The organism is Vagococcus teuberi (assembly GCF_001870205.1).
Classification (GTDB): Bacteria; Bacillota; Bacilli; order Lactobacillales; family Vagococcaceae; genus Vagococcus; species Vagococcus teuberi.
Genome location: NZ_CP017267.1, coordinates 516,200 through 573,349, shown reverse-complemented (window position 1 = coordinate 573,349; position 57,150 = coordinate 516,200). Strand labels below are relative to the sequence as shown.

Annotated in this window: 65 protein-coding genes, 1 tRNA gene and 2 other annotated features; of the genes, 10 read left to right on the top strand and 56 right to left on the bottom strand. The window is 33.8% G+C overall.

Translation table 11 applies throughout. The features are described from left to right. Window positions 1–105 precede the first annotated feature (105 nt). The 3 genes from licT to BHY08_RS02780 form a co-directional block, all read right to left on the bottom strand. A complete protein-coding gene (gene licT / locus BHY08_RS02790) occupies window positions 106–942 on the bottom strand; it encodes a BglG family transcription antiterminator LicT (protein ID WP_071456423.1) in 837 nt (278 codons plus the stop codon). A gap of 108 nt (window positions 943–1,050) precedes the next feature. After that, window positions 1,051–2,943 (bottom strand): beta-glucoside-specific PTS transporter subunit IIABC, encoded by a 1,893-nt coding sequence (locus tag BHY08_RS02785; protein ID WP_071456422.1) that lies wholly within the window; start codon window positions 2,941–2,943, stop codon window positions 1,051–1,053. A gap of 248 nt (window positions 2,944–3,191) precedes the next feature. Continuing rightward, entirely contained in the window at window positions 3,192–4,625 is a 1,434-nt protein-coding gene (locus tag BHY08_RS02780; RefSeq protein ID WP_071456421.1) for a 6-phospho-beta-glucosidase, read from the bottom strand. Between the two features lie 101 nt (window positions 4,626–4,726). Between BHY08_RS02780 and BHY08_RS02775 the strand changes: the two genes are divergently transcribed. After that, window positions 4,727–5,701: a LacI family DNA-binding transcriptional regulator gene (locus BHY08_RS02775; protein WP_071456420.1), complete on the top strand. Its 975-nt coding sequence runs from the start codon at window positions 4,727–4,729 to the stop codon at window positions 5,699–5,701. 16 nt (window positions 5,702–5,717) lie between these two features. On the opposite strand, the gene BHY08_RS02770 is transcribed toward BHY08_RS02775, so the two are convergent. The 19 genes from BHY08_RS02770 to BHY08_RS02680 form a co-directional block, all read right to left on the bottom strand. Then, on the bottom strand, window positions 5,718–6,236 hold the full coding sequence (locus tag BHY08_RS02770) for an ECF transporter S component (RefSeq protein ID WP_071456419.1): 519 nt from the start codon (window positions 6,234–6,236) through the stop codon (window positions 5,718–5,720). Between the two features lie 10 nt (window positions 6,237–6,246). Then, complete coding sequence (locus tag BHY08_RS02765) at window positions 6,247–6,630, bottom strand: DUF4430 domain-containing protein (RefSeq protein ID WP_071456418.1); 384 nt, start codon at window positions 6,628–6,630, stop codon at window positions 6,247–6,249. Window positions 6,631–6,712: 82 nt separating this feature from the next. Continuing rightward, window positions 6,713–9,499, bottom strand: a complete 2,787-nt coding sequence (gene ileS / locus BHY08_RS02760) for an isoleucine--tRNA ligase (RefSeq protein WP_071456417.1) — start codon at window positions 9,497–9,499, stop codon at window positions 6,713–6,715. Window positions 9,500–9,767: 268 nt separating this feature from the next. Then, window positions 9,768–10,571, bottom strand: a complete 804-nt coding sequence (locus BHY08_RS02755) for a DivIVA domain-containing protein (RefSeq protein ID WP_071456416.1) — start codon at window positions 10,569–10,571, stop codon at window positions 9,768–9,770. 14 nt (window positions 10,572–10,585) lie between these two features. Further along, window positions 10,586–11,368 carry a YlmH family RNA-binding protein gene (locus tag BHY08_RS02750; RefSeq protein WP_071456415.1) on the bottom strand — a complete coding sequence of 261 codons (783 nt, stop codon included), beginning with the start codon at window positions 11,366–11,368 and terminating at the stop codon, window positions 10,586–10,588. A gap of 18 nt (window positions 11,369–11,386) precedes the next feature. Then, window positions 11,387–11,650: a YggT family protein gene (locus tag BHY08_RS02745; protein WP_118250567.1), complete on the bottom strand. Its 264-nt coding sequence runs from the start codon at window positions 11,648–11,650 to the stop codon at window positions 11,387–11,389. 15 nt (window positions 11,651–11,665) lie between these two features. Continuing rightward, the gene (locus BHY08_RS02740) at window positions 11,666–12,301 is read right to left on the bottom strand and encodes a cell division protein SepF (RefSeq protein ID WP_071456414.1); all 636 of its coding nucleotides are present in this window, start codon (window positions 12,299–12,301) and stop codon (window positions 11,666–11,668) included. A 16-nt stretch (window positions 12,302–12,317) separates the two neighbouring features. Continuing rightward, window positions 12,318–13,004, bottom strand: coding sequence for a YggS family pyridoxal phosphate-dependent enzyme (locus BHY08_RS02735; RefSeq protein ID WP_245729992.1), 687 nt, complete (start codon window positions 13,002–13,004; stop codon window positions 12,318–12,320). A 13-nt stretch (window positions 13,005–13,017) separates the two neighbouring features. After that, on the bottom strand, window positions 13,018–14,286 hold the full coding sequence (gene ftsZ, locus BHY08_RS02730) for a cell division protein FtsZ (RefSeq protein WP_071456413.1): 1,269 nt from the start codon (window positions 14,284–14,286) through the stop codon (window positions 13,018–13,020). A gap of 21 nt (window positions 14,287–14,307) precedes the next feature. After that, the gene (gene ftsA, locus BHY08_RS02725; protein ID WP_071456412.1) at window positions 14,308–15,648 is read right to left on the bottom strand and encodes a cell division protein FtsA; all 1,341 of its coding nucleotides are present in this window, start codon (window positions 15,646–15,648) and stop codon (window positions 14,308–14,310) included. Between the two features lie 130 nt (window positions 15,649–15,778). Beyond that, on the bottom strand, window positions 15,779–16,714 hold the full coding sequence (locus BHY08_RS02720; protein ID WP_071456411.1) for a cell division protein FtsQ/DivIB: 936 nt from the start codon (window positions 16,712–16,714) through the stop codon (window positions 15,779–15,781). A 20-nt stretch (window positions 16,715–16,734) separates the two neighbouring features. Further along, window positions 16,735–17,823 carry an undecaprenyldiphospho-muramoylpentapeptide beta-N-acetylglucosaminyltransferase gene (gene murG / locus BHY08_RS02715; protein WP_071456410.1) on the bottom strand — a complete coding sequence of 363 codons (1,089 nt, stop codon included), beginning with the start codon at window positions 17,821–17,823 and terminating at the stop codon, window positions 16,735–16,737. A 2-nt stretch (window positions 17,824–17,825) separates the two neighbouring features. Beyond that, entirely contained in the window at window positions 17,826–19,187 is a 1,362-nt protein-coding gene (murD, locus tag BHY08_RS02710) for a UDP-N-acetylmuramoyl-L-alanine--D-glutamate ligase (RefSeq protein WP_071456409.1), read from the bottom strand. A 12-nt stretch (window positions 19,188–19,199) separates the two neighbouring features. Continuing rightward, window positions 19,200–20,168 carry a phospho-N-acetylmuramoyl-pentapeptide-transferase gene (gene mraY, locus BHY08_RS02705; RefSeq protein ID WP_071456408.1) on the bottom strand — a complete coding sequence of 323 codons (969 nt, stop codon included), beginning with the start codon at window positions 20,166–20,168 and terminating at the stop codon, window positions 19,200–19,202. A 1-nt stretch (window position 20,169) separates the two neighbouring features. Beyond that, the gene (locus tag BHY08_RS02700; protein ID WP_071456407.1) at window positions 20,170–22,062 is read right to left on the bottom strand and encodes a peptidoglycan D,D-transpeptidase FtsI family protein; all 1,893 of its coding nucleotides are present in this window, start codon (window positions 22,060–22,062) and stop codon (window positions 20,170–20,172) included. Next, window positions 22,062–22,451, bottom strand: coding sequence for a cell division protein FtsL (gene ftsL / locus BHY08_RS02695; RefSeq protein ID WP_071456406.1), 390 nt, complete (start codon window positions 22,449–22,451; stop codon window positions 22,062–22,064). The genes BHY08_RS02700 and ftsL overlap by 1 nt, the downstream gene beginning before the upstream one ends. Before the next feature lies 1 nt (window position 22,452). Continuing rightward, on the bottom strand, window positions 22,453–23,418 hold the full coding sequence (gene rsmH / locus BHY08_RS02690; RefSeq protein WP_071456405.1) for a 16S rRNA (cytosine(1402)-N(4))-methyltransferase RsmH: 966 nt from the start codon (window positions 23,416–23,418) through the stop codon (window positions 22,453–22,455). A gap of 20 nt (window positions 23,419–23,438) precedes the next feature. Then, window positions 23,439–23,870 (bottom strand): division/cell wall cluster transcriptional repressor MraZ, encoded by a 432-nt coding sequence (mraZ, locus tag BHY08_RS02685; RefSeq protein WP_071456404.1) that lies wholly within the window; start codon window positions 23,868–23,870, stop codon window positions 23,439–23,441. 221 nt (window positions 23,871–24,091) lie between these two features. Continuing rightward, on the bottom strand, window positions 24,092–24,466 hold the full coding sequence (locus BHY08_RS02680; RefSeq protein WP_071456403.1) for a DUF3397 domain-containing protein: 375 nt from the start codon (window positions 24,464–24,466) through the stop codon (window positions 24,092–24,094). A 170-nt stretch (window positions 24,467–24,636) separates the two neighbouring features. Between BHY08_RS02680 and BHY08_RS02675 the strand changes: the two genes are divergently transcribed. Then, window positions 24,637–24,756 (top strand): DUF4044 domain-containing protein, encoded by a 120-nt coding sequence (locus BHY08_RS02675; protein ID WP_071456402.1) that lies wholly within the window; start codon window positions 24,637–24,639, stop codon window positions 24,754–24,756. Window positions 24,757–24,788: 32 nt separating this feature from the next. Here BHY08_RS02675 and recN read toward each other — a convergent pair whose 3' ends face one another. The 16 genes from recN to BHY08_RS02595 all read right to left on the bottom strand — a co-directional run bounded on the left by recN (window position 24,789) and on the right by BHY08_RS02595 (window position 36,214). Beyond that, window positions 24,789–26,459: a DNA repair protein RecN gene (gene recN / locus BHY08_RS02670; protein WP_071456401.1), complete on the bottom strand. Its 1,671-nt coding sequence runs from the start codon at window positions 26,457–26,459 to the stop codon at window positions 24,789–24,791. A 15-nt stretch (window positions 26,460–26,474) separates the two neighbouring features. Next, entirely contained in the window at window positions 26,475–26,921 is a 447-nt protein-coding gene (locus tag BHY08_RS02665) for an arginine repressor (protein ID WP_071456400.1), read from the bottom strand. A 12-nt stretch (window positions 26,922–26,933) separates the two neighbouring features. After that, on the bottom strand, window positions 26,934–27,761 hold the full coding sequence (locus BHY08_RS02660) for a TlyA family RNA methyltransferase (RefSeq protein WP_071456399.1): 828 nt from the start codon (window positions 27,759–27,761) through the stop codon (window positions 26,934–26,936). Further along, window positions 27,761–28,654, bottom strand: a complete 894-nt coding sequence (locus BHY08_RS02655; protein ID WP_071456398.1) for a polyprenyl synthetase family protein — start codon at window positions 28,652–28,654, stop codon at window positions 27,761–27,763. Before BHY08_RS02655 ends, BHY08_RS02660 begins: the two co-directional genes overlap by 1 nt. Window positions 28,655–28,656: 2 nt before the next feature. Beyond that, a complete protein-coding gene (locus BHY08_RS02650; RefSeq protein ID WP_071456397.1) occupies window positions 28,657–28,884 on the bottom strand; it encodes an exodeoxyribonuclease VII small subunit in 228 nt (75 codons plus the stop codon). Continuing rightward, a complete protein-coding gene (gene xseA, locus BHY08_RS02645; protein ID WP_071456396.1) occupies window positions 28,881–30,230 on the bottom strand; it encodes an exodeoxyribonuclease VII large subunit in 1,350 nt (449 codons plus the stop codon). The genes BHY08_RS02650 and xseA overlap by 4 nt, the downstream gene beginning before the upstream one ends. After that, window positions 30,217–31,089 carry a bifunctional methylenetetrahydrofolate dehydrogenase/methenyltetrahydrofolate cyclohydrolase FolD gene (gene folD, locus BHY08_RS02640; RefSeq protein WP_071456395.1) on the bottom strand — a complete coding sequence of 291 codons (873 nt, stop codon included), beginning with the start codon at window positions 31,087–31,089 and terminating at the stop codon, window positions 30,217–30,219. The genes xseA and folD overlap by 14 nt, the downstream gene beginning before the upstream one ends. Before the next feature lie 321 nt (window positions 31,090–31,410). Then, complete coding sequence (locus BHY08_RS02635; protein ID WP_071456394.1) at window positions 31,411–31,710, bottom strand: hypothetical protein; 300 nt, start codon at window positions 31,708–31,710, stop codon at window positions 31,411–31,413. A gap of 99 nt (window positions 31,711–31,809) precedes the next feature. Next, window positions 31,810–32,250 carry a transcription antitermination factor NusB gene (nusB, locus tag BHY08_RS02630; protein WP_157093675.1) on the bottom strand — a complete coding sequence of 147 codons (441 nt, stop codon included), beginning with the start codon at window positions 32,248–32,250 and terminating at the stop codon, window positions 31,810–31,812. After that, window positions 32,246–32,674 (bottom strand): Asp23/Gls24 family envelope stress response protein, encoded by a 429-nt coding sequence (locus BHY08_RS02625; protein ID WP_071456393.1) that lies wholly within the window; start codon window positions 32,672–32,674, stop codon window positions 32,246–32,248. The genes nusB and BHY08_RS02625 overlap by 5 nt, the downstream gene beginning before the upstream one ends. A gap of 24 nt (window positions 32,675–32,698) precedes the next feature. Further along, window positions 32,699–33,256: an elongation factor P gene (gene efp, locus BHY08_RS02620; RefSeq protein ID WP_071456392.1), complete on the bottom strand. Its 558-nt coding sequence runs from the start codon at window positions 33,254–33,256 to the stop codon at window positions 32,699–32,701. A 36-nt stretch (window positions 33,257–33,292) separates the two neighbouring features. After that, a complete protein-coding gene (locus BHY08_RS02615; RefSeq protein WP_211267912.1) occupies window positions 33,293–34,357 on the bottom strand; it encodes a M24 family metallopeptidase in 1,065 nt (354 codons plus the stop codon). A gap of 119 nt (window positions 34,358–34,476) precedes the next feature. Beyond that, window positions 34,477–34,761: a 50S ribosomal protein L27 gene (rpmA, locus tag BHY08_RS02610; protein WP_071456391.1), complete on the bottom strand. Its 285-nt coding sequence runs from the start codon at window positions 34,759–34,761 to the stop codon at window positions 34,477–34,479. Beyond that, complete coding sequence (locus tag BHY08_RS02605; RefSeq protein WP_071456390.1) at window positions 34,755–35,102, bottom strand: ribosomal-processing cysteine protease Prp; 348 nt, start codon at window positions 35,100–35,102, stop codon at window positions 34,755–34,757. Before BHY08_RS02605 ends, rpmA begins: the two co-directional genes overlap by 7 nt. A 22-nt stretch (window positions 35,103–35,124) precedes the next feature. Next, window positions 35,125–35,433 carry a 50S ribosomal protein L21 gene (gene rplU / locus BHY08_RS02600; protein ID WP_071456389.1) on the bottom strand — a complete coding sequence of 103 codons (309 nt, stop codon included), beginning with the start codon at window positions 35,431–35,433 and terminating at the stop codon, window positions 35,125–35,127. Window positions 35,434–35,452: 19 nt separating this feature from the next. After that, window positions 35,453–35,523, bottom strand: a sequence feature (ribosomal protein L21 leader region). A gap of 76 nt (window positions 35,524–35,599) precedes the next feature. Next, window positions 35,600–36,214, bottom strand: a complete 615-nt coding sequence (locus BHY08_RS02595; RefSeq protein ID WP_071456388.1) for a TetR/AcrR family transcriptional regulator — start codon at window positions 36,212–36,214, stop codon at window positions 35,600–35,602. A gap of 267 nt (window positions 36,215–36,481) precedes the next feature. On the opposite strand from BHY08_RS02595, the gene BHY08_RS02590 reads away from it, so the two are divergent. Then, window positions 36,482–36,555 (top strand) — tRNA-Arg (locus tag BHY08_RS02590). 89 nt (window positions 36,556–36,644) lie between these two features. Here the strand turns inward: BHY08_RS02590 and BHY08_RS02585 are convergent. Beyond that, window positions 36,645–37,337 (bottom strand): O-methyltransferase, encoded by a 693-nt coding sequence (locus BHY08_RS02585; protein WP_071456387.1) that lies wholly within the window; start codon window positions 37,335–37,337, stop codon window positions 36,645–36,647. A gap of 141 nt (window positions 37,338–37,478) precedes the next feature. Between BHY08_RS02585 and BHY08_RS02580 the strand changes: the two genes are divergently transcribed. Continuing rightward, window positions 37,479–39,398: a fructose-bisphosphatase class III gene (locus BHY08_RS02580; RefSeq protein ID WP_071456386.1), complete on the top strand. Its 1,920-nt coding sequence runs from the start codon at window positions 37,479–37,481 to the stop codon at window positions 39,396–39,398. Between the two features lie 48 nt (window positions 39,399–39,446). On the opposite strand, the gene rplT is transcribed toward BHY08_RS02580, so the two are convergent. The 3 genes from rplT to infC form a co-directional block, all read right to left on the bottom strand. Then, window positions 39,447–39,806: a 50S ribosomal protein L20 gene (gene rplT / locus BHY08_RS02575; protein WP_071456385.1), complete on the bottom strand. Its 360-nt coding sequence runs from the start codon at window positions 39,804–39,806 to the stop codon at window positions 39,447–39,449. Between the two features lie 66 nt (window positions 39,807–39,872). Then, window positions 39,873–40,073 carry a 50S ribosomal protein L35 gene (gene rpmI / locus BHY08_RS02570; RefSeq protein WP_071456384.1) on the bottom strand — a complete coding sequence of 67 codons (201 nt, stop codon included), beginning with the start codon at window positions 40,071–40,073 and terminating at the stop codon, window positions 39,873–39,875. A gap of 25 nt (window positions 40,074–40,098) precedes the next feature. Next, complete coding sequence (infC, locus tag BHY08_RS02565) at window positions 40,099–40,620, bottom strand: translation initiation factor IF-3 (protein WP_071456383.1); 522 nt, start codon at window positions 40,618–40,620, stop codon at window positions 40,099–40,101. Window positions 40,621–40,645: 25 nt separating this feature from the next. Further along, window positions 40,646–40,786, bottom strand: a sequence feature (ribosomal protein L20 leader region). A 124-nt stretch (window positions 40,787–40,910) separates the two neighbouring features. Between infC and BHY08_RS02560 the strand changes: the two genes are divergently transcribed. Next, entirely contained in the window at window positions 40,911–41,567 is a 657-nt protein-coding gene (locus tag BHY08_RS02560) for a pentapeptide repeat-containing protein (protein WP_071456382.1), read from the top strand. 50 nt (window positions 41,568–41,617) lie between these two features. On the opposite strand, the gene BHY08_RS02555 is transcribed toward BHY08_RS02560, so the two are convergent. The 6 genes from BHY08_RS02555 to dhaK form a co-directional block, all read right to left on the bottom strand. Then, on the bottom strand, window positions 41,618–41,818 hold the full coding sequence (locus BHY08_RS02555) for a cold-shock protein (RefSeq protein WP_071456381.1): 201 nt from the start codon (window positions 41,816–41,818) through the stop codon (window positions 41,618–41,620). Window positions 41,819–42,002: 184 nt separating this feature from the next. After that, window positions 42,003–42,992 carry a DhaKLM operon coactivator DhaQ gene (dhaQ, locus tag BHY08_RS02550; protein WP_071456380.1) on the bottom strand — a complete coding sequence of 330 codons (990 nt, stop codon included), beginning with the start codon at window positions 42,990–42,992 and terminating at the stop codon, window positions 42,003–42,005. Between the two features lie 103 nt (window positions 42,993–43,095). Continuing rightward, window positions 43,096–44,229 carry a glycerol dehydrogenase gene (locus BHY08_RS02545; RefSeq protein ID WP_071456379.1) on the bottom strand — a complete coding sequence of 378 codons (1,134 nt, stop codon included), beginning with the start codon at window positions 44,227–44,229 and terminating at the stop codon, window positions 43,096–43,098. A 16-nt stretch (window positions 44,230–44,245) separates the two neighbouring features. Continuing rightward, a complete protein-coding gene (gene dhaM, locus BHY08_RS02540; RefSeq protein WP_071456378.1) occupies window positions 44,246–44,614 on the bottom strand; it encodes a dihydroxyacetone kinase phosphoryl donor subunit DhaM in 369 nt (122 codons plus the stop codon). After that, the gene (gene dhaL / locus BHY08_RS02535) at window positions 44,615–45,193 is read right to left on the bottom strand and encodes a dihydroxyacetone kinase subunit DhaL (RefSeq protein WP_071456377.1); all 579 of its coding nucleotides are present in this window, start codon (window positions 45,191–45,193) and stop codon (window positions 44,615–44,617) included. Window positions 45,194–45,208: 15 nt separating this feature from the next. Then, window positions 45,209–46,198, bottom strand: a complete 990-nt coding sequence (dhaK, locus tag BHY08_RS02530; RefSeq protein WP_071456376.1) for a dihydroxyacetone kinase subunit DhaK — start codon at window positions 46,196–46,198, stop codon at window positions 45,209–45,211. Window positions 46,199–46,363: 165 nt separating this feature from the next. Here dhaK and dhaS point away from each other — a divergent pair, with 165 nt between their 5' ends. Beyond that, the gene (gene dhaS / locus BHY08_RS02525; RefSeq protein WP_071456375.1) at window positions 46,364–46,924 is read left to right on the top strand and encodes a dihydroxyacetone kinase transcriptional activator DhaS; all 561 of its coding nucleotides are present in this window, start codon (window positions 46,364–46,366) and stop codon (window positions 46,922–46,924) included. A gap of 20 nt (window positions 46,925–46,944) precedes the next feature. On the opposite strand, the gene trmB is transcribed toward dhaS, so the two are convergent. From trmB to BHY08_RS02505, 4 genes are all read right to left on the bottom strand, one after another. After that, window positions 46,945–47,589, bottom strand: coding sequence for a tRNA (guanosine(46)-N7)-methyltransferase TrmB (trmB, locus tag BHY08_RS02520; protein WP_071456374.1), 645 nt, complete (start codon window positions 47,587–47,589; stop codon window positions 46,945–46,947). 51 nt (window positions 47,590–47,640) lie between these two features. Further along, on the bottom strand, window positions 47,641–48,426 hold the full coding sequence (locus BHY08_RS02515) for a phosphotransferase family protein (RefSeq protein ID WP_071456373.1): 786 nt from the start codon (window positions 48,424–48,426) through the stop codon (window positions 47,641–47,643). A 90-nt stretch (window positions 48,427–48,516) separates the two neighbouring features. Further along, window positions 48,517–49,746 (bottom strand): ABC transporter permease, encoded by a 1,230-nt coding sequence (locus BHY08_RS02510; RefSeq protein WP_071456372.1) that lies wholly within the window; start codon window positions 49,744–49,746, stop codon window positions 48,517–48,519. After that, window positions 49,746–50,480, bottom strand: a complete 735-nt coding sequence (locus tag BHY08_RS02505; protein ID WP_071456371.1) for an ABC transporter ATP-binding protein — start codon at window positions 50,478–50,480, stop codon at window positions 49,746–49,748. Before BHY08_RS02505 ends, BHY08_RS02510 begins: the two co-directional genes overlap by 1 nt. A 147-nt stretch (window positions 50,481–50,627) precedes the next feature. Here BHY08_RS02505 and BHY08_RS02500 point away from each other — a divergent pair, with 147 nt between their 5' ends. The 3 genes from BHY08_RS02500 (at window position 50,628) to BHY08_RS02490 (ending at window position 52,588) form a co-directional block, all read left to right on the top strand. Beyond that, window positions 50,628–51,053 carry an HIT family protein gene (locus BHY08_RS02500; RefSeq protein ID WP_071456370.1) on the top strand — a complete coding sequence of 142 codons (426 nt, stop codon included), beginning with the start codon at window positions 50,628–50,630 and terminating at the stop codon, window positions 51,051–51,053. Beyond that, complete coding sequence (locus tag BHY08_RS02495) at window positions 51,053–51,433, top strand: YtxH domain-containing protein (protein ID WP_071456369.1); 381 nt, start codon at window positions 51,053–51,055, stop codon at window positions 51,431–51,433. The genes BHY08_RS02500 and BHY08_RS02495 overlap by 1 nt, the downstream gene beginning before the upstream one ends. A gap of 132 nt (window positions 51,434–51,565) precedes the next feature. After that, window positions 51,566–52,588 carry a peptidylprolyl isomerase gene (locus BHY08_RS02490; protein ID WP_071456368.1) on the top strand — a complete coding sequence of 341 codons (1,023 nt, stop codon included), beginning with the start codon at window positions 51,566–51,568 and terminating at the stop codon, window positions 52,586–52,588. Window positions 52,589–52,630: 42 nt separating this feature from the next. Here BHY08_RS02490 and BHY08_RS02485 read toward each other — a convergent pair whose 3' ends face one another. The 3 genes from BHY08_RS02485 to BHY08_RS02475 all read right to left on the bottom strand — a co-directional run bounded on the left by BHY08_RS02485 (window position 52,631) and on the right by BHY08_RS02475 (window position 55,650). Then, the gene (locus tag BHY08_RS02485; RefSeq protein ID WP_071456367.1) at window positions 52,631–53,638 is read right to left on the bottom strand and encodes a lipoate--protein ligase; all 1,008 of its coding nucleotides are present in this window, start codon (window positions 53,636–53,638) and stop codon (window positions 52,631–52,633) included. 12 nt (window positions 53,639–53,650) lie between these two features. After that, complete coding sequence (locus BHY08_RS02480; RefSeq protein WP_071456366.1) at window positions 53,651–54,385, bottom strand: MBL fold metallo-hydrolase; 735 nt, start codon at window positions 54,383–54,385, stop codon at window positions 53,651–53,653. Between the two features lie 179 nt (window positions 54,386–54,564). Then, window positions 54,565–55,650, bottom strand: a complete 1,086-nt coding sequence (locus tag BHY08_RS02475; RefSeq protein ID WP_071456365.1) for a M42 family metallopeptidase — start codon at window positions 55,648–55,650, stop codon at window positions 54,565–54,567. A 298-nt stretch (window positions 55,651–55,948) separates the two neighbouring features. Here BHY08_RS02475 and BHY08_RS02470 point away from each other — a divergent pair, with 298 nt between their 5' ends. Beyond that, complete coding sequence (locus tag BHY08_RS02470) at window positions 55,949–56,197, top strand: winged helix-turn-helix domain-containing protein (protein ID WP_071456364.1); 249 nt, start codon at window positions 55,949–55,951, stop codon at window positions 56,195–56,197. An 87-nt stretch (window positions 56,198–56,284) separates the two neighbouring features. Here the strand turns inward: BHY08_RS02470 and BHY08_RS02465 are convergent, their stop codons facing one another. Beyond that, window positions 56,285–57,064: a hypothetical protein gene (locus BHY08_RS02465; protein ID WP_071456363.1), complete on the bottom strand. Its 780-nt coding sequence runs from the start codon at window positions 57,062–57,064 to the stop codon at window positions 56,285–56,287. Window positions 57,065–57,150 lie beyond the last annotated feature (86 nt).

Below are 57,150 nucleotides of genomic sequence, written 5' to 3'. Positions count from 1 at the left end.
TTAGTATCTTTGTAGCCCTTTCTATTACATTAAAAGTAACTCCTCTTATTTTTAATTTATGATATAAAAAAAGAGTGCCGAAATATATCAGCACTCTTTTCCGTATTATTTATTATTGACTACTCGGTTTATATGAATTGTTAAATAGATTATCTCTGAATGACTAATTGAAATATCTCGCTTAGTCAATAGATAATCTTTCACTCTTAAGCTACACTGAAACGCCTCAGGATACTTAGACTGCACTAGTTCATAAAGAAAATCATCCGTTTCTTCACTTAACTCATTATTCATGATACGTTGCACAAAAAACTGAATATGAGTAACCATTCTTTGATAGTTAGTAGAGTTCTCATCAAACTCGCATCCAAAATATCGCCTAACAACATTAAGAATATTTTTTACAATTTCTGTATTTTTCATCGTCGTAGCCATATCCTGATAATCTGTCACACTATTGGCCAAATGCATGGCTATCACACCTGCTTCTTCCTCTGTCATGTCCACATTTAGCTTATCCTTCACAATTTCAACCGCTTTTAAAGCGACTTTAAATTCTTTTGAATAAAACTTTTTTATATCAAATAATAATGGATTAGGAAGTGAAATATTCTCGCGAGCCCGTTCTATAGCATAAAACAAATGATCAGTTAAACTTAAATAAGATTTCTCAGAGTAATTATAACCAATTTCTTTTTCTGCTAATAACATAATCTCTTTAGATACTTCGATGATATCTGGTGGTATTTTTTCGACCAATTTTTCCATCTCTTGTCTTTCGCTTCCGAAATGATTAACAAACATCTTATCAATAGCAATTAAAGATATTTTATCTCCAACTTTTTTATTAAATGCGATGCCTTTGCCCATCACAACTACTTCTTGAGATTCTTTATTATCAGAAATTACCACATTATTATTTAAAATTTTTTTTATAATCATCTCTTGTGTCCTTTTCTTAACCCAGTGATATTATCATTAATCCTTATTTTATTATACATCCTATAAATGTTTTTTTACAGAATTAATTATCATACCATAAAAACACCATTATTTGATTACCACTAATAATTCTTCTCCTGATACAATATCTTTTTGATCTAATGTAAGGACATCTAAAAACTGATCTGAATTTGTAACTACTATTGGCGTGACGACAGGTTTTCCTGCTTCCTTAATATAATCAATATCGAAGTATCCTAATAAATCACCTTGATTTACTTTATCCCCTTGCTTAGCTTTAATATCAAATCCTTTTCCGTCTAACTCAACAGTATCCATACCAATATGGATCAGTATCTCAGAACCATCATTTGTTGTCATACCTATTGCATGCCCTGTTGGAAATACAGTGGTAATTTCTCCTGTTGCTGGTGCATATAACTCACCGATAGTTGGATTAATAGCGATACCTTTTCCTAACGCACCAGAAGAAAATACTTCGTCTTTGACTTCAGATAGTGGAACAACCTCACCTGTTACAGGAGAAACTAACTCTTCTCTTGATTCTGATTGACTTGTTGTACCAGATGATACATTATTTGGTTCCTCATTATTTGGTTCCTCATTATTTGATTCTACTTCTTTATCAAATCCAATAACCAACGTCATAACAAATGCTACAACAATAGATACAATACTTCCAATAATTCCCATCATAACGTTTGATTCAACACCATCAATCGTACTCACAAAGCCAGGTATTGATAATACACTTATCAAACCACTAGCAAATAGTTTAACACCAGCTCCACCGATAACTGCCCCACCAACAGCTCCACCGATACAAGAAGCGATAAATGGTTTTTTTAGAGGTAAAGTCACACCATAAACAGTCGGTTCAGTAATACCAAAAATAGCAGTCAACGTTCCTGAGAGTGCCAATGCTTTTCGTTTTTCATTCTTTGTTCTCAAAAATACCGCAAAAGCAGCTCCTGCCTGAGCTAAAACAGCTCCCAATAACATTGGTGTTAAAGTATCAAAACCATATTGTGTTAAGTTATTCAATGCTATGGGGATAAGACCCCAATGCATCCCAAACATTACAAACACTTGCCATAAGCCACCCATAACTGCACCTGCTAATATAGGACTAAAATTAAAGACTGCTGTATAAGCTGTTCCTAATCCTGTTCCAATAATTGTACCTAAAGGCCCTATTGCAACAAAAGTTAACGGTACCATGATCATAATAGTAAACATTGGGACTAAAATAATTTTTAAAAATTCAGGAATAATTTTTTTCATAAATTTCTCAATATATTTTTGTAACCAAACAAACAATATGATTGGGATCACTGTTTGCATATAACCTGTTGGACTAATGATGACAGGTAGCCCCATAAATGACAATGCTACTTGTTCTCCTGCCATTTGTGTGATAGATGGGTATAATAGAGCTCCTGCTATTGATAAGGCAATAAAAGGATCTGTCTTAAATTTTTTAGCAGCTGTAAACGCAACAGCAAATGGTAAAAATTGCATTAATCCGTCTGATGCCGCATAAAGAATTTGATAAGTTCCTGACTTGTCTGTTAAAACACCTGTCAATAATAAAATAGATAATAGCCCTTTTAATACACCAGTTCCTGCCAGTGCTCCTAAAAATGGTGTAAAAACACCTGATATAATATCAACAAATTTATTAAAAATGTTACTATCTTTTTTCTCATCTTCTGTTGGCTCTCCAAGCCCAGATACATCTAGTAATTCATTAAAGACATCCGATACTCTACTTCCTACTACAACTTGATATTGACCTCCACTTTGAACGACTTGGATAACATCTGGTATTTTTTTTATCTCTTCAGTCTTAGCAATTGATTCATCTTTCAATTTGAATCGTAGGCGTGTTGCACAATGAACAACACTACTAACATTTTCCTTTCCTCCAACTAATTCTAAAACTTGTGTCGCTAACTCTCTATTAGAAAGCTTTGCCATAATAATTCCTCCTTACATTTTTGAATGCAAAAAAGACCTAAACTGACTAAAATAGTCTACGCAAACTAATCCCAGATATATACTGAGACTAATCTTGTCGTTCACTATTTCATTCAATTTAGGTCTTGCCTGCTTAGCAGTTACAATCCTTTACATACAGATAATAACATGTTTCCGCTTTCTTGTAAACAATAAATGTACTTTATTTAAATAAAGACTTCAGAAAAAATCTGAAGCCTTCATAATAATTAGCTATTGCTCAAATCTTCTCCATTTGTTGCAATGACTTTTTTATACCAATCAAATGATTTTTTCTTACTACGATTAAGTGTTCCATTTCCTTCATTGTCACGATCTACATAAATAAATCCATAACGTTTTTTCATTTCACCAGTACCCGCACTGACTAAATCAATACATCCCCAAGTCGTATAGCCTAATAAATCGACCCCATCAATTTCTACGGCATCTCTCATCGCTTTGATATGCTCTGCTAAATACTCAATACGGTAATCATCTGCAACATAACCATTTTCATCTGGTGTATCCACAGCACCTAATCCATTTTCTACAATAAACAATGGTTTTTGATAGCGATCGTATAAATCATTCAACGTGATTCTTAATCCTAGTGGATCAATTTGCCATCCCCACTCACTTGACTCTAAATAAGGATTTTTAAGTGACTCAAAGATATTACCACTCGTTTGTTCATTCACCGCTGGATCCGTCGATTGCAATCTTGATGAATAATAAGAAAATGACACGAAGTCAACAGTGTGCTCTTTCAATAATTCTAAATCGCCTTCTTGAATTGGTAATGTAATACCTTTTCGTTCCATTTCTTTTAACGCATAAGACGGGTACTCGCCACGAGATTGAACATCAATAAAGAAATAGTTTTCTCTATCAGCTTTTCTTGACGCCCAAACATCTTCAGGTTTACTAGTATAAGCATAGTTTGCTCCTGCAGCAAGCATACATCCTACCTTGTTTTCTGGATCAACTTCATGGGCAATTTTTGTGGCAATCGCACTAGCTAGTAATTCATGATGAGCAGCTTGGTACTTGATTTGTTCTTTATTTTCACCCTCTTCAAAATAAAGCCCTGCTCCCATAAATGGGGCATGTAAAATCATATTAATTTCATTAAACGTTAACCAGTATTTTACTAAACCTTTATAACGATTAAAAATAACATGACACAGATTTTCATAAAAACCGACTAATTCACGGCTTCTCCATGCACCGTATTTTTCAACTAAATGCATTGGACAATCAAAATGAGTTATCGTAACTAATGGTTCAATCCCATATTTTTTACATTCTTTAAATAAGTCTTCATAATATTTTAAACCTGCTTCATTTGGTTCATTTTCATCACCTTTTGGAAAAATACGAGACCAAGCGATGGATAAGCGATATGTTTTAAATCCCATCTCTGCAAATAACGCAATATCTTCTTTGTAACGATGGTACATATCAATTGCTTCTTTGGCTGGATAAAAATGATGTTCATCAAATTCAAACATTTTCATCTCTCCAGTAATAACTGCTGCACGGTCTTTTCCGACTGGCGCTAAATCCACATTCGCTAATCCTCGACCATCTTCACGATATGCTCCTTCACATTGATTGGCTGCTGTTGCGCCACCCCATAAAAAATCTTGTCTAAATCCCATTGTATTTCCTCCTTATATTGTTTGTATGTTCATTCTATCTTGTGGGAACATTCCCATGTCAAGTTTTTTTTGGTATAATTTTTGTAAATGGAGGTCTTTATATGACAACAATTATTGATGTAGCAAAAAAAGCAGGTGTTTCAAAGTCTACCGTATCTCGTGTCGTTTCTAACAAAGGATATGTTAGTCAAGAAACACGACAAAAAATTGAAAAAGCCATGCATGAATTAGGCTATATTCCAAATATGCTAGCACGTAATTTACAGTCAGGATTAACTAAAACCATAGCTTTTATTTCTCATGACTTTAATCAACATACCAGTATCTTTTTAAATGCATTTACTAAAACAGCTCTAAACCACGATTTCTACGTTAATTTGTATGTAACTGGAGGAGATAAGGATAAAGAGTTAGATGCGCTTAATTTAATGAAGTACAAACAAGTTGATGCTATTTTTATCTTTACAAGAAGCAATTCATGGGATAAAATTATCCCTTTTAAAAAATTTGGTCCTATTTCAACATGGCATCGAATTGATTCTCCAGATATTTATTCGTCTTATGTCAATCAATATGAGAGTTACCTTATGTCACTAGAATTTTTGTTAACACGTGACTATCAATCAATTGGTCACATTTTAGGAGATGAAAATAACAAAAATACTATTGCACGTATTAAAGCTCTCAATCATTTCTATGACTATCATCCAGAATTAAAAAAAGACTGCGATTGGATATTTGTAAACTCTAGTCATCTTAATACCGGACGAGATATAGCAAAAAAATGGGCTAGCTCTATACATAAGCCTGATGCACTCGTTTTTTATACCGATTTTATTGCAGCTGAGTGTATTTCTGAATTACAACTATTAGGAATTAAAGTACCTGAAGACCTTGGAATTATGGGGTTTGATAACAGTACTATCAGTGAGATTGTTCATTTGACTACTGTTGATTGTCATTTAGAAACACAAGCCTTAAATTGCTTTAACTATCTCCATAGCCAACTAAAACAACTTGATTTTAAACCCAAAGATATTACACAAGATTTAGTCATTCGTTCGTCCACAAAATAAAGAGAGATAGCAAACACTATCTCTTTGTATTTATTTCTTTTTCAATAATGTAAACAAATGGCTTTTTCAATATAGCATAGAAAAAAACTGTACCAAACGCATGCATCATATCAAAGCTCATTCCTGTAATATAGTAAGCCCAAAAGTTTTGTACGCCCAAAAATGGTGCTAGCATAACAGAAATTAAAAAACCATAGAAAAATCCTGATAAACCACTTACTATTAGTTGCGTAAAAAAGCTAGTCTTAATAGGGATTATTCTTTTCAGCAATACAACCACTAAAATAATCGCGCAAAAAGATAGTATCTGGGCAATAGTCCAAATCCCCATCCCTAAATAAAAATTAGTAATCAAAATAGATAATGCTCCAATGACCATCGCCTGAATTCCACCCATGTATAACGCCACAAGAATCAGCGTTGCGGTAATAGGCTGTACATTAGGTATCCAAGTTGTTAACATTCGTCCAACAACACAAAAAGCAGTCAATAACGCAATCATCGTAATCTCTTTTGTAGTTATTTTTTTTAACATAAGCACGTTCCTAATCTAATTTAGATAAATCAAATACGACATTATCTCCATCTGATACGTTTGTTTCTTGTACACCTTTTTCAGCTTGTTTTCCATTGATTGTATATAACCAATATTTATTCGCTTTTTCATCTTGCTTATGACCATCTATAGAGGTGATAAATCCTTTTGTATCTTCTATATTGTAATTATCCTTTAATACATCATATAACACAGCGTCTTCTTTCACACTAACTTCTTTTGAATCAAATTCTTTATTTTCTTCTTTTAAAACAATGCTGACTTTAGCACTAGATTCACTAGATTCTGTCGTTTTTTGACTGTCTTTTGCTCCACATCCTGCAAGTGTAACAATCAGAGTTGCTCCTAATACCAAACGATTTAGTTTTTTCATTTTATCTCTCCTTTTTCTACAATACTTTTCATAAAGAAACCTCAAACCACTTTATCGTAGTTTGAGGTGTTAATATTAAGTTTTATTCTAACCCTTCAGCCACAGCTTCTGGATAATTTGTTTCAACAATTTCAGCACAACGATCACACAATGTTGGTAAGTCTTTATGACTTCCTACATCTTCTTTAATGGCACGACAACGTTGACATGTTTCACCTTGAGCAGATTCAACTAAAATAGCCACATCATTAAATCTTACAGCTTCTTCTGGTACTTCAGTTGTTGGTTTTTCAACGACTAAATCAGATACAATCAATACTTGTGCTAAGTTAGTATTTAATGCATTTAATAACATTGCTTTTGGTTCATTTGGATAAATCGTTACTTTTGCTTCAAATGATTTACCAATCAGCTTACTATTTCTTGCTTCTTCAAGCGCCTTTAAGACGTTTGTTCTCACTTCCATGAAACCATCCCAAAGTTCCATGATATCTTCTTGATCTGGGTAAGTATCATATCCAGGTAATTCAGAAAGTTGTACGTATTCTTCTTTCTCTTGTAAATGAGACCAGATTTCTTCAGAAGTAAATGGTAAGATTGGTGTCATTAATTTAGTTAATGTCACTAAAATATCATAAAATACTGTTTGCATTGCACGGCGTTCATGATTGTCTACTGCTTCGATATAGACAACATCTTTAGCGAAGTCTAAATAGAAGGCTGATAAATCATTCGTACAGAAATTAACTAAGCTCTTATAAACTGTAGAGAATGAATAGTTTTCATATCCTTTATCACGAATTGTTTTAACTGTATCATTCAAACGAATCATCATATATTTATCAACTGAACGTAATTTATCATATTCAACACGGTCTTTTTTCACATCAAAATCAGATGTATTTGCTAATAAGAAACGCATTGTATTACGAATTTTACGGTAAACTTCAGCAATTTGAGTTAATGTGTTCATGTCTACTTTAACATCTGATTCATAATCGACACTTGATACCCAAAGTCTTAAAATATCTGCACCCATTTGATTGGTTACTTTATTTGGCTCAATCGTATTTCCTAAAGATTTACTTTGTTTACGTCCTTGTGGGTCTAATGTAAATCCTTGAGAAAGAACTGCTTTATATGGTGCAACGCCATTAATTGCCACACTTGTTGTAATACTTGAGTTGAACCATCCACGATATTGGTCGGATCCTTCTAAGTACAAGTCAGCTGGGAATGATAAATCACTTCTGCCTTTTAATACAGCTTCATGTGATGAACCAGAGTCAAACCAAACATCCATGATATCAGTTTCTTTTGTAAATTCGCCATTTGGACTACCTGGATGTGTAAAGCCTTCTGGTAATAATTCTTTCGCTTCTCTTTCAAACCAAACTTTAGATCCATACTCAGCGAATAAATTCGCCACGTATTCTGTTGTTTCAGGTGTAATAATTGCCTCACCACTTTCAGCATAAAATACTGGTAATGGCACACCCCAAGCACGTTGTCTAGAGATAACCCAATCGCCGCGGTCACGAACCATGTTATATAGACGTGTTCTTCCCCATGGAATAATCCAGTCAACTTTTTCAATTTCAGATAGAATATCCCCTCTAAATTTATCAATTGATGCAAACCATTGTGGTGTCGCACGATAAATTACAGGTTTTTTTGTACGCCAATCATGTGGGTAACTATGTGTAAAGAAATCAAGTTTTAGTAAATGACCACTTTCTTCTAACATTTCTGTAATCATTGGATTAGCTTTATCGTAGAAGATTCCTTCAAATCCAGGTGCTTCATCTGTATAACATCCACGAGAATCCACAGGTGAAATAACCTCAATACCATATTTACGACATACAATGTAGTCATCTTCCCCATGTCCAGGAGCTGTATGGACTAAACCAGTACCGGCATCTAATGTAACGTGGTCTCCAAGAATTAAACGAGATTCTCTATCATAAAATGGGTGTTGAGCTGTTAGATTTTCTAGCTCTGTCCCTTTAATCTCTTTAATAACTGAAACAGTTTCCCAACCAATTTCTTTTGTCACTGTTTCAAGTAACTCTTTTGCTACGACAAATTTTTTACCATCTGCTTCTACTACAACATAAACATATTCAGGATTTACACTGATTGCTAAATTAGCAGGTAACGTCCAAGGAGTTGTTGTCCAAATCACAAAACTTGTGTCACTATCTAATACATCTCCGCCATCTTTCACATCAAACGCAACATAAATTGATGCAGATTTAATGTCTTTGTATTCAATTTCTGCTTCAGCTAATGAAGACTCACTAGAAGGAGACCAGTAAATTGGTTTTAATCCTTTATAGATATATCCTTTTTCCGCCATTTTTCCAAATACTCGGATTTGTGCTGCTTCGTAATCTGGTGTAAGAGTGATGTATGGATTATTCCAATCACCTGACACACCTAATCGCTTAAAATCGTTACGTTGTTTATCAACTTGGCTAAGTGCGTATTCTTTACACATTTCTAAGTATTCTGCTCTAGGCATTTCTTTGCGTTTAACACCTTTTTTGGTCAAAACTTGTTCAATTGGTAACCCATGAGTATCCCAACCTGGTACAAATGGTGCACGAAAACCTGACATTGATTTAAAACGAACAATGATGTCTTTACTAACTTTGTTTAATGCATGACCTAAATGGATATTTCCATTTGCGTACGGTGGTCCATCATGTAAAATAAATGTTGGTTTGCCTTCATTTAGTTTTTGACGTTGTCCATAAAGATCTTTTTCTTCCCATTCTTTTTGCCATTCTACTTCTCTTACTGGTAAATTACCACGCATTGGAAAACTTGTTTTTCCTAAATGCAACGTTTCTTTCATTTTCATTTATTTATCATCCTCACCTATTTTTTATATAAAAAAAGCCTCGCCCTATAAAAAGGGACGAAGCTATCGTGTTACCACCCAAAATTCAGTATAGACATAAGACTATACTCTCTTGTAGATTGTAACGATTCTCACCGAGAAATCTTACTATTATTTCAGATTTCTTTTATGTAAAGGATCTTTCTTAAATCAGTGTCTCACTAGGTTTCCACTATCCCTAACTCACTATCAGATTAAATTAAGCTTTTCTATTTTACAATATTGACTATTATTTAACTCTTGGACGTGTTGCACGTTCAACTTTATTTAACTTTTTTGTTTCGTCATTTTTTTCAACTGGTTTGTCAGCTGGTTTATTAGTATTTTCACGCGTTGTTGATACTTTAATTTCAGGCTGTTTGATTGCTTCTCTGTTCTTTGGAACATTATCCAAAGCTGGTTTTGTGTTTACAGCTGGCGATGTTGGATCAACGCCATTTGCTGCTTCAACCGCATCAAGAACTTGTTTAAACGCTTGGTGACTACTATCAACATACGCACCAAATGGTTTAAGTATTTCATCCCACTCATCACTTTGTACAATTTGTAGTTGTGATTCTAATAACACATTTAAGTTTCTGTGGAAGATACGTGTTTTCTTCTTCAAGTCATCTGTTTCAACGGCTAACTGACGAGCACGTTCACTTGCTTCTGAAAGAATCTGGTTTGCTTTGTTAGTTGCTCCTGTAATTAGCTCATCAGACATCTTGTTAGCATGTGCTAAAATATCTTCAGATTGTGCTTGTGATTGTTGAATTGCTAAGTCAGATTCTCTAATAGCATTTTCTTTTAATTTATCAGCTGTATCTTGTGCCACGATAATTGATTGATTCAATGAGTCTTTCAATTCGTTGAAGTAGCTTAATTTATCGTTTGCTTGCTTAACTTCTTTTTCTAATGATCGATTTTCTTGAGTTAATTTTTCAACTTCTAAAGCAATTTGGTCTAAAAAATCATCTACCTCATCACGGTCATACCCTTTAAATTTTGTATTAAAACTTTTATTTGTTATATCGATTGGTTTAATTCCCATTTTTACACTCCTTGCTACTTTCTTAAAACTTTAATTTTTAAACGAATTTTATCTTTTTTAGTCTTTCCTAATGTTTCTTGCAACTGAACTCGTCCTAATCCCCTTACTGATATAATATCTAGATAATCTACTAGATAATCAACACGATCAATCTCAGTCCAATTTACCTTTACTCTTTTTGATTCAACTATTAACTTAGAACGCTGTCTAGATATATTATATACTGTAGAAATAATATTATCAATTCTTAATGATGAGATGGTTAAACTCTCTTCTGTCCACTCATAAATTGGTTGTAAAATGTCCTTCCAACTTACTTCGTCAAATTTTACTCCAAAGGAACCTATTTTGTCAACTTGTTGAATAATATAGTTAGCAATTGATTTTTTTATAAATACCTGCCACTGCTCACCATCTGTTATAATATCGCCAATAAATTCTCTTTTAATACCTGTACTCATCAGCGTGCCAAGTACCTTGCCATGTGTTAAATGTCCAAACTTCAATGGATACTTTATTTGATAAACGAGAATGTCATAATCAGTCTCACTCGGCTCATAATAACTAGGATATAGAATAGCACATTTTCTCTCAGAAAAATCATATCCACCAAAGAAAGATAATGATATGTCCTCGCTATTACCAACTAATGTTTTCAGAATAAACATCTCTCTTGGGTTTAAAAAATCAGTAACAAGTGGTGCATATTCCATTTCTACTTGCTCCATCCAATTACCTACTGTATCAATAAAAGGATGTTCGTCCTTGCGAAAATGCTGATACACATTAGCTTGCAAAAAACTCACATCCTTTCTTTAAAACATATATATTAATCTTGAAAATATTATAACTAACCCATTTCCTGCCAACTGAAGTACAAATATTGCTACAATAATTGTAAAATCAATCGGACCGATACTTAAATTTAAGCGATCAAACATACTCAAATATGGTCGAGAAATTCGTATAATAAACTGACCTATCTTAGAATCATACGCTCCTGGAAACCATGAAAGTAAAGCATAAATCACCAATACATAAGTATAGATTTGTATTGCTTTAAAAATTAAAGCGATAATCAAACTAACACATCCTTAATATTCAGTTAAATGATTTGTGATTATGTTACGAGTAATACTAGAATCAACATCAACATTTGGTGGCGTGCATATAAAAATATCATCACCTAATCGTTGAATATCTCCATCAACTGCATATACTACACCCGTCATAAAATCTACGATACGTCTAGCAGGTTGCTCTTTCATCAATCGAAAAGATAAAATAACAATTTCTCTTCTAAAAAGTGCCTGTGCAATTTGCTTACAGTCGATATAGTCACGTGGTTCGTATACAGATACTTTTCTATGCTGCCTAGAAACTATCATACGTTTGTTTCCATTTGAGGTCGACTGATGATAGGTATTCATTTCAACTATTTTTTTGTTGGTATATTGGTTTTCAGGCATATCAGCAGATTGATTTCTCTCATTTGGTCGATCATATTCTTTGCCTGATGCAACAGAATTTTGTTCATTTATTTTAATGTTACTTTCTTGTATCTCTGATTTTTGTTGGGTTGTTTCAGCCTGAGTAGGAGTTGATTGTTCAACTATAATGTCTTCAATTTGCTCATCTACGAAAGGCTCACTTTCTTCATACCTTTCATCATCATCAGACACACCAAAAAAATCAGAAAACCGCTCACCAGCTTTATTGAATATATTCACTCTATCACCTCTCCCCCTAAGATTCGAAAAATCTCGAACCAATCCTAACAAAAGTCGCACCACATTCAATTGCTGGAACAAAATCCCGGCTCATTCCCATACTTAACTCCGTACAAGGTGCATGTTTAAAATTTTTATTAGCAATTATTGTTTGCAATATTTTTAATTGGCTAAAATAATGAGATAATTCGTTAAGATTTGAATCAAAAGGAGCCATGGTCATTAAACCAACAACTTCAATTCTATCAAAATCTTCTAAATCTTTAATGAAGTTTATCAAACTTTCTGGAGAAATACCTTGTTTTGTACTTTCTCCAGAAACATTCACTTGGACAAAACACTTAATCCGTTTCATCGCCCTTTTTTGTATTTCTTGTGCTAATGACAGTTTATCCAATGCATGAAAATAATCAATTTGATTAATAATGCTTTTCACTTTTCGTCGTTGTAAGTTGCCAATAAAATGCCACTTGATTTGACAATACTCTTTTAAATAGTCTTGTTTTTCTATTAAATTCTCCATTCGATTTTCAGCCAGATGATCATATCCTAAATCAACTACTTGCTTAGTTGTTTCACTATCAACGGACTTAGTTACACATATAACTGTTACATCATCTAATGGTCTATCACTGCATTTACAAGCTTGCTCTACCTCTTTTTGAACAGCTTCAACATTTTGTTGGAGTGTTTGCAGCATCATCTTAAGTCACCTCTTATTTTTTTCTTCTAAAAAAAGGTGGTGTACTTAATTCATCTTCTGTTTCAAATTGATGATCAGATTCTTGACTAGTATTATCATATTCTTTTCTATCAATTGTTTCAAATTGTGTTTCATCAGGTACTTGTCTAGTTGATGGTTCACGTTTTAAATCCCAATCTCCAAATGCACTTGTTTGTGTTGGTCGTGCTGTCTCAACTTCTAGTACTTCACGAATTGGTTCTTGTACAGGTCTAGCTTGACGTTGTTGAACCATTCCATTTTGTGTTGCAACATTATTTCTTCCCATTGGTTGACGTTCTTTTTTTCCAGGATCAATTCCTGTTGCGATAACTGTTACGACGATTTCGTCACCTAGTTGATCATTAACAGACGTTCCTAAGATAATATTAACTTCACCACCTGTTGCGCTTGCAACAATTTCAGAAGCATCTTGTGCTTCAAATAATGTCATATCTGCTCCACCAGTGATATTTAATAATACTTGTTCAGCACCTTCAATTGATGTTTCAAGTAATGGAGAAGCAATTGCTTTTCTTGTTGCTTCAATAACACGGTCTTCACCATTAGCAACACCGATACCCATAAGTGCAGTACCCTGATCTTCCATAACTGTTTTAACATCAGCAAAGTCCAAGTTAACATAACCTGGAGATGTAATTAAATCAGAAATACCTTGAACACCTTGACGTAACACGTTGTCAGCTTCTCTAAATGCTTCTAACATTGGCGTACGTTTATCAACGATTTCTAATAAACGGTTGTTTGAAATGATAACTAACGTATCAACATTTTCTTTTAATGCAGAGATACCTTCAGCTGCAAAACGACTGCGTTTTGGTCCTTCAAAACTAAATGGACGTGTTACTACACCTACAGTAAGTGCTCCTTGTTCTTTAGCAATACCAGCAACAACTGGAGCTGCGCCGGTACCAGTTCCCCCACCCATTCCGGCAGTAATAAATACTAAATCAGCACCTTTTAATGCTTCAGCAATTAAGTCTTCACTTTCAGAAGCAGCTTTTTCACCAATATCTGGTAATGAACCTGCTCCTAATCCTTTAGTAAATTTAGGTCCTAATTGGATGACAGTTTCTGCTTTAGAATGTTGTAATGCTTGAACATCTGTATTTGCAACGATGAATTCTACACCTTTAACTCCTTCATCAATCATACGGTTTACAGCGTTACCGCCACCACCACCAACACCGATAACTTTTATTACCGCGCCAGTATTTACAGTATTATCTAATGAAAATTCCATTATTTGCTTCCTCCTAGACTATTAGTCAAATATATTGGATAAGAAACCTTTTACTTTACCACCAAAACCTTCTTCTTTTTCTTGAACAGGTTCATTTACTGGCACTTCTGTAACAGGTTCTTTTGCTTGTTGTACAGTTTTTTCATGTTGTTTGGCTTCAGTTGGAACGTCTCTTACGGCTTTAGTTGCACGTTTTTTTTCGCCTGTAACTGCTAACTTAGTCACATGATAAACCTCATCAAGTTGAGCTACATACTCAACTATAGCAATAGCATTTGCATATACAGGATTACGTAGTCCCATATGATTTGGCACGTATAATTTAACGTTTGTTCCAAACATATCAGCTGCTAATTCAACTACTCCTGGTAAACTAGCCGCACCACCTGTCAAGATAACTCCACCTGGTAAGTTTAAAGCATCGATACTATCTAACATCATTTTTGATTTAGAGAAGATTTGCTCTACTCTGGCCTCAATGATTTCTGATAAATAACGTTCATCTATTCTTACTGGTTCGTTTTTCCCAATCACGTCAACTGGAAACTCTTCATTAGGTGACGTTCTTTCTGGATAAGCATAACCATAATTTATTTTTAGTGCTTCTGCGTTAGTTAATGATGTATTTAAAACAACAGAGATATCTTTTGTAACAAATTCTCCACCTTCTTGTTCTACGTGTGAGAACTTTAATTCACGTTCGTACATAACTGAAGTAGTCGTTTGACCTCCACCCATGTCGATAATGGTTGTACCAAAATCTTTTTCTCCATCTGATAAAATTGATGAAGCAAGCGCTAGAGGGGTAATGACCATTTCATCAATGACTAACCCAGCCTTTTCAACACATTTTTGGATGTTATGAACAATTGTTTTTGGTCCAGTGTATAATAGTCCCTTCATATCTAAACGGACACCAATCATACCACGAGGGTCTTTAATTCCTTCAAACCCGTCCACTTTAAATTCTTGTGGCATTAACGTAATCACTTGACGTTCTGGTGGTGTCGAACGAACCACGGCAGCTGACGCCACATTTTTTACATCTCTATCCGTAATTTCTTTTGATTCATTATTTACAGCAATCATGCCTTCACATTTTTCTACTTCTAAAAGATTAGCTGGAATCCCTACGCTGACACTTTTAATTTGAACACCTGATTTTTCTTCTGCTTGTTTAATTGCTCGTTGGACAGATTGGACAGCTTTGTCAATATCAATGACAATCCCACGATCCAACCCTTTTGATTTAGCATTTCCTACACCGATAATGTTAATTTGATTTTCTATGTATTCGGCTACAACAACTTTAATTGATGTTGTCCCGATGTCAAGACTTACATATATTCCTGTTTTTGCCATGAAAGGTCTTCCCTCCTATAATTCTAACAAAGTCTTCCTTTATTATATGCATAATACCTCACACCATTCTATCATAAATAGTACTATGAAATAAAGAAGAATACTATATTTGCTAATTTTTTTCTGAACGTTAAAAACCATTATTTATACTTTCACTAGAATTTTCACTAGAATTTTCGTTCGATAAACCATCACTTGCACTACTCTCTTGCGTTTCTATCGGATACGAATAGACTCCTGTTTTTCCAGCTTCCATATCTATAACACTTTTGTTTTTTAATTCTGCAACAATTTTATCGTAGAAAACAAGTTTATCTGCTATCGTTGTTGATAAACCAATCACTTGATTTCCATCTTTCATTTCTAATTTAATGCGAAATGGATTAGTTTTTGTTGATTGAGACTCTATTGATGTAATTTCAGTTTTAATTTTGGCTGAAAAATTCTCATAAGACGTTAAAAGTGACTCTAATCCTTCACCTTCTTTAAAGCCAATCAATTTTGGTAACTCTTTTTCCGATTCTTTAGCCGGCTCACTCAATATTTTACCATTTGATAGAACTGGATAAAGTTTATCATCTTTTAACAAAACAGCTAGTACATCGTACTCTGTGACTCTAATCTTAAAATGATTAAATTTCGTAATGGATAATTTAGCTGTTTTAACTCGTGGATTTTTTTCAACAACTTGTTTCATCTCTTTATTTTTATCAAAATATTGTCGCCAAATATTCTCGCCAATTTTTAAATCACTTGCTTTAACAATCGACGTATTATCAGCTTTATCAATACCTTGTATTGTTATCCCTTGTAATTTGCTTAAAGGAGAAATGATGTAGAGCGTGATTAAAATTCCTATGGTCAAGGTAACTAAAATACTAGTCAGTCGTCTAGTTAATTTTTTTTCTTCAACCGGCGTTAACCCATTAAAAGGTGAGAGCTTATTTATTCGATTATTCTTTGCAGGTAAATTTTTTTGATGCTTGGTTAATTCAGATTTAGATGACTTTACTAATTTATGTTCATTCTGATTATCACCTTTATCATCATCTTTTTTGTATGACATCCCTTACTAGCCCCCCTTAATTAGGTTAGTTCTTGAATCAATCCATACAATCGATCCATTGCATCTGGTATTCCCTCTTTTTTAGATGCTTTTGCCATATCTTCTCTAAATTTACCATCCAACATAAGTTTGTCAATGTTTTTTACAAGTACTTTACCTGTCAACTCACTGTCTTTTACCATCAATGCAGCTTGCTTGTTGACTAAACTCATGGCATTTTTTGTTTGATGATCATCTGTAACGTTAGGACTTGGTACTAAAATAGACGGTAACCCAAGTGCTGTAATTTCAGCCATACTAGTAGCACCAGCTCTACCAACCAATGCCTCTACATTGACTAAAACATCTACCATATTATCAATATAAGGGACAACAGTCACATTGTCTAACCTTTTAAGTAAATCTTTATATTCGTCAAATTCATCAAAGTAAATAGTACCTGACGCATATAAAACTTGATATGGTTTTTCTTCAAATAATGGCAATGCTTCTTTCATCGCATTATTAATAGTTTGTGCCCCACGACTTCCACCAAATATCACAATCGTTGGTTTAGAGGAAGATAACCCGTATTCTTCTAGGACAGTTTTTTTCTCAACAAAAGCGACTTCTTGCGCTCTTGGGTTTCCAACTAACGCAACTTTTTCTTTTGGAAAATACTCTGTTGCGTCAGAAAAACAAATTCCAACTTTATCGACATATTTTGATAAAAATTTATTTGTCATACCCGCTACACTATTTTGTTCATGGATAATAGTTGGTACATTCAGTTTACTTGCAGCGTATACGACTGAGCCACAAACATAACCACCTGTTCCAATCACAATATCAGGTTGAAACTCTTTAATGTAGCGTTTAGCCTGCTTAATACTCGTTAAAAATAAATACATTGTTTTCAAATTTTTCAAGGTTAACGAGCGATAAAACCCTTGTATTTCAATTGTTTTAAACGGAATACTCTGACTAGGTACTAATTTACTTTCCAAACCTTTTTCTGTACCAATGTATAGAAATTCCGACTCTGGATATTTTTCTTTAATATAGTGAATAATCGAGATGGCTGGGTAAATATGACCACCTGTTCCTCCACCGGATACCAATACTTTCATAATCATTTCCCTACTTGCTTAGTTATTTCATCTACAAATTCTGTTCCTCGAGTTTCGAAGTTCGGATACATATCCCAACTAGCACATGCTGGGGAGAGTAAAATCGTGTCATCAGTACTAGCGATTTTAACTGCTTCTGCAACTGCTTCTGTCATTGTTTCCACACATACAATTTCTTTAACTAATGCTTGTTTTGCTGCTTTTTGTAATTTCTCTTTTGTTTCACCTAATAAAACAATAGCTTTCATGTTTTCAATTGTTGGAATAAATTCATCAAATGAGTTTCCTCTATCTAGTCCTCCAGCAATTAGCACTAATTGTTCGTTATTAAATCCACTAATTGCTTTTTTAGCTGCTAAAATATTTGTCGCTTTTGAATCATTATAAACTTTGACACCATTAAATGTGCCGATATATTCTGTTCGATGTGGCACACCAGAGAACAATGATAAACTAGTTTTTATTGACTCATTATCTACTCCATAATTTTTTGCCACACAAATTGCTGCCAGAGCATTTTCAACATTATGAGACCCTGGAACTCCTAAATCACCGGACTTCATTATTTTTTCATCATTATAAGTTAACCAGCCATCTTCTAAATAAGCACCTGTTACTTTTTCATTGGTTGAAAACCACGTAATTGCTGCTTGAGAGCTTTTTGATAATTCTACCAATTCAGGCAAATCAGCGTTAAGAATCAATGTGTCTTCCTTAGTCATATTTTTTTGTATACGCCATTTAGCTTTCACGTATTCTTCACGCGTTCCATGATAGTCAATATGTGCTTCATATATATTAGTAATGACTGCAATATGTGGTTTAAACTCGTCTATTCCCATTAATTGAAAACTGGATAATTCGGTTACCAATACATTGTCTTTTGTTGCTTCAACCACGACGTCACTTGCTGGAAAACCGATATTACCTGCAAGTAACGCAGTATTTGGTTGATAAGAGTCTATGATTTGTTTAATCATAGTTGTGGTGGTTGTTTTACCATTTGTTCCTGTTATGCCAATAAACGGTGCTTCCGATACTTGGTAAGCCAACTCAACTTCGGTGATAATTGGAATGCCTTTTTTTATTGCTTTTTCGAGAATAGGATTCGTATATGGAATCCCAGGGTTTTTGACGATTAAAGAAAAGCCTTCATCAAGAAGGTCTAAAGGATGACCGTCAGTAATCACTGTTATACCGGCTTCTAATAATTCTTGTGCTTCTTTATTTTCTGATAATTTTTTAGCGTCATTAACTGTAACAAACGCCCCTAATTCGTAAAGTAATTTAGCTGCTGCTACACCACTTCTTGCTAGACCTAACACTAAAATCTTTTCATTTGTATAACGTTTTGACTGTTTCATCCTTAATTCTCCTTAATAATATAAAATACCCAATGTCACAAGCGACATAACTAATCCTACTGTCCAAAAAACAATATCTATTTTCCATTCTGACCAACCACTTAATTCGAAGTGATGGTGAATAGGAGACATTTTAAATATGCGTTTGCCTGTAAGTTTAAATGATGCAACTTGCAAGATGACACTAATCGTTTCAACAACATAAACTAAACCTATTAATAATAATGTCCATTCCTGATGAAGTAAAATAGAAATAGTAGCTAACATTCCTCCAAGAGCAAGAGATCCAACATCTCCCATAAAAATCTTAGCTGGTTTTTTATTAAATAATAGAAAGCCAAATAAAGCTCCTACTGTTGCTAAACAAATCAATTGAATAGCATATTGTTCTTGTTTATAAGCAATAATGGCATATGTTCCAAATGAAATCATCCCTAATCCAGACACAAGACCGTCAATGCCATCAGTCAGGTTAACGGCATTTGAAAAACCAACAAGCCAAATTATTGCAAAAACACCGTATAAAACACCTAAATTAATTGTTCCAATGACTGGTATGTATAATTCATCTGTCATACCATTTGATTTCATAACAGTATACAAGATGATTCCTCCCACAATTTGACCAATTAATTTTTGTTTTGAATTAAGACCTAGATTTCTTTTCTTAAACACTTTAATGAAATCATCCAGAAATCCTAATAATCCATACAAAAACATAATAAATAAACTACTCCAAAAAGAAAATGACATTTCTTTTTGCCAAGCTCCTACAATAAGAGAGGTTAACAAGATACTTGTTAGAAAAACAACCCCTCCCATTGTTGGTGTCCCAGATTTTGCTAGGTGGCCTTCAGGTCCTTCTTCTCGAATGGCTTGCCCCATTTTTTTCATTTTAAAATATCCTATAAATAGTGGCATTACCATAAATACAAAAGCAATCCCTAGTGATAATGGTATTAATAATTCTACTCCAATCATGCTATTCTCCTTTATCTGTTGTGGTGTCTACTTTAAATGCATGTTTTAACATACCATTTGAAACTTCAGCAATCATCTGTTCTGGAGATCCGTATTCACCGGTAACGACTGGTTTTTTCATTGTGACGTACATAATGTATTCTGGATTTTCTGTAGGTGCTATCTGAACCACAGAGTAAATATAGTCATTTGCTCCAGTTAACAGTTGTCCATTTTCAAAAATTTGGGCTGTCCCAGTTTTAGCAGAAACATTTACTCCATCAATATTGTAAATGCCATAACCTGTTCCATATATTTCATCATTAACAGTATCTTGCATGTATTCAAGAACTGTCTTAGCTGTAGCAGCTTTTATTGGTTCACCAACTACCTCTGTCTTAACCTCTTTTTCTTTCCCATCTTTATCAACAATTTTTTTAATGTAACGCGGTTTTAACATTTTTCCTTCATTTGTTATAGCAGTATAAGCTTGCATCATTTGCATATTAGTAACTGATATCGCTTGACCAAAGGATGTCATTGCCATGTCAACTGGGTTTTTATCACTAATACTACCTGCTGCTTCAAGAGGTAATCCTGAATTTGTTGAATGACCAAATCCAAAACGTTCTAAATATTCAGGCCAAATTGATCCCATTTTTTGTTCTAGATTAACCATTCCGACATTACTTGACCAAGATAAAGCCTGTCTATATGTCAATATACCTTTTCCTGATGGGATCCAATCACTAATGGTTGCATCATACAACTGTGTCTTTCCTGATGTAAATGTTTCATTATATGGAAATTTACCTGAATCAATTGCTGCTGCCACTGTGAAAACTTTCATTGTTGACCCTGGTTCAAATGGACGTTGCACTAATAAGTTCTCCCAAACTGGATCTGGTTTTCCTTTTTCTTTATATAAACCTTCTTTTGTTTGTGGGTCAAAAGTTGGGCGTTGTGATGCTGCTAGAATATCACCCGTTTTTGCATCCATTAAAATAGCTGTCATATCTTCTGGTTTTGCTTTTTCATTCACACTGTCCATCACATCTTCTAACCGAGTCTGAAGATTTGTATCAAGTGTAGTATAAATATCCTGTCCATCTTTCGCTTTTTTATCTATCACTTCTGTCCCTGGAAGCTCATTTCCCTTACTATCTTTTTGGTAATATTTAAAGCCATCTTCACCTTTTAACACACTGTCATAGGCATGTTCAATACCTAAGCCATTCTTACCACTTAATTTGCTATCTTCCTTATTATTATCTTCTGGTTGAGCATATCCAATAAAATAAGAAGCAAATTTCCCATTAGGATATAGTCTATCTGGATGTTCTTTAAAATAAATACCGGTTATTTTCTCTTTTTCAAGTGCTTCTTTAATACTATTTTTAGTTTCCAAACTTAAATTTTTTCCCTTGGATCCAAATTCCACATTTGTAATTAGTTTTCCGTTTTTATTTTTTTTAGGTTTTAGTTGGTCTAACACCAACTCTTTGTCAATACCTGTGTATTTATTAAGTATTTCAGCAATCTTATCATGATCCTTGTCATGAACAAACAACTCAACATTATTAATTCCTTTATAATTTTTATCTAATTCGGCATATAACGAATAAGAAGTAGCATCTTCAGCAAGTGGCAACCCATTACGATCAAAAATCGTTCCACGTTTTGCTTTGATAACGCTACTTCCTTGATATATTTTTTGCCTTTCAGAATCAAGACTTTGTGATCCCACTTTACCAACTGTTATGATGTAAACAAAGCGTAAAGAGATAATCGCAAAAACAGCAATAGAGGTATAAAACAGGATAACCCCTACTTTTTTTCTATTGCCTGCTGGTGTTAAACTCTTTTCTTGTATTTTTTTATTTAATTTAATAAAGAACTCTTTAATTTTTTTCATCATTTGATTTTCCTTATATTCTCATCATGCATTTGCATTCCTGCACTTTCTGCAACTTTTTTCAAACGTTCAGTCCGTTGTAGCTCATTTTTTTCCTGATCGAGCGTTTCAATATCCTGCTGCATTTGTTGTTTTTCAGCTTGAATAGACGAGATTGCCTCTTCTTCACGATTAATATAGGTTGTCATCCGAATAGTTGCCACTGCTAAACATAAAAACGTTCCAACAAAAGCCACAAATACAAATTTCTCTAATTTCGTTACTTTTTTTAATTTACTAGGAGGCATCATTGGAAGTTTTACTTCTTCTAATTTGCCTTTCTCCTTACTAGGTGAGTTAACTGGAGATTCGTCATATGTAAATTGGCTATGCTTTTCTGGCAAAGACATGTTAAACCACCCTTTCAGGAGTTATTTTTTCGATAATACGTAGTTTTGCACTACGAGAGCGATTGTTAACTTCTAATTCTTCCTTAGAAGCCACAATTGGTTTTCTGTTCACAAGTTTAATATCAGGTTGATACTCAACTGGTACAATTGGTAATCCTGGTGGCAAATCTTGTGGTGTACTATATTCTTTAAAAATATTTTTTACAATTTTATCTTCTAGCGAATGGAAAGTAATAACACTAATTCGTCCATTCGGTTTTAATAAATCAATAGCTTGTTCAAGTGTTTCTCCAATAACATCTAGTTCACTATTAACTTCAATACGAATTGCTTGAAAAATGCGTTTAGCTGGATGTCCACCTTTTCTTCTAGCAGGTGCTGGAATAGCTTCTTTAATGATATCAACCAACTCACCTGTTGTTTCAATTGGTTTGTCAGCACGTTTTTTTTCTATTAAACGAGCCACTTGTTTCGAGAACTTCTCTTCTCCGTAACGAAAAAATATCTTAACAAGTTGTTCATAGGTGTACTCATTCACAACAATTTTTGCTGTCAACGGATTGGTTTGGTCCATTCGCATATCTAGCGGTGCATCTTGATGATAACTAAACCCTCTTTCGGCCTCATCAAGTTGAGGTGATGATACGCCTAGGTCGTATAGAATACCGTCGACTTTATCGATACCTAATTCATTCATCTTCTCTTGTAGATAGCGAAAATTACTTTTTATAAAGGTTACTTTTTCTTTTTTTATTTCTTCATTCAAAAATTGTTCTGCATGTTCAATAGCACGTTCATCTTGATCAAAGGCATACAAATGACCTTTATCTGATAAATGTGATAGCAGATACTGGCTATGCCCAGCGCCACCTAACGTACAGTCTATATAAATACCATCTGGTTTGATGTTTAATCCATCCACTGTTTCTTCTAATAATACAGTGACATGTTTAAATGTTTCTGACATATTCATTCTCCATTACTTGCTTATATTCCAAAATCAATTAGTCCTTCCGCAATGTCATCGAAATTTTCTTCAGCTTCTTTAGAAAAAGCTAACCACCTGTCTTCACTCCAAATTTCGATACGATCGGATACACCAATAATGATACAAGTTTTTTCTAGTCCAGCAAACTCTCTTAATTTCACTGGTATATTAATACGTCCTTGTTTATCTATTTCACATTCAGTAGCTGCGGAATAAAAGAATCGAACGAATGTCCTAGCATCTTTTTTTGTAAGTGGCATATCTTTCATACTCGCTTCGAGGTTGGCCCACGAATCTAACGTATAGCCAAATAGACATCCATCCATTCCTCTGGTTACGATAAAACGTTCACCAAGAGCATCTCTTAGTTTAGAGGGTACGATTAGACGTCCTTTTGAGTCAATATTATGTTGGAACTCTCCCATAAACATAACATGATCACCTCACACTGCCACTCAATAAATTTAGTCTACCACATTACCCCACTTTCTACCACAATCTTATAAAAAAAATTAAAATTTATCATAGATTTTAAAGAATGGAGGAAATCAAAAAAAAAATCATGAAACCCATTTATTAAAGCATGGTTTCATGATTTTTATCTGACATCATTAACTATGAATTTTAAGCTGTCACAAAGAATGAGGTTTTCTTATCGTTGTAAAAATATCACTATACTACCTAGAATTAAAATAATATAAATCATTAAAGTCACTAAAAAAGTCATTCGCCATAATACTTTAAAATATCGTTTGAAATTTATTTCATGAAACTGATAAGCAAGCATTATAGCAATAAGCATTCCTATAAAAAAAATCATTAGAAAAACATAGGCTAAAAAACTATTCCCTAGCGTTCCTTTTGAGACAAAGTGAATACCCAGAAAAAAGAAGGGAGTCGCAATATCAGGAGCCTTCACTCCATACTTTTTATCCAAATGAGTTTTCTTAACAAGTAAATTACTTGCTATTATCACTATAACTGGAAATAAATACCAGAAAAATAGTGCGATAGTAAATTGAGGCATGCTATTTATCCCTTCATTAACATTATTATTACTTTCATTATAATCATTGCATTCAATTCTTTCAATTTATTTAAGGATATTTTTACATTTAATTGATTTTCTTGCTATTTAGATATTCCTCATTGTAAAATACATAGTAATGACTATATAATTGGAGTGAATTTTAAACTATGGATAAAAAGCCAAAATCAACATTTAGCAAAATCACGAAAGTTGTCGTTTGGATTATGATTATTGTAACTGTCGGTGGGATTGTATTATCTTCATTAGCAGCGATTGGTGTAATCTAAAAAAATAGCGTTGACCTCTTATGGGATCAACGCTATTTTTTTGCTAAATCAAGCAATTCTTTTGCATGTTCTTTCGTCAACTCAGTGACATCTGATCCTGAAAGCATACGCGCAATTTCATTTACTCGCTCACTATCAGCCAACTCACTAACTTGTGTTTGTGTACGGTTATCTTTAACCAATTTTCTGATAAAATATTGAGTATCTGCTATTGCTGCTACTTGTGGTAAATGGGTAATACATAATACTTGAGAGTGTGAACCAATCTGATGAATTTTTTCAGCAATTGCTTGCGCCACACGACCACTTACTCCCGTATCAACCTCATCAAACACAATACTAGTAATGGATTGTGTCGTTGAAAAAATGGTTTTTAACGCTAACATAATTCGTGACAATTCCCCGCCAGAAACAATTTTTGTTAAAGGCTTTAATGACTCACCAACATTGGTAGATAAATAAAACTCAGCTTTATCTATTCCATTAATCGTTAAATCAGTTTGCATAAATGCTACTTCGAAAACCGCTTGTTCCATATACAAACTAGCCAATTGAGACATGATATTTTCTTCTAATACTTTTGCGACTTGATGTCTTTTTTCGCTAAGTTTTAATGCTATCCCCTGTAATTCTTGCTCCATTTCTATTAACTGTTCTTGTAATTTAGTCACATCTGTTGTGGTATCTAGTTGTGATTCTAACTCTTGGGTAATTTCTTCAAAATATGCAAGCACTTCTTCTACTGTCTCGCCATATTTTCTTTTTAATTGCCTAATAATATCGAGTCGATTATCAATCACAATTAATCGCTCATCATCCATTTCTAATTGTTCTAAAGATGTGTTGATTCTCCCTGTTGCTTCTTGCAAAGAATAGTATGCTGTACGCAATAACTCCGTCGTTTCAGCATATTCTGTATCAATAGACTCTATTTGTTCCATCTCGGTCATTGCTGCGCCACTTAAGCTCACAGCATTGATTTCTTCATTGTCTAAATACTGATAGGCTTTCTTTAATGAATCCATTATTTTTTGAAAGTTTACTAATCGACGTCTTTCTTCTATTAAAGATTCTTCTTCACCAACAACAAGTTGAGCTGTTTCGATTTCTTTATATTGAAATGTCAGCATGTCCATGCGTTGAACAAATTCTTTTTCATTATTCAATAGATGTGTCACTTTATGTTTTAATTCATCATACTTCTGATATTTTTCTTGATACATCTCTTTCAGTTCTTTTACATCACTTGGAGCATATTGATCTAGTAATCTTAGGTGGTTTTGAACTTGCATTAATTCTTGATGCTCGTTTTGTCCATGGATATCAACTATAAAAGGACCAATCTCACGCAGAGTTTTGGTGGTAACTAATTGCCCGTTAATTCGGCAATTATTTCTCCCTGTGCGATATATTTCACGCTGAATAACTAATTGACCATCTGCTGGTTCTATCCCATTATCTTCTAAAAATGTAGCAACTTTTTCATTATCTGAAACAAAAAATGACCCTTCAATCCGACATCTCTCTGCACCATCTCTTATATAATCAGCTGAACCACGACCACCAACGATTAATCCCATCGCATCTATAATAATCGATTTCCCCGCGCCTGTTTCACCTGTCAGCACTGTCATTCCTTCTTTAAAAGGAATCGTTAAATTAGAAATAATTGCAAAATCTTGAACTGTTAATTCTTGAATCATGTCGCTTCTCACCTCTTATGTCATAGATAAAATTTCTCTTTCTAACATACGTGCCTGTTCATTCGTTCGTGTAATAATCAGTAATTTATCATCATTAGCAACAACGGCAAACAAACTATCCTCATACACAAATTCAACAAGTTTTCCTATAATGACACCCACTCCTGGCTCTAATTGCAAGTTCACCAAATTATCCATTATTTCGACTTTTATAAATGATGTTTCAATCATTTTTTCCAAGCGACGTTTTTCTGATGTGTCATTTTTAGGAAGGTAATATCTGAATTCTCCATGCTCATCCACTTGTTTAATCAAATTCAACTCTTTTATATCTCGAGATACTGTCGCTTGAGTCACAGGAATACCGCGTTCTTTTAATAAAATAACTAACTCTTCTTGTTTGCCAACACTTTCTTCCAATATGATTTGTTTGATTAACTTTTGTCGTTCAGATTTTCTCATGTTCGACCTCTCTTATCCATTTAACTGAGCATGAGCTCTTTCTACTAATTGAGCAGGAAGTTCTTCTCCTAAATAGTTACCTACTTCTTCACAAGGTTTTAAATAAGCAAGAAATTCAATATTGCCCTCCCCACCTGTTATAGGCGAGTAATCTAATTGCATAACATTAAACCTTGAGTCTGCCATCATGTCTATCATTCTATTCAATACATCAACATGAACTTTTTTGTCTCTTACTATGCCTTTTTTACCGACTTGTTCTTTTCCAGCTTCAAATTGCGGTTTGATTAAAGCAACTACTTCTCCATCATTTGAAATAATATCACGCAACACAGGGATTATTAGCTTTAATGAAATAAATGAAACATCTATCGTGGCAATTGTCGGTTGACCTAATTTAAAATCAGCTAATTTTGAATACCTAAAATTAGTTTTTTCCATCACTTCGACACGTTCATCTTGACGAAGTTTCCATGCTAATTGATTTGACCCAACATCTAAAGCATAACTCATCATAGCTCCATTTTGTAAGGCTACGTCAGTAAATCCGCCTGTCGACGAACCTATATCTAATAAGATTTTGTTAGAAAAATCAATATCAAATACCTCTATTGCTTTTTCAAGTTTCAATCCGCCGCGAGACACATATTTTAATACTTGACCTTTTAAACGTAATTCAGTCGTGATAGGTATTTTTTCACCAGGTTTATCGTATCGAATATTTTTCTCATCACATACCAAACCAGCCATCACTGTTCGTTTGGCTTTTTCTCTTGTCTCACACAATCCTTGTTGTACTAAAAGAACGTCTACTCGTTCTTTGCCGACTTTTTCTTTCATTATATTTCCTTCAATTCTTTTAATATTTCATCTAGTAACGTTTGAGTATTGTCTATTCCCAATTCAATTTTTGTTCGGCGCAATGCTTCTTTGGCTATGTCACATTGTGTATAAAACGCTTCTTTGGCTTCTTCTAACCCTAACAATGACACGTAAGTTGATTTGTTTAATTTTTCATCACTACCAACATGTTTCCCGATAACATCCTCATCACCAATCACATCCAATAAGTCATCGCGAATTTGAAACGCAATCCCAACAGATGTTGCATAAGTCATTAACTCACTTTCAATGATGGGGCTTACACTTGCTAACACACATGCCATTTCAACGGCAGATTTTATCAATGCTCCCGTTTTCTTCTCATGAATCAATTGCAGTTCAGCAAGTGACACAGATTGCTCTTCTGCTTCTATGTCTTCAACTTGACCAGCTATCATACCTTTTGTCCCAGCACTACTAGATAGAATTTCTACCAACTTAACTAATTTAGTTGCTTCTATCTTCGCACTAGAAAGCAGATGAAAAGACTCCGTTAATAAGCCATCGCCTGCCAAAATAGCCATGGCTTCGCCAAATTGTTTATGATTGGTTGGTTTTCCTCGTCGTAAATCATCATCATCCATCGCTGGCAAATCATCATGGATTAACGAATAGGTATGAATCATTTCTAAAGAACTTGCGACTTTATATTCTTCATTAGTAATTGGGTAACCAACTAAGGATAACGTCGCCAAAAATAAAAGTGGACGGAATTTTTTCCCACCAGCTTTTACCGAATAATTCATAGAGTCATACAAGTCTTCACCTATTGTTTCTTTTTTTAAAAATGTACAAATGGTTTGTTCAATGATTGGTGCATGTCGTGTCACAAAATCAGTGTATGTCGACATATTTAGTCTCCTTTTGCTTCAAAATCAATTTCTTGACCATCTTGACTCATTACTTTAGTCAGTGTTTTTTCGGCATTTGCTAATGTCTTTTGACACTCTTTACTTAACTCAACTCCTCGTTGAAACTTTTCCAATGCCGTTTCTAACGGTACATCTCCTGATTCTAGTCCTTTAATGATTTGTTCAAGCTCTTCCATTGACTCTTCAAATGTTTGTTTTTCTTTACTCATGCTTTCCCATCACTTTCTATCTCTTTTACTTCTGCTTGTATCTGGCCATCTGATACATTCAATATCATCTCATCTCCAATTTTAACATCTGAGACACTTTTTACAATATGATTATTCTTAGTCACATAACTATACCCTCGCCCCATTGTCTTAAGTGGACTCAGTAAATCTAGTGATTCAGTCGTTTGATAAAGAGATTGCTTTTTATCACTAATGAGTTGATACATTGCTCTGTGTAAATTCTGTTCCAAGAATTCTCGTTCTTGGTGACGTCGTTTAATTAATTCAGACGGATTTTTTACCATCAATCTTTCTGATTGCTTTTGCCATTTCACTTGCTTTTCATGTAACTGAGTGCTCATAGTCTGTTTCAAACGTCGATCTAAATTATCTAATTGTAAATAAAATGCTTCATACAATCGATTTGGTTGTTTAAATATGACTGACTCACTCACTTTTTCAAATCGAGCACGTTTATGTTTTAATTGATTATCAAGTGCATGATACAAGCGTGATTGCTTTTCTCGAATTTTAAGTAACTCTTCTTGTAACACAGGTACTGCTAGTTCTGCTGCCGCTGTTGGAGTTGCCGCTCGTACATCTGCCACTAAATCGGTCAACGTAGTATCTGTTTCATGTCCCACAGATGAAATAACCGGTGTTCTCGCTTCAAAAACAGCACGAACCACTTCTTCTGTATTAAATGACCACAAATCTTCAATAGAGCCTCCACCACGACCAACAATCATCGTATCGAAATTGCCAATAGCATCTACTTCTTTGATTCGTTGTGCAATTTCTCCTGCAGCATCATCTCCTTGAACTTTTGTCGGAAATAATACTAACTGTGCAATAGGATAACGTCTTTGTATCGTGGTCATAATATCTTTAATAACCGCGCCACTCGGACTTGTGATAACTGCAATTCGTTTGGGATACTTCACTAATGATTGTTTATGTGTTAATTTAAACAATCCTTCTTTTTCTAGTGATGCTTTTAGTTGTTCATAAGCTTGATACAAAGCACCTACTCCATCTGGTTCCATATGATCAATATAAATTTGATAATTACCAGACGCCTCATAAAGAGAGAGGCGACCAACCACTAAAACTTTCATCCCCTCTTCAGGAGTAAATTTTAGTTTTTGGTATGCCCCTTTAAACATTACTGCTGAAATTTTAGCCTTATCATCTTTCAAGCTAAAATATTGATGACTATTTACTCTTGCTCTAAAATTTGATACTTCACCAGTCAAATACACTTTTTCTAAATATGGGTCTGCATCAAATTTACGTTTTAAATATTTTGTTAATGCTGTGACCGTTAAATAATCACTTGTTGTCATGGCTTTCCTCTCCACAATGTTTTCTACCTTGATACATCGTTTGTTCCATTAGCATAGTTATTGTCATTGGACCAACGCCTCCTGGAACCGGCGTAATCGCACTAACTTTAGGTAACACGTCTTCAAAATCTACATCCCCAACTAGTTTACCATCGCTATTTCGATTCATCCCAACATCAATGACAACTGCTCCTTCTTTTACATAATCAGATGTAATAAACTCAGCTTGTCCAATTGCCGCAACTAATACATCTGCTGTTAATGTTTCTTCTTTTAAATTCTTAGTTTTTGAATGAGTAATAGTGACAGTAGCATCTTCATTTAACATCATATGCATTAAAGGTTTTCCAACGATATTACTTCTACCAATTATCACAACTTTTTTTCCAACCAACTCAATATTATACTCTTTTAGTAATGTAATAATACCAAAAGGCGTGCAAGGATGCATATCAGGATCCCCGACAAAAAGTTTTCCTACATTAAGTGGATGAAATCCATCCACATCTTTTTTAGGATCAATAGCAAGTAACACATTCTCCTCATCAATATGTTTAGGTAATGGTAGCTGTACTAAGATACCATCCACTGTTTCATCTTGATTATACTCTGCAATGATGTCTAACAACTCTGCCTCACTAACTGCTTCATCTAGTCTTCTTACTACTGAATGGAATCCGATTTTTTGGGCTGATTTTTCTTTATTTTTCACATATACTTTACTAGCACTGTCTTCTCCTATTAGAATTACTACTAGTTTGGGTATACGGTAACCTTTACTTTTCCAATCCGCCACTTCATTAGCTAAATTTGCTTGCATTTTATTGGCTAATGCTTTCCCGTCTAAAATTACTGTCATCGTCTCCATCCCTTCATTTTTTAATTACGTTCTATTTTAACATACTTGCTTCTAATAAATAAAAAACTACTCATAACAATACACCCTAAAACTTTAGAGGTGCGTTTATTATAATTAGTTCTTATTATACTATGAATATTAATTTCGACAATAAAAATTACTAGCCATTTTCATTTGTATTTACTTCTTCTATAATACTCTCAGCTTTTTCTAGTTTGCCATCTTTTTCATTGCTTGCTTTTGTTAAGTGTGTAAGTTCTTTGTCTAAATCTTCTTTTTCAACTGTTAAATCATTTAATTTCTCAAGAACTGCATTCTTTTCTACATCGTAGCTCTTACTTGATCTTGGTATTTTTCAACTTCTCCAGTATAGTATGATTCCATTTCAGCGATTTCCGCTTCTCTATATGCATCTTTTTCTGCTAAATTTTTCTTTTGCGTTTCTATAGTAGATTTTAATTCCTCAATTTGTGTTTCTATGTCAGTCTTCTTTTCATTAAGCTCACCAATTGCTTGTTCTTTACTTTTGATTAATTCTGTAAACACTTCTTTTTCCGATAATTCGCTCTCAAGCTTATCGGCCCTTTCTTTTAATTTACCATCTCTTGAAAGATCACCCACCTAACAAAATAGAAATCCCATGAAATCAACGTTATAATTAACGGATTTCATGGGATTTCTATTTTAAGACTTTTGGGTCAGCCTCTTTGTTAATTATTTTTAATTTTCGATATCGTTCAAAACAGATGATAATACACCATTAATAAAACGTTTAGATTCTTCATCACTATACGTTTTTGCTAATTCCAACGCCTCATTCAACGATACTTTATTGGGTACATCTTTTAAATATAACATTTCAAAAATAGCCAGACGTAAAATAATCAAGTCAGCTTTCGCTAAGCGATTAATTTTCCAGCCTTTTAAATGCTTTTCGATGATTGAATCTAGCATAGTCTGTTTTTCCATGATTCCAGTAACAACTACTTCCAAATAGGTTGGAATCACTAAATCTTCTTCTTCTAACTCAAATTTTTCATCCATCAATGATAACGTATAAGAAATCGAGTCAATGATTGCTGCATCTTCTTGGTACATCATCGAAAATATCGTCTGAAAAGCTACTTCTCTTAACTGGTGTCTTGTTAATCCCACTCTAATCTTCCTCATTTTCTGAATCAAATAATTCATTTAAATCTGGTAATGTTGTTTTTTCTGGCACTACACCTACAACATGCACATTTACTTCTGCTATTTCTAAATCTGTCATATAAAAAACTTGCTGTTTTACTTTTTCTTGCATATCAATGGCTGTCTTAGGAACAGAGACACCATAATTTAAAAAGCAATACAGATCTAGTGTTATTTTTCCTGAATCGTTTGTTAAATACACCCCTTTATCATGTACAGAACTTCCAAAAAGTTCAGCAACATTAGATGCTAAGTTACCGCGCATGCCATAAACACCAGATACTTTTGATGCAGCAATACCTACAATAACTTCTATCACTTCAGGAGCAACAACAATTTCTCCGTCAATTGCTTGGTTTTGGTTACTTAATACCAAATTTTTATTTTCTGACATTAAACTTCCTCCTTTAGTCTATCACTATGCACGAGAAACATATGAACCATCAGATGTATTAATAATCAAACGGTCACCCTCACTAATAAAGAAAGGTACTTGGACAACTAAACCTGTCTCCATTATAGCAGGTTTTGAGCCTCCTGATGACGTATCTCCTTTAATTCCTGGTTCTGTTTCTTTGACTTCTAATTCTACCGTATTTGGAAGATTTATTCCAATAGTTTCTGTGCCATACATCATAATATGACACTCACTATTTTCCAATAAATAATTTAATTCATCCTCAATGGTTTCAAATGGTAATTCTAACTGTTCATATGTATCCATATCCATGAAAACATAACTACCACCAGATTCATAAAGATACTGCATTTTTTTATTGTCAATTTGTGCCTTTGCTACTTTTTCTCCTCCGCGAAATGTCTTCTCAGCAGTATTGCCATTTCTTAGATTTTTAAGTTTGGTTCTCACAAATGCAGCACCTTTTCCAGGTTTAACATGTTGAAACTCAATTACTCTATATATATTACCATCAACTTCAATTGTTAATCCAGTTTTTAAATCATTAACTGATATCATAGCGGCCTCCTAAACCTTTGTGACTCACAAAAATTTCTATAAAATAATAAGCTCTTTTGGAGAGTGTGTCAATCGGTCGATCCCATCTTCTGTTACTAACATGTCATCTTCAATTCGAACCCCACCAATCCCTGGTAAATAGATGCCAGGTTCATTTGTAATGACATTACCTGGAACAAATGTTTTTTCAGCTAATTTAGACACATTAGGACCTTCATGAATTTCTAAACCAATACCATGACCTGTCGAATGCCCAAACGCTTCGCCGTACCCTTTGTCAGTAATGTAATCTCTTGCAATCGCATCAAGTTCCACACCTGTCATACCTGGTTTAGCTTTATCTAAAACAAGTTGCTGTGCGTCTTTAACAACTTGATAGATTTCTTTTAATTTTTCACTTGGTTCACCCAAAGAAATCGTACGAGTCATGTCTGATACATAGCCATTATAGTAGCAACCAAAGTCTATTGTAATAAAATCTCCTACTTCAATTTTTTTGTCACTCGCCACTCCATGAGGCATTGCTGAACGTAATCCACTTGCTACAATTGTATCAAATGATACACCGCTTGCTCCTAAACTTCTCATATAAAAGTCTAATTCATTAGCTACTTGAATTTCTGTCATGCCGGGTTTGATATAAGTCAAGATATGCTCGAACGCAGCATCTGCAATTTGACAAGCTTTACGAATTGTTTCAATTTCTGCTACGTCTTTCACTTCACGTAGTGTTTCAATCATACCAGTAACAGGGACTAAATCTACATTCACTAACTCTTCAAGGACAGTATATTGGAAAAATGACACTGTTTGTTCTTCAAATGCCATGTTTTGTGCTGCAGAACTATTAATTAAATCAGCTGCTACATTAAACACTGGTTCAACATTTTTCACAATTTCATACCCTTTACATTGTTCGCTTGCTTGTTCTGTATATCTAAAATCCGTAATGAAATAGGCTTTATCTAGTGTAATCAACGCTACACCCGTCGTTCCTGTAAAACCAGTTAAGTATCTTAAATTATATGAATTAGTAATTAAAAAGCTATCTATTCCACGTTCTACCATTTTACTTCGTAATTTTTCTACACGTTCCATCATTTACGTCGCCCTCTTTCATTATGCTACTTTTTATTATAACAAACTTATGAGTGAAATAAAATCAAACGCAACAAAAAAAAGCAACCTACTCTATTGAATAAGTTGCTTTAATTAGTAAATTATTTAGCCACTGGATAAACAGATACTTGTGTTTTTTCGCGTCCTTTGCGTTCGAAACGAACAACTCCGTCCACTTTTGCATACAATGTATCATCTCCACCACGACCAACGTTTTCACCTGGATAAATTTTTGTTCCGCGTTGACGGTATAAAATTGATCCACCTGATACAGTTTGACCATCAGCACGTTTAGCACCTAAACGTTTTGATCTTGAATCACGACCGTTAGTAGTAGAACCTCCACCTTTTTTATGGGCGAATAATTGTAGATTCATTTTTAACATGGATTTACACCTCCTTGACTAAGTTTAACTTGTATAAATGCTTGATTATCAGTTTCGATTGAGCGTAACCCAATCAATAAACTGTGAACCAAAAGATTTGTTATATCAATTTGTCTATCTGATAAAGACTCTAATCTTTCAAAATAAAGATACCCTGATTCCATATCATAGATGGGCGTATAACCTGCTAACTCATTAATACTATTTATCGTATTGATAGATAAAGCAGAGGCCGCAGCACACACGATATCATAGCCAAAAGGCCCTGATTTAGCATGTCCATCCATTTCAAATGATAAAAACTCACCGGTCTCAGTTTGCTTAAATTTAGCCTGTATCACAAGCATACCTACTTTCTAAGAATTAGGCATTAATTGCTTCAATCATAACTTTTGTATAAGGTTGACGATGACCTTGTTTACGATGACTATCTTTTTTAGGTTTGTATTTGTAAGTTACAACTTTCTTTTGTTTTCCTTGTTTTTCAACAGTTCCTTCAACAGTTGCTCCTTCTACAAGTGGTGTACCAACTTTTGTTGATTCTCCACCTACTAAAACGACTTCATCAAACACAACTTTACCGCCAGCTTCTACGTCTAATTTTTCAACGTAAATTGCTTGACCTACTTCTACTTTAACTTGTTTTCCACCAGTTTTTACAATAGCGTACATGTTTGTTCCGCACCTCCTTCTCTTTACTTAGACTCGCCGTCACAAGCGACTCGCGTTCTTAATACTTGTTTCGTGCGGTTGTAGTTGTGGTGCACACAAATACAACATTAACATGATACCAAAAAAAACGAGAATGGTCAACAACTTTTGACCATTCTCGTTAAATTTAGATTGTTTCTGATACAAAAAAGTCTGATAATCCAACTTCTATGAATAATTCAGAACGATACATCTTAGAAACCATTGCTGCAATATAATGATTAGCATAAATTTGTCCTTCATTCACCCAAGCATTTGCAATACCTAACAATGAGTAAACAACAAAGTTATTCACTAATTCTTTTGGCATCTTTCTAACTGGGATAGAGTTACCATAATTTACATGAGCTAAGACATAGTCGTATAAACGTTCGCTAAATAGCACACGATAGTCTTCTGCATCGTTTTCATTAAGCAGCGTGACAAAAAACTCTGGTGAGTTACCAATATAAGCAAACACTTTATCTAAAACAATTCTTGGAATTTGTTTCTCGTCATCGCCTTGATAAGGTACATACTCAATGACTGATTCATAGAAATCTTCAATAATCTCTTCCATAATCGTCTCAATAAATGTATCTTTATCTCGGTAATGTAAATAAAAAGTTCCTCTGGTAACAGCTGCTTGATTAGTTAAATCCTTAATATTCATCTCGCTTAAGCTACGAGTTTTTAATAAATCTAAAAAAGCCTGTCTTAGTTTTTTACGAGTTTTAATAACTCGTGGATCAATTTTCCCCATATTGTATACTCCCCTTACACCTAAATTAATTGTTATATTGTTCAATTTCCCCATAGTATCAACAATACTTTTGTAAGTATACATCATACTTCTACTTTTTGTCTAGTATTTTTAATTTTCGTTTGTTTATCATCCATTTTTTCTTTTAACTTTCCTTTTAAGTCGTTTTTTTTATAAAAATTTTTTATAAAAAAACTGTTGACTATTCTCTAAAAATTGTTTATGATTATTCTGTTGTTTAAAACAGCATATACTTTTAATCATCCAGTCGCAGTAGCTCAGCTGGATAGAGCATTCGCCTTCTAAGCGAACGGTCGGGGGTTCGAATCCCTCCTGCGACGTTATTTAAACCAGTTGATAAGGTGTTTATCAATTGGTTTTTTTATTGTCTTAATATAACAAAAAAAAGAATGTGTATCCGCCACATTCTTTAATCAACTATTAAATTCACTTCTTCAACTTCTTTTGAAATCATCAATACGCCATCACCTAGTGGCAAGATCGTCACTGATAAATCGTCATGACCAAGTACAGCATCATATAATTTATTCAATTTTCGATAAATTGTTCTTTGACTTTTAGGAATGTCCTTTATGTCGTGCATGACTGTTCCTGCTTGAAACACATCATCAATCATAATCACGCCACCTTCTTTCACCAATCTTAAACAATCTGGTAAAAATTCAATGTATTTTGATTTAGCACTATCCATAAAAATAAAATCAAACGGTCCATCAAGTGTTCCTAAAATATCTTTAGCGTCCCCCTCAAGTAGTGTTACTTGATCTTCTATTCCTAGTTTTTCGAATGTTTTTTTTGCTCGTCTAATCATGACATCAAACCGATCAATCGTCGTAACATGACTATCTGGACCCATAGCATCAATCATCAGACTAGCCGAAAAACCTATCGCTGTTCCTACTTCTAATACATTTTTGGCTTTTATTTGTTTTAAAAAGAAACGCAGAAACGTAGCCGTCTCATTGGGAATAACTGGCACTCCTGTTTCTTTTGCTTCTTGTTGGATTTCTCCAACTTTTCCACTCATTTCAGGCTGTCTATATCTAATTAAATCGATTATCTCGTCTTTTAACACTGGACGATACATCATTTCATTTCTCATTTTTATCACCTTTCCAATCCTTTAAAATTATACAAACTTTTTCTTCATTTGACAATTAGGTAAATTTTACTAATTGGTATAGATTGACTAATATAACTCTATATACTACTATTAACCTAAAAAAGAAAAGGTATAGGGATTATGGAAGAACAAAATAAATATCTTGATTTACTCTACAAACAGTACAAAAATAAAGAAAACATCATTAGCGAAATCATAAATTTGAAAGCGATTCAAAATTTACCTAAAGGAACAGAACACTTTGTTAGTGATTTGCATGGAGAGTTTAATGCCTTTCAACATTTACTACGTAACGGCTCTGGAAACGTTAAGGAAAAGATAAATGATGTCTTCAATAACGAATTAACGGATAAAGAAAAACAAATACTTGCTTCACTCATCTATTATCCAGAACAAAAACTCAAACACATTGAAAAACTAATTGACACTAATTGGTATAGACAAACAATTGATCAGCTCATTCGATTAATTAAATTTAGTGCAAGTAAATATACTCGTTCAAAATTAAGAAAATCGTTACCTAAACGTTTTTCTTACATTATTGAAGAACTTTTATATCAGGTTAAAACAAATACTGATAAAAAAGAATACTATAACCAAATCATATCAGATGTTTTAACGCTTAAACAAGGAAACGCTTTAATTATTGATTTGTGCTACACCATTCAACGACTTGTTATAGACCATCTCCATGTTGTCGGTGATATTTACGACAGAGGACCTGAACCTGATAAAATCATTGACGCCTTAATTGATTATCATTCTGTTGATATACAGTGGGGAAACCATGATATTATTTGGATTGGAGCAGCTGCTGGATCACCGTTATGTATGATGAATATTATTCGAATATCCGCTCGTTATAATAATTTAGATATAATAGAAGATACTTATGGCATTAATTTGCGACCACTACTTACTTATGCTGAAAAATATTACCTAGATAACGAAGCCTTTAGACCAAAACCAACACCTGAAACCTATTCTTCTAAAGAAGAACTGTTAGAAACAACTAAAATGCATCAGGCTGCAGCTATCTTACAATTCAAACTAGAAGAACAACTAGTTCAAAGACGACCTGAATTTGATATGGATCACCGCAAACTATTGTCACATACAAATTTTGACCAGTTAACTGTCTCGATAAAAGGAAAAGAGCATCCTTTAACTAATACTTGTTTTATGACAGTCAATCCTGACAAACCTTCAGTACTTACACCTGAAGAAGAAGAAATCATCGAAAGACTGATGCAGAACTTTATCCACTCTGAAAAACTAAAACGACATACTGATTTTTTAGTCAAAAAAGGAAATATGTACTTGGTTTATAATGATAACCTGCTGATACATGGATGCGTTCCCTTAAATAAAGATGGTTCTTTAAAAGAATTTAAACTAACTGACGGGTCGTATAAAGGAAAAGAACTGCTAGATTTCTTTGAGACAAGCCTTAGAAAAGCTTATACCTGTCCAGAAACATACGACGATTTCAATACAGACTTATTATGGTACTTATGGTCTGGTGAGAACTCTTCTTTATTTGGAAAAAAAGAAATGACGACTTTTGAGCGTTACTTTATTGAAGATAAATCCACGCATATTGAAGAAAAAAATGCTTATTACACACTTAGAGAAAACGAAGAAACGATTTCCTTTATTCTATCGGAGTTTGGTCTCTATAAAGATGATAGCCACCTTATAAATGGTCATACTCCAGTGAAAGAAATTAAAGGTGAGACGCCAATTAAAGCCGGTGGTAAAATGTTAGTGATTGATGGTGGGTTTTCAAAACCATACCAAAAGACAACAGGAATCGCAGGATACACCTTACTGTACAATTCATATGGTATGCAATTAGTCGCACACAAACCATTTTCTTCTGTAGAAGAAGTGATTTTACAAAATGATGACATTGTTTCTATCAAACGTATTGTTGATAGACCCGTTGAAAGAAAATATGTTCGCGATACAACGATTGGTTCAAGTTTACAAGGACAAATAAATGATCTGACAAAATTATTAAATTATTTACCATACTAAATAAAAAAAGCCTTAGAAAACATTGAATATTTTCTAAGGCTTTTTAAATTATTTAGCTAAAGCAGCTTTTGCTTGGTCAGCTAATGTTGTAAATGCTTCTGCATCATGAATAGCAATATCAGCTAACATTTTACGGTTCATATCAATGTTTGCTAATTTTAATCCATGCATGAATTTAGAGTAACTTAAACCATTCATACGAGCTGCTGCGTTAATACGAGCAATCCATAATTTACGGAAGTTACGTTTTGTTTGACGACGATCTCTAAATGCGTATGTATAAGAAGTCATCACTTGTTCTTTTGCTGTTTTATATAATGTATGTTTTGAGCCATAGTAGCCTTTAGCTAACTTAAGCACTTTTTTACGACGTTGGCGAGTTACTGTTCCACCTTTTACACGTGCCATGATAATTCCTCCTTGAGTTGTTCAATATTTCAGTATATGTTTTTAGTTATTATCAAAAACTAAAAATTATTTCATGCGAGTCAATTGTTGACGAATACGTTTGTAATCGCCTTTTGATACCATTGCTGGACGACGTAATTGACGACGTTGTTTTTTAGTTTTTCCATGGAAACGGTGACTAGTAAATGCGCGATGTCTTTTAAGTCCTCCACCACCAGTACGTTTTACACGTTTTGCTAATCCACGGTGTGTTTTCATTTTTGGCATGTTATTTTCCTCCTCAGATTTTTACCTACTTATCTGTTTTTGGCGCAAGCATGATAAACATACTTCTACCATCCATTTTCGCTTTCTGTTCAACAACTGAGATATCGTTTGTTTCATCCGCTAAGCGATTTAAGACGTTCTGACCAATTTCTTTATGGGTAATCGCACGACCTTTAAATCGGATAGAAGCTTTCACTTTATCACCTTTTTCAAGGAATTTACGCGCGTTACGCAACTTGGTATTAAAATCATTGACATCTATCGTTGGGCTCAAACGAACCTCTTTTACATTAATGACTTTTTGCTTTTTACGGGCTTCGCGTTCCTTCTTCTGTTGCTCAAAACGGAATTTTCCATAATCCATGATTTTTGCAACTGGTGGTTTAGCGTTTGGTGACACTAAAACAAGATCAAGATTCGCCTCTTGAGCAATTCTTAAAGCTTCTACTTTAGATTTAACACCTAGCTGTTCTCCGTCTACTGCAATTAAACGTAGTTCTCTTGCACGAATGCCGTCATTCACCATATTATCTTTTGCTATGGTCATTCACCTCCGAATATTCTAGAGAAAAACACAGAAAAAAACGAGTTCTTTATTATTATATAAAGACCCCGCACCAAAATAGTGTTTGATAAAAATATCAAAACTAAACGTTATCTAGCCCAACAATTTTTATTGTTAAGGCGAGAAGCGGGTGCTTCTGCTTTGATTTCTCAACTTCTTCATTGTATAAGAATTAGATCTAAAAGTCAACATTTTTTTGATTAGCTATTTTTAAAATATGTTATACTTAATTTAAAATTGACGTTTTTACTATTTGAAAGGTTGGATGATACATGAAACGAAATCACCCTATTCTAATAAAAGATAAACTAGAAGATAAAACATGTTTCCCAGAATATTTATCTAATAACACCCTTGATAATTTACAATTTTTGTATGTTACCAAAGAAGATACTACCCAAATTAATCGGTTAATAATTGATAAAAATCATTGGCAAAAAACGACATTTTCCAATCAACAGTGTGAGGCTATTGAAATTAGCGACACGATTTTTGATTCCTGTGATTTCTCCAATACGGAATGGATTGACAGTTCGTTTCATCGTGTTCTGTTTAAAAATTGTCGTTTAACTGGTGTTAACTTTGCTGATTCTTACCTAAGTCACTGCGAATTTAAGCAATGTACTATGCCTTACACCTCTTTTAACTTTGCTAAAATTAGATATACAGGATGGTTATCTTCTGACTTATCACTTTCCGAGTTTTCTGACTTAGATTGGAAGCATTGTGAATTTAATGACTGCCACCTTGAAAAATCAACTTGGCTAAACACTACTTTTTCTGGATTAAATTTATCTAGTTGTCACTTTGAACAGCTATACTTTTCTCCTGATAAAATTCAAGGACTTATCGTAAATATGGATCAAATGATTAGCATTGGTTTAGCTCTTGGTATGGTAATCGACGAGCCACTTGATTCAAGCAAATAAAAAACCACTTAAGAATTAACTTAAGTGGTTTTGTTTAATTAAAAGTTAGATTAAGCTTTAACGATGTTAGTTGCTTGAAGTCCACGTTGACCTTCTTCAACATCAAAAGTCACTTCTTGACCTTCTTCTAAAGTTTTGAATCCGTCACCTTGGATAGCTGAGAAATGTGCAAATACATCTTCTCCACCTTCTTGAGTGATAAAACCAAAACCTTTTTCAGCGTTAAACCATTTTACAGTTCCGTTTGCCATGTTGTGTTTCCTCCTTATTATCGCGTAATCATATACGCATATTCTGTTGCAATAAATGTGACGCTTAATAGGAGAAATGTAAACAGAATGTTAATTTTCCTAAAACGAATCAAATATACTACGCTTATTAATATATCATGACTTTCATTTAAATACAACCTTTTTTTAAAATAAATTAATTTTTTTACCAGGCAAAAGCATTAGTTGGTTTTTTAAGGTAATCTAACCAATTATCTTCGGTAATTTCTAAAAGAGTCAATGAAATTCCAGCCATATTAGTTGATGTCATATAATTTCCTGTTTTAGCGTAAACAACCGTTACACCCTCTAACTCTAACAGCCTTTTGACATCATTTGAAAAAACATACTGCTCCATTACCGTCGTTGTCCCCAAACCATTTATAAGGATTGCAAATCTTTTATTAATATAATCATCATACTGAACGAGTAATTTATTTAATAGCTCATTGGCTAAGTGTTCTGACGAATGAAATGGTTCGCTTCGGTATCCTTCCTCACCATGAATGCCAATACCAAACGAAATCATATCTTTTTCTAAGGTAAAGTTAGACGTTTCTCCAGTTAAACTTGTCCCACTTGATAAAGCAACTCCTAGACTATTCATTGAGTTGATGACTTTTTCTCCTATTGAAACTAATTCATCTAATGATTTGCCTTCACTAGCTGCTGCTCCTAGTATTTTATGTACAAAAATAGTTCCAGCGACACCTCGACGTCTTTTTTCAAAACTTCCCGTTTCAACTGAACAGTCGTCGTTGACAATCACATGGGAAACATTATGACCCGCTTCTTTCGCTTGCTTTTCTGCTTGTAAAAAATTATTTATATCAGCTTCGAAATTTTTTATGACTAATAAAACACCTTTACCTTGATCTGTTTTTTGAATGGCCTCAAACACTTCTCCAGCTGTCGGCGGAATAAATATTGGTCCACTTACTGAAGCATCAAGCATGTTTTCTCCAATATACCCAAAATGTGCTGGTTCATGTCCACTTCCACCGCCACTAATAATTGCGACACGATCTGGCGTCAACTCTTTGCGTAATAATATACCTGTTTTAGGAATTCTTTGTAAGATATCTTGATGAATGTATGCCACACCATTTAAAACTTGTGAAACAGTATCTTTTGGTTTATTGATAATCCGTGTCATAACATCCCCCCTTCTTCTTTTTCCTTCCTAGTCTAACATAAGTATATAAAACAATAAACAGCCAGAGCATAGGGCATTCTGGCTGTTTGAAAACTTTAAATCATTATTTATGTTTCGCTTTGTAGTCACGACCAATCTTATCTGCTGCAATAATGGCAGCCGCAACTTCTTCTTCAACAATAGGGAAAGGCATAGAATGAATTGATTCTTCAGGTATACATGCTTTTTCAGCCACTTCCATTGCTTCTTCAAATGTAATGCTTTCCACACCAATATCTTCTAAACAAACTGGTAAGCCAATTGATAAACTAAAATCAAGTACTTCATGTAATTCTTTTTGTGAGGCATTTTCTAAAACTAATTGACAAATCACACTAAAGGCAACTTTTTCACCATGGAAGTATGAATGAGTTCCTTCTAATGCAGTCAATCCATCATGAATCGCGTGAACAGCAGCTAAACCACTACTTTCAAATCCTAAACCAGATAATAAGATATTTGTCTCAACAATGTTTTCTAATGCTGGTGTCACGATGTTATTGTCACATGCTATTTTGGCACTGTAGCCATTTTCAAGTAATGTTTCATAACACACTTTAGCTAATGTGTAAGCTGCAATCGTATTTTTAGCTGGTGCTGTTTCTTTTGTCACATAACCATTTGGTAATCCAGCGTTAACATTTGAAAATGAATTCGCTGTTGCACGGGCTTCAAATAATGTTGATAACGCATCCCCCATACCTGACACTAAAAATCTTGTCGGAGCGTTTGCGATAATTGTTGTATCAACCATTACCACGCTTGGACTTTGTTTAAAGTAAGCATAGTCATCAAACTCACCATCTTCAGTATATAAAACAGCTGAATGACTTGTTGGAGCGTCGGTTGCAGCAATTGTTGGCACAATAATTAAATTATCTCCTTCAGCTACACATTTTGACGTATCTATGGCTTTACCACCACCTAAACCAATCACACAATCTGCTTTATTTTCTTTCGCAAAAGCTTGTAATCTTGCTACTTCACCACGTGAGCATTCACCATTAAAATGACTCGGGATAAATGTTATACCAAATTTTTCTGCTGTTTTATCTAATTTTTCTTGCACACGATTAATATCGTCTTGATGTGCGATTAAAAGAGCTGTCTTTCCAAATGTTTTAACATAATAACCTAAATTCAGTAATTCATCTTCACCTTGTACATATTTTGATGGACTAATAAATGCTTTTCTCATGATCTTTCCTCCTAGATTATTTAACCTTTAATTCGCTTAATTGTTCTTCAATGGTTTTTATATCAGCACCAGCTTGTATTAACGCGGCCGCTGTATAACTACTTTCAACTAATGCTGTATCATATAAAATGACATTTTTATCTGTCATGTCCATTGCTAATTCCAAGTTCATTTTAGCACTTCCTAAGTCATAAAAAGCCAGGATAGTGTCTGCTTCATTTTCTTCAAATGCTGACATAATCGTATCAAAACTAGTTCCAATACCGTTATCTTCCAATCCGCCAGCTGTTGTAATCGAAACATCTTTGGCTACTTCTTTGATTAAACGTGTAATACCTGTTGTAATCTCTGATACATGTGATACTAATACGATTCCTAAACTCATCTACTTCACTCCTGCTTCTATCATAGCTTCAAATAGGTAACTACTTGACATAGCACCTGGATCAATGTGTCCAATTGAACGTTCACCTAAATAAGAGGCACGTCCTTTTGTTGCTTTCATCTCTTTTGTTTCTTCGGCAATTTCTTTCACTTTTTCTTCTGTTAAAGAACCGTCTTTGAGGGATTCAATGACACGTGACCAAGTATCCAGCATTGTTTTTTCGCCTGGCTCACTTTTTCCACGTTTTTGAATTTCACTCATGCCACCTTCTAAAATTGTCACCAAATCATCTGATTTCATTGATGCTTTTGTCATTCCCATAAAAGCAGAACCATATAATGGACCAGATGCCCCACCGACTTTACTAATTAATGTCATAGCTGCTAACTTAAAGACATCTGTTGGTGTTTCAGGATTTTTTTCTTCGATAGATTTCATCATTTCACTCGTTCCACGAGCCATGTTGGCACCATGATCACCATCTCCGATTGGTGTATCTAGCTCACTTAAATACGCTTTATTTTCACCAACTTTATCTGTAAAAAGTTGTAACCACTTTATAATTTGTTTTGCTTCCATACATTTCTCTCCTTTTTACCACGCAATTGTTGTAACAGGTGCTTTCAATGCTTCTGTCCATTCAGGTGTATCTAAGTGAATCATCGTTAATGATAAACCTTCCATATCAATTGATGTCATAACGTCTCCAACCTTTTTAAAGTCAACAACTAATCCATCTTCTTCAAGTAAAGCCTTTACATCATTCATAAAAACAAATTGCTCCATTAATGGTGTGCCACCTAGACCATTCACTAACACACCATATGTATCGCCAGATTTCCAGTTAAATTCATCTTTTAATTTTCCAACTAATTCTTCGGCTAATTTTCTTGATGATTGTAATTTTTCTTTACGATAACCAGGTTCCCCATGAATTCCAACTCCGAATTCAATTTCATCTTCTTCTAAAACAAAGCCTGGTTTTCCTACAGCAGGAACTGTTGCTCCAGTTAATGCCACACCTAATGTTTTAATTTCTTTAACTAGTTTGTCTCCGATTTCTTTGATCTCAGCTAAACTTTTACCTGATTCAGCGGCATGACCTAAAATTTTATGAACTAAAATGGTTCCAGCGACTCCACGTCGACCAGCTGTATATGTGCTGTCTTCTACCGCAATGTCATCATCAACTAATACTGTTTCAACTTCAATGCCTTCCATCTCTGCTAAATCTTTTGCCATTTCAAAATTCATCACGTCACCAGAATAATTTTTAATAACTAGCAATACTCCAGCACCATCATCAGCAGCTTTGATTCCTTCTAGTACTTGATCAGGAGTTGGCGAAGTGAAAATTTCTCCACAAACAGCGGCACTTAGCATTCCTGTTCCTACAAATCCAGCATGAGCAGGTTCATGGCCACTTCCTCCACCACTAACTATTCCTACTTTACTACCTGAAATATTTTTCTTAGCAATCACATTTGTTTCAGGAACACGTGTCACTAAATCACTATAAGCATAAGAGAGTCCTTCAAGCATTTCGTTTAATATGTCGTCTGTTTGATTAATAATTTTTTTCATCTTTGCTTCCTCCGTTTTCTTATCTATGACTGTATTATATAAAGAAAAGGCTTTCTTTGTAATGGACATTTCCTGCTATGTGTCCGCTTTCAAAACTAAAAGTTATTTGTCTTTTTCTTTTTGGCTTGTTATTCTATAGTCAATGGAAATAAAAGGAGGTCTCTCATGGCGTCAACTGGTTCTTTAATCACTAAAAAAGTCATCGCCTATTCACTAAAAGATTTATTAAAGACGACTCCCTATCAAAAAATATCAATAAAAGATATTATGTCTCACGCTGAATATCGTAGACAAACATTTTATGATCATTTTACTGATAAAGATGATTTAATTGTCTGGATATACCAACAAGAACTAACAGAGATTGTACAACACTTCGTGACTTACGATCATTGGACGGTTATTATAAAACGATTAGTCGATTATTTTGAAAAAAATCAAGTGTTCTATCAAAAAACGTTACTTGAGTCCTATGTCTTTGATGCACAACTATCAAATCAGCTTGAGCACTTCATTTACTATTTACTTACACATCAAACTAACCAACATGATTTACCATACAAACCAAAAGAAACCGCGACCTTTTTTGCTTTTGCCATTACTGGTACTATCAAAGACTGGTTGTTTCATGATTGCCAACTATCAAAAGGGGCAATAACAGAGCTTATTACTAATCAACTCACGGTTCTTTTACCATCAAATAAAACAGACATCTCCGTACTATAGCGTGTACGAAAATGCCTGTTTTATTTATTATTAAATGTTGCTTCTAAACGATAAATAGGCTGCCCTTTGGCTGAAAATTTTTCTTCATATTCGGTCATTATGTTTCCTTCATAATCACTATGATGTAAATCTAGCCAAACTTGATTTAAAGTCATCCCATATCGCGATAGACTTGCTAGTGAATACTCAAACAATCCCTGATTATCTGTTTTAAAATGAAGTTGAGCTTTTGGTTTAGAGATAGTTTCATATGTTTTCAAAAATGTTTTAAACGTTAATCGACGTTTTTCATGTTTTTTCTTAGGCCATGGATCTGAAAAATTCAAATAAACTTGAGATACTTCACCATCTGCAAAAAAGTCAGTTAAATCCGCTCCATTAACTAGTAACAACTGTAAATTAGGCAGTTTTTCTTCTAATTGTTTTTCTAGTACTGATATCATAGCGTTCGTTTGAAGTTCGATACTAATATAATTGATATCAGGATGAGCTTTGGCCATCTCCACAATAAATTGGCCTTTTCCACTTCCCACTTCAATATGAATTGGTTGCTCTTTTTCAAAACGGTCTTGCCATTTCCCTCTCCACTGGCTACCATCAGTCAAAATATACTGTGGATTAGCTATAATTGTATCCATTGCTCCTGGTTTGTTTCTTAAACGCATCGTTTTTTCCTTTCTATAAAATAGCCCCTTGACATAAAGTCAAAGAGCTACTTAAATATCATATAATTTTTTTAATAGAGAAACATAGTTAGACATTTGTTTAAACTCTTCTCTATGGTAGCTTCTTTTAATTTGTTGCAACAAATTCATACCAGCATACCAATGGACTCGCTCTAGTAGCTCATCATCAACTTTGATGCCGTAAACCTGTAGCCAATCTGGCCAACTCTCTTTAGAAACATATTGTCCAAGAATTGTTCCTAAATCATAGGCTGGATCCGATAAAACAGAATAATCCCAATCTACTAAATATAATTCCCCATTAGACGCAAGCATCCAGTTATTATGTATCGCATCCCCATGACACGCAACAAATTGAACCGATGTATAAGGAGGTAGATGATTTTCTAAATGACGAAACACTCGCATCAAATAGTCATCCTCTTTTAAGTCTTTAGGTAGATCAGTTATATAATCTTGTAAAAAATCAAAAACTGACTTTTCTGCACCGTCCATTCTCTTCAACATTGACTTCAGTGATTCTGATTGATGTAAATAGTGCAACATATGTGCGACATCTTCATTATCAGAAATCTCATCTATCTCTAATTGCCGTCCTTCTAACCATTCTTGTGCAGTCAGTATGTCGCCATTACTTGTCCTTTTTGTCCAAAGCAATTTTGGTGTTAATCCTTCACGAGATAATGCGGCCAAAAAAGGAGTTGAATTACGCTTAATAAAGACTCTCTCATTTTCCTTCATACCCTTATAAGCTTTTCCGGTATCTCCTTTGATTGGTTGGAGATTCCAGGCTTTATCAAAATTAAACATGTTCATTACTCTCCATCATTATCCTTTACTCACCTTTACCATCGTTTCGCTGACCTATTTCGAAAACTCAGTATAACATATTTTCTATTAAGTTTTTCACCTATTTTCCATTTTTTCCATTTTTTTTAGTTTCATTGGTAAGTAACTCCAAGATAATAAAACAAATACCATAACAAATACTAAAGCTAGTTTAATACCATCTAGCTTATTTGGCAAAGCAACTACTACTACTAGACTAAATATCAATGTCATGATACCAATGACACTTCTAATAATAAATAAAACTGAATTGTGCTTTAATTTATATGAGATAGGATATAATTGCGTCATTAACATATAATCAAAGGCGTGATAAATTGGTATCAATTGAAATCCTAATAGATAAATAAACAAACTACCTAATATTGCCATCAACCAAAATGACTTAGTAAAAAACAATAAGACCATCCCGACAAGAATTAAACGAATCGTTAAACTACTATACTCAGAACCTCGAGCTACTACTCTGGCATATAGATAAAGATACGTATTTTCTGATGTTTTTTTTATTCGATTTAGCAAGCCATCTAAATATTTTCTACGATGTACATCAGATGACAACCCTGGTACATCTGTAAATAAATTAAAGAACGAATAAAGACGTTTCATACGTTTTCTCTCAACTTGAATACTTTTTTCCCAGTTTAACTGGCTACTTTCAAGTGTTTTTTTACTCAACATCACTAATGCAATACTAATAACAAATGCGACTGCAACACCTACATAAAACGAAACATATAAACTGCAAAATAAACTTCCAATTGCCCCTAACGTCCAAATGATTCGGTGAGTTGTTACGTTTTGTCCAGAATCAAGATACAGTGATTCTAATTGAATCCAAAGATCTGCATATTTTAAAGCTAATAAACTAGCTATAATAAATAGTGTCATAGAAAAATCAACTGACTTGGTAATAGCCACTAACGGAAATGTTACACCAACAATTAATGATATCGCAATAGTCGGAAAAATGGTTGAATAGTTCAGCCCTCTTTTTAAATAGGTTGTCATCGCTCTTTCTTTTGGTATTAAAAAGACAGCATCTGCTTCTTGCATTAACGTGCTTAACCTTCCCACAAATAAACTGATAAACCAGACCAGTCCAACGACAATTGGCACCCATGACACTGCTGGCGTCAAATTCTTTAAATATTCAGAATAATAGTAGCCAAAACCACCTAAACCTACCATACAGATTAAAATAAAATGGTCATTCATAACATATTTTAAATATTTGAACATTCTTTTTTGATGTTTAGCCAGGCGTAACTTATAAAAATCTAACATTAGTTCTCCTCCTCTTTTGTGAGGGATAGATAAATATCATCTAAAGAAGAACCTGGCAGATGAAACTCTTTACGTAACTCCTCCATCGTACCATTTGCTCTAACTTCACCATTATGTAAGACAACAAATCTGTCACAATATATTTCTGCAGTCGCTAAAATATGTGTTGACATCAAAATTGCTGCCCCTTGTTTTTTCATTTCATTCATTAATTCAAGTAAAGCATTAATTGCTAATGGATCCAATCCTAGAAATGGTTCGTCGATGATATACAAACTTGGTTTGGTTAAAAAGGCACACAAAACCATCACTTTTTGTTTCATCCCTTTTGAAAAGTGAGTTGGAAACCAATCTAATTTATTATCTAAACGGAATAGTTTTAATAGATACTCCGCTCTTTTTAATGCCTCATCTTTTGGAATATCATAAGCCATAGCTGTTACTTCAATATGTTCTCTCAATGTCAATTCATCATACAATATTGGACTTTCTGGAATAAATCCAATTTTCTTACGATAAGAGTCTGGTGCACTAAAAATCGTCTCATCATCAATTGTGATTTTTCCTTTTTGTGCATTTAAAAGGCCGATAATATGTTTAATCGTGGTACTTTTACCCGCACCATTAAGGCCGATTAAACCAACCATCTCACCAGATTTCACTTCAAAATCAACCGATTTTAATACAGGAGCATGACCGTAGCCTCCTGTTAAGTTTTCTATTTTTAAACTCATTATTTTTCCTCCAATATATACTAGAATGATTATATCATAATTCGTTCATTTACTTACTTTTTTTAATCTCATCTCTTCGAACTTTTAAATCAATTGTTATAGTGGTACACTGTAGCTAAAACCCAATCAAATTAGGAGGAATAAAACATGACAGATTGTCTTTTTTGTAAAATAATAGAAAAAGAGATACCTAGTTATCCTGTTTATGAAGATGAGATGGTGTATGCTTTTTTAGATATTACACAAACAACTAAAGGACACACATTGGTCATTCCTAAAAAACATGTAACAGATATCTTTGAATACGATGAGAAACTAGCAGCTGAAGTATTTGCTAGAGTTCCTAAAATTGCTCGTGCGATTGAAAAAGCTTTTCCAGATGTCGTTGGATTAAATATCGTAAATAATAACAAAGAAGCTGCTTACCAAAGTGTGTTTCATTCACATATCCACCTCATTCCACGATACGGCAAAGAAGATGATTTTTCAATAACGTTTGCAGATAATGGCTCTAAATATACGACAAATGATATGGCAACAATCGCTCAATCAATTAACAAGGAGATTTTATAGTGGGGAAAAAAGGAAATAAAAAACAATTTTCTGGCAAAAAATTTATCAAAGGTTTTTTAGTAGGTGGGGCTCTATGTGGTGGTGCAGCACTCTTACTTGCTCCTAGATCTGGAAAAGAAACTCAACGATTGATGACTAACAAAATAGAAGAAAACATTAATTTTCTTTTATCGTTAAGTAATCAGATTGATACAACTAAAGTTCAAGCAAATCAATTAACTGCTCTATCTCAAGAATTATTACCAACTTTTGAAAAAGAAACCAAAAAAAGTATTAAGAAATTTGAATTCAAAGCAAAGCCACGCCTAGAAAAAATGAAAGAACAATTAGCTAAAATAGAGAAAGATATAAACGATTTCAAAGAAGCTCTTGAACAATAAAGTTTTAAATAATTTATAAATTCTACTTAACTTTTTTGAATAGGTATTTTGTTTAATTCTTTTTATGGTATAATAATAAACATGTTTATGATAATTCATAATTTTTACTGAAAACTAGATTGGAGACTCAACATGAAAAACAAGAAATTTAAATTAGCAGCTGTTGCGTTGCTTAGCATGATTACATTAGCGGGATGTTCAGGTGGTAAGGACATCGTTACAATGAAAGGCGGTAAAATCACCGACTCTCAATTTTTTGATGAATTAAAGAAAAGTTCAACTTCATCTGAAACTCTAGTGAACATGATTATTCAAAAAATCACATTAGATGACTATGGCAATAAAGTAGACCAAAAAGAAATTGATAAACAATATGCATCTTACGAAAAACAAAATGGTGGTAAAAAACCGTTCGAAGCATTATTAAAACAAAATAATATGACAGCAAAACAATTCAAGGAAAATATTAAACAAAGTTTAGCCTTTACAGAAATGTTAAAATCTCATATCAAAGTAACGGATGCTGACCTTAAAGAAACTTGGAAAACATACCACCCACAAGTAGAAACTCAAATTATGTCTTTTGATTCTAAAGAAGATGCTGAAAAGGCATTGAAAAAAGTAAATGATGGGGAAGATTTTACAAAAGTTGCGAAAAGTGACTCTCACGATACTACTACTAAAGAAGATGGTGGAAAAGTAAAATTTGATTCGACAACAACAACTGAACCTGCTGGTGTCACTGTACCTAATGAGGTGAAAGAGGCTGCTTATAAATTAGAGAATGGCAAAGTTTCTGACCTAATTACTGTTCAAAATCAACAAACAGGAGCAGATGTCTACTACATTGTAAAAATGGTTAAAAACAAACAAAAAGGTAATGATTATAAACCTTATGAAAAAGAATTAAAAGAAATCTTCGAGCAAACTAAAATTGCAGATGCTACATTCCAACAAGAAGTTATTGGTAAAGAATTAGATAAAGCAAATGTTAAAATCAAAGATTCTCAATATAAAGATATTTTAACTCCTTATTTACCACAAAAAGAAACAAAAACAAGTGAAAGTAAAACTTCTGATTCTAAAGAAAGTAAATCTTCAAAAACTAAATCGACAGATTCTAGTAAGAAAGAAACAACAGAATCAACTAAATAACAAAAAAGCGAAACTCTTAAACCGAGTTTCGCTTTTTACTTGTTAATATAATAATTCAACCAAATCTGTTGATTCAATATTACCAAAATATTTTTTGACATCTATTTCTTCTACTGCTTTTGTTATGGATTCTTTATCATATTTCACACCCGTTAAGATGCCTTCAACGTCTGCAATTTGACCTAACCCAAAGAAATCACCAAAGATACGAATGTCTTTAATCTCACCATCAGAGACATTCATTTTAGCTTCAATTGATCCTATCGGGAATCTTTTACGACGAACGATATCAAATTCAGGCGAACGACCATAATTCCAATCCCAATTACGATATAATCTATCCGAAATCGCATTGATTTTTTTCCAATCTTCTTCCGTTAGTTTGTATTCATTCACATCATTAATATCTGTTGTTTCAAATATTTTTAATAAAATTTCTTTTCTAAAATCTTTTGTAGACATATATTGATAATCATCAGATAAAAATGGTTTGATATTTGTCACTCGAGATCGAATTGATTTAATTCCTTTTGACTCAATTTTATCTTTTCTCACCTTTAATGCATTAACAACTTCGTTTACATCACTATCAAACATCAACGTACCATGAGCAAACATACGACCATTTGTGGTATACATCGCATTTCCAGAGAATTTTTTATCATCGATAACTAAATCGTTTCTTCCCTTTAACTCTGCTCCTTCTACACCTAGCTCATGTAAAGCATCAATGATTGGTTGCGTTACCTTACCAAAATTTCTAAAAGATTCACCATCATCCGGCATGATAAAGCTAAAGTTCAAGTTTCCTTCATCGTGATAAACAGCGCCACCACCACTTAAACGACGAACCACGTGGATACCATTATCTTCAACATAATCAACATTGATTTCTTCAATTGTATTTTGATTACGCCCGATAATAATAGATGGTTCATTAATATAGAATAATAAAATCGGCTCATCTAGTGGCATCTCTTGCACTAAATACGTTTCAATCGCTAAGTTAATTCTTGGGTCTGTTATTTCTTCATTTGATACATAAATCATGGGTACAACTCCTTATAATGTAATAGTTAAATTAATTTTTGCTAGCTGAACTGGAATATCTTCTGCATAATATTGTGTCTGTGACAAAACGTCTTCTAAAGCTAGAGATTGATTCAAGTGACTAATCACAACTTGTGACACGTTTGCTTCTTTAGCTAGTTCTCCCGTTTCTTTTGTTGTTAGATGTGCTTTATGATTTTCATTTCCTTCTAAGAAATATGTATCTGTAATCAATAAATCAGCCTTCTGACAAAAATCAGACAACCCATCTAAATAGCCAGTATCTGCTGTAAAAACAAATACTTTCCCCGTCTTCTTCTCAACAATTCTAGTAGCAAAACATGGTACAGGATGAATCGTGCGTTTGAATGTTATTAAAAATGGTCCAATCTCTAATGTATCATGTTCCTGATAAGCTATACCTTTTGAAATTCCTGGCATTGTTAATTCTTTAAACTTGTCTTCGTTTTCAGTATGACCATAAATATTTAATTCTTCAACTGGCGTTGTAGGTTTTAACTGACGCAAATACTGTAACACACCTAAATCTGCAATATGATCATGATGATAATGTGTTAAAAGCACCGCATCTAACGTTAACGGATCAAGTTTTTCTTCTAATCGAATTAACGTGGAACTTCCCGCATCCAATAATAGTGAAAAATCCTCCGATTGAACAAGATATGATGTGGTGCCTTCTCCTTTATAGGGATAGCCTCCCCAAAAACCTAGTACCGTAATTTTCATTACACGTCTTCCTTTCCATACAATAATATCCTACGACGAGTCAATAAAAGATACAAATAGTTTAATATATTTCCCGAACTAACCCCTAAAACCTATCTAAAAGCTGCTTTTTTTGATACAATTTTGTTTTTATAAAAAACTAAACAGATACTCTTTTCAAAGCACCTGTTTAGTTTAGATTAGTACGACGTTAACTCTTTCACTTTATCAGCATCTAGTCGTTTTACTACTTCTGTCACTAATTTCACTGTATTCAAATAATCATCTTCATGAATAATAGATGTATGTGAATGTAAGTAGCGGGTTGCCACTGTAATCGCAAGTGATGGTACACCATTACGTGTTAAGTGTTGCATACCAGCATCTGTTCCTCCACCTGTGATAACAGTGTATTGGAATGGAATATCCAGTTCTTCTGCTACATCAATGACAAAATCACGTAATTTTCTGTGTGGAATCATTGAGGCATCAAAAATTAAAATCTGTGGTCCTTCACCTAACACAGAATCTGCTTCTTTTGGTGTCATCCCTGGAGTATCTCCAGCTGTACCTGTATCAAGAGCAAATGCAATATCTGGATTGACTAAATGCGTGCTAGTTCTTGCCCCGCGTAATCCAACTTCTTCTTGCACGTTACTTCCCGCAAATAAAATATTTGGGTGTCCTTCTTTCGCTAAGTTTTCTAACACTTTTAATGACACAGCAGTTCCAATACGATTGTCCCAAGCTTTAGCTAATAAGTATTTTGAACCATTTAAGCGTTTGTATTCGATAAAAGGTGTTACCATATCACCGGGTTTAATGCCCCACTCAGTTGCTTCTTCTTTACTTGTGGCACCAATATCAATAAACATATCAGCTATATCATATGGTTGCTTTCTTGCTTCAGCCGATAATACGTGTGGTGGTTTCGATCCAATCACGCCATGAATTTCTTTACCTGTTGATGTTGTGATGGTCACTTGTTGAGCAAGCATAACTTGTCCCCACCAACCACCTAATGTTTGAAATTCGATAAATCCTTTATCAGTGATTTTAGTTACCATGAAACCAACTTCGTCCATGTGACCAGAAATTAAGACACGCGGTCCTTCTTTTTCACCAATATGACGTGCGTTAATTCCACCTAACCCATCAAATAATACTTTATCAGCATATGGTTCGGCATATTTTTTAAAGATTTCAGTTACCTGTGTTTCGTTTCCAGGTACACCTTTTGCGTCCGTTAATTCTTTTAAAAATAGTTCTTCTTTTTTATCTAACAAACTAGTCACCTCTTTTAAATTTTTCACTGATTTTAGTATAACATTATTATGGGAAATATAAAAAGATAGGCATTAGAAAATAAAAAGACGGATTGATTTTTCGACCTTAAGACCTATGTCTCGCTTTATCAATTTATTTATAATATCAATCAAAAAGTTAATTAAAAGAGCGATATTATGACGATTATGTTGATTGAACCTAACCATGCATTAAAAAAACACTTACACAGCTTTTAACGAAGAATGGCTATCATGTGATATCTGTAACTCCTGATGATTTTTTATTTTGATACAATCAATGAAAAACAACCTCAATTTATTACCATCTCACAATGGGCTTACTCTAGATACTGAAAATAATACTTTAAGAACACAACATCACTGTATTAAATTAAGTAAAAATGAATGTCGTTTACTCGTTATTTTGTTTAAACATCCTGGTAAAGTGATCAAACGCGAAACATTTCTTCGTGAATTATGGAAAGATGAAAGTTATGTCGATGATAATACTTTAACAGTCAATATTAATCACATACGAAAAAAATGAGGTCTCTTGACGTGAACTTTGGGATTCAAACCAAGATTAAACAAGGATATTTTATTTCATAAAAAAAAGAGGTGTTCTCCACCTCTTTTAAGCTAGTTTCACAACAGTAATTTTATCTACAAAAAACTGTTCATCAAATACAGTATCTTCACAATCTTTTGCTGCGACCGAACAAATAATAGCTTGTTTTATTATCTCCTCTGTTGAATTATCTTTATTAGATAGTCCTGCCGCTAATCCGCACACCATTCCTTCATGATTAACCTGCTTTATAGTCTCATCGTTACATAATACCTGAAATATTTCCTCATGATGAATGACATACCCATTACCGTTAATATCATAAATAAATACCATTGGCACATCCTCAAATAAAGGATCTGTTAGTAATTCAGAGGGCATACTATTTATTAGAGTTTCTTCAGATAATGATAATAATTCAGGTAACCTATCTTTCTTTAAACACAAAGCATATGGTTTTTCATCTCCAGCTAGAGCCATTTTTATCGCAGGAGTTGTTCCGCTAAATACAATACGTTGGGGGCTTATTTTATTCTGAAATAAGGTTTGATAAAACATCTGGTTTTCTTGTAGTAAATCAGATGACATGACAACTGCGTCACTACCTTCAATGAATAGTCTATAATCTTCTAATTCATTGCTATACAAAGGAACAGATGTTTCTGATTGATTGTAAAATTGCTGCTCAAACAAACTATCCGATGTGACTGTATCATCATCAATGAACTCTAATATTGGAATTGTCCCTAGTTTAAGTTCTAATCTTTCGATGATTTCTTGTTTTTCTGTTACTTTTTGTCGTGTTGCTTCTGTGTTCTTTTGAGATAAATTAATGAATACTATCATGTATAACACCCCTAATTTTTAATAGGCTAATTATCACAAATAAATTTAACTTTTTAAGGATGAAACCGTAAAAAAAGGATGAATAC

What these genes read in the sequence shown, in the direction of transcription:
- licT (WP_071456423.1), bottom strand. Translation starts at nt 942, where the DNA reads ATGATTATAAAAAAAATTTTAAATAATAATGTGGTAATTTCTGATAAT.
- BHY08_RS02785 (WP_071456422.1), bottom strand. Translation starts at nt 2,943, where the DNA reads ATGGCAAAGCTTTCTAATAGAGAGTTAGCGACACAAGTTTTAGAATTA.
- BHY08_RS02780 (WP_071456421.1), bottom strand. Translation starts at nt 4,625, where the DNA reads ATGGGATTTAGACAAGATTTTTTATGGGGTGGCGCAACAGCAGCCAAT.
- BHY08_RS02775 (WP_071456420.1), top strand. Translation starts at nt 4,727, where the DNA reads ATGACAACAATTATTGATGTAGCAAAAAAAGCAGGTGTTTCAAAGTCT.
- BHY08_RS02770 (WP_071456419.1), bottom strand. Translation starts at nt 6,236, where the DNA reads ATGTTAAAAAAAATAACTACAAAAGAGATTACGATGATTGCGTTATTG.
- BHY08_RS02765 (WP_071456418.1), bottom strand. Translation starts at nt 6,630, where the DNA reads ATGAAAAAACTAAATCGTTTGGTATTAGGAGCAACTCTGATTGTTACA.
- ileS (WP_071456417.1), bottom strand. Translation starts at nt 9,499, where the DNA reads ATGAAAATGAAAGAAACGTTGCATTTAGGAAAAACAAGTTTTCCAATG.
- BHY08_RS02755 (WP_071456416.1), bottom strand. Translation starts at nt 10,571, where the DNA reads ATGGGAATTAAACCAATCGATATAACAAATAAAAGTTTTAATACAAAA.
- BHY08_RS02735 (WP_245729992.1), bottom strand. Translation starts at nt 13,004, where the DNA reads ATGATGCTGCAAACACTCCAACAAAATGTTGAAGCTGTTCAAAAAGAG.
- ftsZ (WP_071456413.1), bottom strand. Translation starts at nt 14,286, where the DNA reads ATGGAATTTTCATTAGATAATACTGTAAATACTGGCGCGGTAATAAAA.
- ftsA (WP_071456412.1), bottom strand. Translation starts at nt 15,648, where the DNA reads ATGGCAAAAACAGGAATATATGTAAGTCTTGACATCGGGACAACATCA.
- BHY08_RS02720 (WP_071456411.1), bottom strand. Translation starts at nt 16,714, where the DNA reads ATGTCATACAAAAAAGATGATGATAAAGGTGATAATCAGAATGAACAT.
- murG (WP_071456410.1), bottom strand. Translation starts at nt 17,823, where the DNA reads ATGAAAGTATTGGTATCCGGTGGAGGAACAGGTGGTCATATTTACCCA.
- murD (WP_071456409.1), bottom strand. Translation starts at nt 19,187, where the DNA reads ATGAAACAGTCAAAACGTTATACAAATGAAAAGATTTTAGTGTTAGGT.
- mraY (WP_071456408.1), bottom strand. Translation starts at nt 20,168, where the DNA reads ATGATTGGAGTAGAATTATTAATACCATTATCACTAGGGATTGCTTTT.
- BHY08_RS02700 (WP_071456407.1), bottom strand. Translation starts at nt 22,062, where the DNA reads ATGAAAAAAATTAAAGAGTTCTTTATTAAATTAAATAAAAAAATACAA.
- ftsL (WP_071456406.1), bottom strand. Translation starts at nt 22,451, where the DNA reads ATGTCTTTGCCAGAAAAGCATAGCCAATTTACATATGACGAATCTCCA.
- rsmH (WP_071456405.1), bottom strand. Translation starts at nt 23,418, where the DNA reads ATGTCAGAAACATTTAAACATGTCACTGTATTATTAGAAGAAACAGTG.
- mraZ (WP_071456404.1), bottom strand. Translation starts at nt 23,870, where the DNA reads ATGTTTATGGGAGAGTTCCAACATAATATTGACTCAAAAGGACGTCTA.
- BHY08_RS02680 (WP_071456403.1), bottom strand. Translation starts at nt 24,466, where the DNA reads ATGCCTCAATTTACTATCGCACTATTTTTCTGGTATTTATTTCCAGTT.
- BHY08_RS02675 (WP_071456402.1), top strand. Translation starts at nt 24,637, where the DNA reads ATGGATAAAAAGCCAAAATCAACATTTAGCAAAATCACGAAAGTTGTC.
- recN (WP_071456401.1), bottom strand. Translation starts at nt 26,459, where the DNA reads ATGATTCAAGAATTAACAGTTCAAGATTTTGCAATTATTTCTAATTTA.
- BHY08_RS02665 (WP_071456400.1), bottom strand. Translation starts at nt 26,921, where the DNA reads ATGAGAAAATCTGAACGACAAAAGTTAATCAAACAAATCATATTGGAA.
- BHY08_RS02660 (WP_071456399.1), bottom strand. Translation starts at nt 27,761, where the DNA reads ATGAAAGAAAAAGTCGGCAAAGAACGAGTAGACGTTCTTTTAGTACAA.
- BHY08_RS02655 (WP_071456398.1), bottom strand. Translation starts at nt 28,654, where the DNA reads ATGTCGACATACACTGATTTTGTGACACGACATGCACCAATCATTGAA.
- BHY08_RS02650 (WP_071456397.1), bottom strand. Translation starts at nt 28,884, where the DNA reads ATGAGTAAAGAAAAACAAACATTTGAAGAGTCAATGGAAGAGCTTGAA.
- xseA (WP_071456396.1), bottom strand. Translation starts at nt 30,230, where the DNA reads ATGACAACAAGTGATTATTTAACGGTCACAGCATTAACAAAATATTTA.
- folD (WP_071456395.1), bottom strand. Translation starts at nt 31,089, where the DNA reads ATGACAGTAATTTTAGACGGGAAAGCATTAGCCAATAAAATGCAAGCA.
- BHY08_RS02625 (WP_071456393.1), bottom strand. Translation starts at nt 32,674, where the DNA reads ATGTCAGAAAATAAAAATTTGGTATTAAGTAACCAAAACCAAGCAATT.
- efp (WP_071456392.1), bottom strand. Translation starts at nt 33,256, where the DNA reads ATGATATCAGTTAATGATTTAAAAACTGGATTAACAATTGAAGTTGAT.
- BHY08_RS02615 (WP_211267912.1), bottom strand. Translation starts at nt 34,357, where the DNA reads ATGATGGAACGTGTAGAAAAATTACGAAGTAAAATGGTAGAACGTGGA.
- rpmA (WP_071456391.1), bottom strand. Translation starts at nt 34,761, where the DNA reads ATGTTAAAAATGAATCTACAATTATTCGCCCATAAAAAAGGTGGAGGT.
- rplU (WP_071456389.1), bottom strand. Translation starts at nt 35,433, where the DNA reads ATGTACGCTATTGTAAAAACTGGTGGAAAACAAGTTAAAGTAGAAGTA.
- BHY08_RS02595 (WP_071456388.1), bottom strand. Translation starts at nt 36,214, where the DNA reads ATGGGGAAAATTGATCCACGAGTTATTAAAACTCGTAAAAAACTAAGA.
- BHY08_RS02585 (WP_071456387.1), bottom strand. Translation starts at nt 37,337, where the DNA reads ATGAGAAATGAAATGATGTATCGTCCAGTGTTAAAAGACGAGATAATC.
- BHY08_RS02580 (WP_071456386.1), top strand. Translation starts at nt 37,479, where the DNA reads ATGGAAGAACAAAATAAATATCTTGATTTACTCTACAAACAGTACAAA.
- rplT (WP_071456385.1), bottom strand. Translation starts at nt 39,806, where the DNA reads ATGGCACGTGTAAAAGGTGGAACAGTAACTCGCCAACGTCGTAAAAAA.
- rpmI (WP_071456384.1), bottom strand. Translation starts at nt 40,073, where the DNA reads ATGCCAAAAATGAAAACACACCGTGGATTAGCAAAACGTGTAAAACGT.
- infC (WP_071456383.1), bottom strand. Translation starts at nt 40,620, where the DNA reads ATGACCATAGCAAAAGATAATATGGTGAATGACGGCATTCGTGCAAGA.
- BHY08_RS02560 (WP_071456382.1), top strand. Translation starts at nt 40,911, where the DNA reads ATGAAACGAAATCACCCTATTCTAATAAAAGATAAACTAGAAGATAAA.
- BHY08_RS02555 (WP_071456381.1), bottom strand. Translation starts at nt 41,818, where the DNA reads ATGGCAAACGGAACTGTAAAATGGTTTAACGCTGAAAAAGGTTTTGGT.
- dhaQ (WP_071456380.1), bottom strand. Translation starts at nt 42,992, where the DNA reads ATGACACGGATTATCAATAAACCAAAAGATACTGTTTCACAAGTTTTA.
- BHY08_RS02545 (WP_071456379.1), bottom strand. Translation starts at nt 44,229, where the DNA reads ATGAGAAAAGCATTTATTAGTCCATCAAAATATGTACAAGGTGAAGAT.
- dhaM (WP_071456378.1), bottom strand. Translation starts at nt 44,614, where the DNA reads ATGAGTTTAGGAATCGTATTAGTATCACATGTATCAGAGATTACAACA.
- dhaL (WP_071456377.1), bottom strand. Translation starts at nt 45,193, where the DNA reads ATGGAAGCAAAACAAATTATAAAGTGGTTACAACTTTTTACAGATAAA.
- dhaK (WP_071456376.1), bottom strand. Translation starts at nt 46,198, where the DNA reads ATGAAAAAAATTATTAATCAAACAGACGACATATTAAACGAAATGCTT.
- dhaS (WP_071456375.1), top strand. Translation starts at nt 46,364, where the DNA reads ATGGCGTCAACTGGTTCTTTAATCACTAAAAAAGTCATCGCCTATTCA.
- trmB (WP_071456374.1), bottom strand. Translation starts at nt 47,589, where the DNA reads ATGCGTTTAAGAAACAAACCAGGAGCAATGGATACAATTATAGCTAAT.
- BHY08_RS02515 (WP_071456373.1), bottom strand. Translation starts at nt 48,426, where the DNA reads ATGAACATGTTTAATTTTGATAAAGCCTGGAATCTCCAACCAATCAAA.
- BHY08_RS02510 (WP_071456372.1), bottom strand. Translation starts at nt 49,746, where the DNA reads ATGTTAGATTTTTATAAGTTACGCCTGGCTAAACATCAAAAAAGAATG.
- BHY08_RS02505 (WP_071456371.1), bottom strand. Translation starts at nt 50,480, where the DNA reads ATGAGTTTAAAAATAGAAAACTTAACAGGAGGCTACGGTCATGCTCCT.
- BHY08_RS02500 (WP_071456370.1), top strand. Translation starts at nt 50,628, where the DNA reads ATGACAGATTGTCTTTTTTGTAAAATAATAGAAAAAGAGATACCTAGT.
- BHY08_RS02490 (WP_071456368.1), top strand. Translation starts at nt 51,566, where the DNA reads ATGAAAAACAAGAAATTTAAATTAGCAGCTGTTGCGTTGCTTAGCATG.
- BHY08_RS02485 (WP_071456367.1), bottom strand. Translation starts at nt 53,638, where the DNA reads ATGATTTATGTATCAAATGAAGAAATAACAGACCCAAGAATTAACTTA.
- BHY08_RS02480 (WP_071456366.1), bottom strand. Translation starts at nt 54,385, where the DNA reads ATGAAAATTACGGTACTAGGTTTTTGGGGAGGCTATCCCTATAAAGGA.
- BHY08_RS02470 (WP_071456364.1), top strand. Translation starts at nt 55,949, where the DNA reads ATGAAAAACAACCTCAATTTATTACCATCTCACAATGGGCTTACTCTA.
- BHY08_RS02465 (WP_071456363.1), bottom strand. Translation starts at nt 57,064, where the DNA reads ATGATAGTATTCATTAATTTATCTCAAAAGAACACAGAAGCAACACGA.